Source organism: Glycomyces amatae (genome assembly GCF_020991375.1).
GTDB classification, from domain to species: domain Bacteria; phylum Actinomycetota; class Actinomycetes; order Mycobacteriales; family Micromonosporaceae; genus Glycomyces; species Glycomyces amatae.
This window is the reverse complement of sequence record NZ_JAJLQZ010000015.1, coordinates 57672-115342: the sequence shown is the minus strand read 5'-3', so window position 1 is coordinate 115342 and position 57671 is coordinate 57672. Positions and strand designations below refer to the sequence as shown.

At 72.7% G+C, this 57671-nt stretch carries 48 protein-coding genes and 1 pseudogene (2 of these 49 cut by a window edge); 33 read left to right on the top strand and 16 right to left on the bottom strand.

Translation table 11 applies throughout. The annotated features are described in order from the left end of the window. Positions 1 to 391, top strand: the 3' end of a protein-coding gene (locus LO763_RS20735; protein ID WP_230788258.1) for an electron transfer flavoprotein subunit alpha/FixB family protein. The gene continues 539 nt to the left of window position 1, outside the view; 391 of the gene's 930 nt are visible here — the last part of the coding sequence; the start codon falls outside the window, past its left edge; the stop codon is at positions 389 to 391. Between the two features lie 107 nt (positions 392 to 498). On the opposite strand, the gene LO763_RS20730 is transcribed toward LO763_RS20735, so the two are convergent. Continuing rightward, positions 499 to 687 (bottom strand): ferredoxin, encoded by a 189-nt coding sequence (locus LO763_RS20730; RefSeq protein ID WP_230788256.1) that lies wholly within the window; start codon positions 685 to 687, stop codon positions 499 to 501. Positions 688 to 695: 8 nt separating this feature from the next. Beyond that, complete coding sequence (locus LO763_RS20725) at positions 696 to 1913, bottom strand: cytochrome P450 (protein ID WP_230788254.1); 1218 nt, start codon at positions 1911 to 1913, stop codon at positions 696 to 698. 494 nt (positions 1914 to 2407) lie between these two features. On the opposite strand from LO763_RS20725, the gene LO763_RS20720 reads away from it, so the two are divergent. Further along, a complete protein-coding gene (locus LO763_RS20720; protein ID WP_230788250.1) occupies positions 2408 to 3022 on the top strand; it encodes a biotin transporter BioY in 615 nt (204 codons plus the stop codon). A 66-nt stretch (positions 3023 to 3088) separates the two neighbouring features. Here the strand turns inward: LO763_RS20720 and LO763_RS20715 are convergent, their stop codons facing one another. Next, on the bottom strand, positions 3089 to 4000 hold the full coding sequence (locus LO763_RS20715) for a hypothetical protein (RefSeq protein WP_230788246.1): 912 nt from the start codon (positions 3998 to 4000) through the stop codon (positions 3089 to 3091). A 254-nt stretch (positions 4001 to 4254) separates the two neighbouring features. Between LO763_RS20715 and LO763_RS20710 the strand changes: the two genes are divergently transcribed. From LO763_RS20710 to LO763_RS30030, 3 genes and pseudogenes are all read left to right on the top strand, one after another. Further along, entirely contained in the window at positions 4255 to 5412 is a 1158-nt protein-coding gene (locus tag LO763_RS20710) for a cysteine desulfurase family protein (RefSeq protein WP_230788243.1), read from the top strand. Positions 5413 to 5498: 86 nt separating this feature from the next. Further along, positions 5499 to 6572, top strand: a pseudogene (mnmA, locus tag LO763_RS20705) (tRNA 2-thiouridine(34) synthase MnmA); the annotation flags it as partial. A gap of 244 nt (positions 6573 to 6816) precedes the next feature. Further along, positions 6817 to 7821 carry a uroporphyrinogen decarboxylase/cobalamine-independent methonine synthase family protein gene (locus LO763_RS30030; protein WP_230788236.1) on the top strand — a complete coding sequence of 335 codons (1005 nt, stop codon included), beginning with the start codon at positions 6817 to 6819 and terminating at the stop codon, positions 7819 to 7821. A 264-nt stretch (positions 7822 to 8085) separates the two neighbouring features. On the opposite strand, the gene LO763_RS20695 is transcribed toward LO763_RS30030, so the two are convergent. Both LO763_RS20695 and LO763_RS20690 read right to left on the bottom strand, forming a co-directional pair. Continuing rightward, positions 8086 to 8736 carry a sulfotransferase family protein gene (locus LO763_RS20695; protein WP_230788234.1) on the bottom strand — a complete coding sequence of 217 codons (651 nt, stop codon included), beginning with the start codon at positions 8734 to 8736 and terminating at the stop codon, positions 8086 to 8088. Between the two features lie 146 nt (positions 8737 to 8882). Next, complete coding sequence (locus LO763_RS20690; RefSeq protein WP_230788231.1) at positions 8883 to 11204, bottom strand: DUF4153 domain-containing protein; 2322 nt, start codon at positions 11202 to 11204, stop codon at positions 8883 to 8885. Positions 11205 to 11379: 175 nt separating this feature from the next. Between LO763_RS20690 and LO763_RS20685 the strand changes: the two genes are divergently transcribed. Beyond that, complete coding sequence (locus LO763_RS20685; RefSeq protein ID WP_230788229.1) at positions 11380 to 12126, top strand: VIT1/CCC1 transporter family protein; 747 nt, start codon at positions 11380 to 11382, stop codon at positions 12124 to 12126. Positions 12127 to 12130: 4 nt separating this feature from the next. Here the strand turns inward: LO763_RS20685 and LO763_RS20680 are convergent, their stop codons facing one another. The 4 genes from LO763_RS20680 to LO763_RS20665 form a co-directional block, all read right to left on the bottom strand. Then, entirely contained in the window at positions 12131 to 12751 is a 621-nt protein-coding gene (locus LO763_RS20680) for a TetR/AcrR family transcriptional regulator (protein WP_230788227.1), read from the bottom strand. A 9-nt stretch (positions 12752 to 12760) separates the two neighbouring features. Next, positions 12761 to 13498 carry an ABC transporter permease gene (locus tag LO763_RS20675; RefSeq protein WP_230788225.1) on the bottom strand — a complete coding sequence of 246 codons (738 nt, stop codon included), beginning with the start codon at positions 13496 to 13498 and terminating at the stop codon, positions 12761 to 12763. Position 13499: 1 nt separating this feature from the next. After that, positions 13500 to 14225 carry an ABC transporter ATP-binding protein gene (locus LO763_RS20670; RefSeq protein ID WP_230788223.1) on the bottom strand — a complete coding sequence of 242 codons (726 nt, stop codon included), beginning with the start codon at positions 14223 to 14225 and terminating at the stop codon, positions 13500 to 13502. Between the two features lie 167 nt (positions 14226 to 14392). After that, the gene (locus LO763_RS20665) at positions 14393 to 15814 is read right to left on the bottom strand and encodes an alkaline phosphatase PhoX (protein ID WP_230788220.1); all 1422 of its coding nucleotides are present in this window, start codon (positions 15812 to 15814) and stop codon (positions 14393 to 14395) included. 187 nt (positions 15815 to 16001) lie between these two features. On the opposite strand from LO763_RS20665, the gene ligA reads away from it, so the two are divergent. The 4 genes from ligA (at position 16002) to LO763_RS20645 (ending at position 22193) form a co-directional block, all read left to right on the top strand. Continuing rightward, positions 16002 to 18233 (top strand): NAD-dependent DNA ligase LigA, encoded by a 2232-nt coding sequence (gene ligA, locus LO763_RS20660; protein ID WP_230788218.1) that lies wholly within the window; start codon positions 16002 to 16004, stop codon positions 18231 to 18233. Between the two features lie 336 nt (positions 18234 to 18569). Further along, positions 18570 to 20597: a putative bifunctional diguanylate cyclase/phosphodiesterase gene (locus LO763_RS20655; protein WP_230788216.1), complete on the top strand. Its 2028-nt coding sequence runs from the start codon at positions 18570 to 18572 to the stop codon at positions 20595 to 20597. Between the two features lie 105 nt (positions 20598 to 20702). Then, positions 20703 to 21677, top strand: a complete 975-nt coding sequence (locus tag LO763_RS20650; RefSeq protein WP_230788213.1) for a sigma-70 family RNA polymerase sigma factor — start codon at positions 20703 to 20705, stop codon at positions 21675 to 21677. 60 nt (positions 21678 to 21737) lie between these two features. Further along, the gene (locus LO763_RS20645) at positions 21738 to 22193 is read left to right on the top strand and encodes a VOC family protein (protein ID WP_230788210.1); all 456 of its coding nucleotides are present in this window, start codon (positions 21738 to 21740) and stop codon (positions 22191 to 22193) included. A gap of 73 nt (positions 22194 to 22266) precedes the next feature. On the opposite strand, the gene LO763_RS20640 is transcribed toward LO763_RS20645, so the two are convergent. After that, positions 22267 to 22686 carry a VOC family protein gene (locus LO763_RS20640; protein WP_230788207.1) on the bottom strand — a complete coding sequence of 140 codons (420 nt, stop codon included), beginning with the start codon at positions 22684 to 22686 and terminating at the stop codon, positions 22267 to 22269. Positions 22687 to 22966: 280 nt separating this feature from the next. Between LO763_RS20640 and LO763_RS20635 the strand changes: the two genes are divergently transcribed. From LO763_RS20635 to LO763_RS20590, 10 genes are all read left to right on the top strand, one after another. After that, entirely contained in the window at positions 22967 to 23320 is a 354-nt protein-coding gene (locus LO763_RS20635) for a DUF485 domain-containing protein (protein WP_230788203.1), read from the top strand. Continuing rightward, positions 23320 to 24999: a monocarboxylic acid transporter gene (locus tag LO763_RS20630; protein WP_230788200.1), complete on the top strand. Its 1680-nt coding sequence runs from the start codon at positions 23320 to 23322 to the stop codon at positions 24997 to 24999. Before LO763_RS20635 ends, LO763_RS20630 begins: the two co-directional genes overlap by 1 nt. Positions 25000 to 25126: 127 nt before the next feature. Next, positions 25127 to 26122: a sensor histidine kinase gene (locus LO763_RS30025; protein WP_439650312.1), complete on the top strand. Its 996-nt coding sequence runs from the start codon at positions 25127 to 25129 to the stop codon at positions 26120 to 26122. 106 nt (positions 26123 to 26228) lie between these two features. Next, positions 26229 to 26984 (top strand): LytR/AlgR family response regulator transcription factor, encoded by a 756-nt coding sequence (locus LO763_RS20620; RefSeq protein ID WP_230788194.1) that lies wholly within the window; start codon positions 26229 to 26231, stop codon positions 26982 to 26984. Positions 26985 to 27160: 176 nt separating this feature from the next. Then, entirely contained in the window at positions 27161 to 27523 is a 363-nt protein-coding gene (locus LO763_RS20615; protein WP_230788191.1) for a hypothetical protein, read from the top strand. Continuing rightward, positions 27523 to 29025 (top strand): sodium/solute symporter, encoded by a 1503-nt coding sequence (locus LO763_RS20610; RefSeq protein ID WP_230788188.1) that lies wholly within the window; start codon positions 27523 to 27525, stop codon positions 29023 to 29025. The genes LO763_RS20615 and LO763_RS20610 overlap by 1 nt, the downstream gene beginning before the upstream one ends. A gap of 225 nt (positions 29026 to 29250) precedes the next feature. Beyond that, positions 29251 to 30054, top strand: coding sequence for a 23S ribosomal RNA methyltransferase Erm (gene erm / locus LO763_RS20605; protein WP_230788185.1), 804 nt, complete (start codon positions 29251 to 29253; stop codon positions 30052 to 30054). Between the two features lie 82 nt (positions 30055 to 30136). Beyond that, positions 30137 to 31366: a response regulator gene (locus tag LO763_RS20600; RefSeq protein WP_230788183.1), complete on the top strand. Its 1230-nt coding sequence runs from the start codon at positions 30137 to 30139 to the stop codon at positions 31364 to 31366. 125 nt (positions 31367 to 31491) lie between these two features. Then, positions 31492 to 33192 carry an ABC transporter transmembrane domain-containing protein gene (locus LO763_RS20595; protein ID WP_230788180.1) on the top strand — a complete coding sequence of 567 codons (1701 nt, stop codon included), beginning with the start codon at positions 31492 to 31494 and terminating at the stop codon, positions 33190 to 33192. 177 nt (positions 33193 to 33369) lie between these two features. Further along, positions 33370 to 35115 carry an ABC transporter ATP-binding protein gene (locus tag LO763_RS20590; protein WP_230788177.1) on the top strand — a complete coding sequence of 582 codons (1746 nt, stop codon included), beginning with the start codon at positions 33370 to 33372 and terminating at the stop codon, positions 35113 to 35115. Between the two features lie 94 nt (positions 35116 to 35209). Here LO763_RS20590 and LO763_RS20585 read toward each other — a convergent pair whose 3' ends face one another. Continuing rightward, on the bottom strand, positions 35210 to 35641 hold the full coding sequence (locus LO763_RS20585) for a GNAT family N-acetyltransferase (RefSeq protein ID WP_230788174.1): 432 nt from the start codon (positions 35639 to 35641) through the stop codon (positions 35210 to 35212). Positions 35642 to 35670: 29 nt separating this feature from the next. Further along, the gene (locus tag LO763_RS20580) at positions 35671 to 36399 is read right to left on the bottom strand and encodes a TetR/AcrR family transcriptional regulator C-terminal domain-containing protein (RefSeq protein WP_230788171.1); all 729 of its coding nucleotides are present in this window, start codon (positions 36397 to 36399) and stop codon (positions 35671 to 35673) included. A gap of 104 nt (positions 36400 to 36503) precedes the next feature. Between LO763_RS20580 and LO763_RS20575 the strand changes: the two genes are divergently transcribed. Then, on the top strand, positions 36504 to 37628 hold the full coding sequence (locus LO763_RS20575) for an oxidoreductase (RefSeq protein ID WP_230788168.1): 1125 nt from the start codon (positions 36504 to 36506) through the stop codon (positions 37626 to 37628). Positions 37629 to 37670: 42 nt separating this feature from the next. Here LO763_RS20575 and LO763_RS20570 read toward each other — a convergent pair whose 3' ends face one another. Next, positions 37671 to 38165, bottom strand: coding sequence for an AAA family ATPase (locus tag LO763_RS20570; RefSeq protein WP_230788165.1), 495 nt, complete (start codon positions 38163 to 38165; stop codon positions 37671 to 37673). A gap of 158 nt (positions 38166 to 38323) precedes the next feature. On the opposite strand from LO763_RS20570, the gene LO763_RS20565 reads away from it, so the two are divergent. The 6 genes from LO763_RS20565 (at position 38324) to mgtE (ending at position 47198) form a co-directional block, all read left to right on the top strand. After that, entirely contained in the window at positions 38324 to 40030 is a 1707-nt protein-coding gene (locus tag LO763_RS20565; protein WP_230788162.1) for an ABC transporter transmembrane domain-containing protein, read from the top strand. Then, positions 40027 to 41853 (top strand): ABC transporter ATP-binding protein, encoded by a 1827-nt coding sequence (locus tag LO763_RS20560; protein ID WP_230788159.1) that lies wholly within the window; start codon positions 40027 to 40029, stop codon positions 41851 to 41853. Before LO763_RS20565 ends, LO763_RS20560 begins: the two co-directional genes overlap by 4 nt. 367 nt (positions 41854 to 42220) lie before the next feature. Beyond that, positions 42221 to 42520, top strand: a complete 300-nt coding sequence (gatC, locus tag LO763_RS20555; RefSeq protein ID WP_230788156.1) for an Asp-tRNA(Asn)/Glu-tRNA(Gln) amidotransferase subunit GatC — start codon at positions 42221 to 42223, stop codon at positions 42518 to 42520. 2 nt (positions 42521 to 42522) lie between these two features. After that, entirely contained in the window at positions 42523 to 44028 is a 1506-nt protein-coding gene (gatA, locus tag LO763_RS20550) for an Asp-tRNA(Asn)/Glu-tRNA(Gln) amidotransferase subunit GatA (RefSeq protein ID WP_230788154.1), read from the top strand. 4 nt (positions 44029 to 44032) lie between these two features. Continuing rightward, complete coding sequence (gene gatB / locus LO763_RS20545) at positions 44033 to 45520, top strand: Asp-tRNA(Asn)/Glu-tRNA(Gln) amidotransferase subunit GatB (protein WP_230788152.1); 1488 nt, start codon at positions 44033 to 44035, stop codon at positions 45518 to 45520. Positions 45521 to 45851: 331 nt separating this feature from the next. Then, positions 45852 to 47198, top strand: a complete 1347-nt coding sequence (gene mgtE / locus LO763_RS20540; RefSeq protein ID WP_230788150.1) for a magnesium transporter — start codon at positions 45852 to 45854, stop codon at positions 47196 to 47198. Between the two features lie 63 nt (positions 47199 to 47261). Here the strand turns inward: mgtE and LO763_RS20535 are convergent, their stop codons facing one another. Together LO763_RS20535 and LO763_RS20530 are read right to left on the bottom strand one after the other, a co-directional pair. After that, positions 47262 to 48875, bottom strand: coding sequence for a metallophosphoesterase family protein (locus LO763_RS20535; RefSeq protein ID WP_230788147.1), 1614 nt, complete (start codon positions 48873 to 48875; stop codon positions 47262 to 47264). After that, the gene (locus tag LO763_RS20530; protein ID WP_230788144.1) at positions 48876 to 50033 is read right to left on the bottom strand and encodes a PQQ-dependent sugar dehydrogenase; all 1158 of its coding nucleotides are present in this window, start codon (positions 50031 to 50033) and stop codon (positions 48876 to 48878) included. 139 nt (positions 50034 to 50172) lie between these two features. Here LO763_RS20530 and LO763_RS20525 point away from each other — a divergent pair, with 139 nt between their 5' ends. Next, entirely contained in the window at positions 50173 to 51084 is a 912-nt protein-coding gene (locus LO763_RS20525; protein WP_230788141.1) for a 2-hydroxyacid dehydrogenase, read from the top strand. Here the strand turns inward: LO763_RS20525 and LO763_RS20520 are convergent. Then, on the bottom strand, positions 51081 to 51527 hold the full coding sequence (locus LO763_RS20520) for a PH domain-containing protein (RefSeq protein WP_230788139.1): 447 nt from the start codon (positions 51525 to 51527) through the stop codon (positions 51081 to 51083). The two genes, LO763_RS20525 and LO763_RS20520, sit on opposite strands and share 4 nt — an antisense overlap. A 136-nt stretch (positions 51528 to 51663) precedes the next feature. Between LO763_RS20520 and LO763_RS20515 the strand changes: the two genes are divergently transcribed. The 5 genes from LO763_RS20515 to LO763_RS20495 form a co-directional block, all read left to right on the top strand. After that, positions 51664 to 52176 carry a hypothetical protein gene (locus tag LO763_RS20515; RefSeq protein WP_230788137.1) on the top strand — a complete coding sequence of 171 codons (513 nt, stop codon included), beginning with the start codon at positions 51664 to 51666 and terminating at the stop codon, positions 52174 to 52176. Between the two features lie 305 nt (positions 52177 to 52481). Continuing rightward, positions 52482 to 54527: an ABC transporter substrate-binding protein gene (locus LO763_RS20510; RefSeq protein ID WP_230788135.1), complete on the top strand. Its 2046-nt coding sequence runs from the start codon at positions 52482 to 52484 to the stop codon at positions 54525 to 54527. Positions 54528 to 54548: 21 nt separating this feature from the next. Next, positions 54549 to 55556, top strand: a complete 1008-nt coding sequence (locus LO763_RS20505) for an ABC transporter permease (protein WP_230788133.1) — start codon at positions 54549 to 54551, stop codon at positions 55554 to 55556. Between the two features lie 118 nt (positions 55557 to 55674). Beyond that, complete coding sequence (locus tag LO763_RS20500) at positions 55675 to 56790, top strand: ABC transporter permease (protein WP_230788131.1); 1116 nt, start codon at positions 55675 to 55677, stop codon at positions 56788 to 56790. A 9-nt stretch (positions 56791 to 56799) separates the two neighbouring features. Continuing rightward, a protein-coding gene (locus LO763_RS20495; RefSeq protein WP_230788129.1) for an ABC transporter ATP-binding protein crosses the window boundary here: on the top strand, positions 56800 to 57671 show its 5' portion. It continues 151 nt past the right edge of the window; the window shows 872 of its 1023 coding nt (coding positions 1-872); it begins with the start codon at positions 56800 to 56802; its stop codon lies off the right edge, out of view.

Below are 57671 nucleotides of genomic sequence, written 5' to 3'. Positions count from 1 at the left end.
CGCGGGGGACCGGCCGAACCTGGCCGAGGCGCGCATCGTCGTCTCGGGCGGGCGCGGCGTGGGCTCCTCGGACGACTTCGCGCTCATCGAGAAGGTCGCCGACTCCCTGGGCGGCGCGGTCGGCGCCTCGCGCGCGGCGACCGACGCGGGCTACTACCCGCACAAGTTCCAGGTGGGCCAGACCGGCACCACCGTGAGCCCGCAGCTGTACGTCGCGGCCGGCATCTCGGGCGCGATCCAGCACCGGGCGGGCATGCAGACCTCGCGGGTGATCGTGGCCGTCAACAAGGACGCCGACGCCCCGATCTTCGGCATGGCCGACTTCGGCGTCGTGGGCGACCTCTTCCAGGTCCTCCCGCAGGCGCTCGAGGAGATCGACAAGCGCAAGTAGGACGACGCACCGGCCCGGCCGCTCGAAAGGGCGGCCGGGCCGTCGCATGTCCAGTCGGAGACCCGTGCGGGTTCGAATCCCACCCGGGCCGGCACCTCCCCGAGGCGCTACCCGTCCGCCGCGCTCAGCGCGCCCGAGGGGCACAGGTCGACCGCGTCGGCCGCGTCCCCGCCCACCGGCTCCCCGTTCAGCACGACCACGCGGCCGTCCTCGTCGTCCTGGTCGAAGACGCCCGGCGCCGTCAGCGCGCACATGCCCGCGCTGGCGCACCGCTCCCTGTCGGCGGTGATCCTCATCGCGCCTCCTACCAGGCCACCGGGAGCGAGTCGACCCCGTAGATGAACATGTCGGTGCGCAGCGGGACCTCCTCGGGAGGCACGGCCAGGCGCAGACCGGGGAACGCCTCCAGGAGCTTCGCGAAGCCGATGCGCATCTCGACGCGGGCGAGCTGCTGGCCCACGCACTGGTGCACGCCGTGCCCGAAGGCCATGTGCCCCTGGGCGTCCCGGCCGAGATCGAGCTCGTCGGGCCGGTCGAAGCGGGACGGGTCGCGGTTGACCGCGTGCGGCGCCACGGTCACGTACTCGCCCGCGCGCAGGAGCCGGCCGTCGATCTCGGCGTCCTCCTTCACGATCCGCATCATGCCCGCGTGAGCCACGGTCAGGTACCGCAGCAGCTCCTCGACCGCCCCCTCCATGAGGCCGGGCTCGGCGCGCAGCCGGGCCAGCTGGCCGGGGTGCTCGAGCAGCGCGAGCGTGCCCAGGCCGAACATGTTCGCGGTGGTCTCGTGGCCGCCCAGCAGCAGGATCATGCCGATGCCGCCGACCTCGTCGTCGGTGAGGTCGGCGTCGGCGGCCAGCGTGCTGAGCAGGTCGTCGCCGGGCGCGGCGCGCTTGGCGGGGACGAGCCCGTGGACGTAGCCGAACAGCTCCATCGAGGCCTCGTTGCGCTTCGCGACCGGCAGGGACTGGTCGAAGATGTCGTTGGAGGTGCGCTGGAAGTCGTCGCGGTCGGCGTACGGGACGCCGAGCATCTCGCAGATGACCAGCGAGGGGACGGGCAGGGCGAACTCGCGCACCAGGTCGGCGCCGCTGCCCGCGTCCCGCAGCGCCGCGACGCGCTCGTCGACGATGTCGGCGATGCGCGCGCTCAGCGCTCGCATGCGGTTGAGGGTGAAGACGCCGGTGACCTTGCGGCGCAGGCGGGTGTGGTCGGGCGGATCGTAGAAGAAGAAGAAACCGGGCGGCACGTGCTCGGAGGAGGACACGAAGAAGTGCGGCAGCTCGGTGGGGGAGCGGACGAAGCGCTCGCCGACGATGAAGCGGGGGTCGGAGAGGACCGCGCGGGCGGCGGCGTGGCCGGTGACGAGCCAGCCTTCGGCGCCGTCGGGGTAGTACCTCATGCGCCGCAGCGGCTGGTCCTGGAGCGCCAGGAGCGCGGCGGGCGGGTCGTGGCGGGTCTCGCGGTGGTACGGCATGCCGTCGGGCAGGTCTTCGGCGGCGGCGGTCTCGAGAGAGGTCACGGCGGCTCCGAGCACGGTGGGGGGACTGAGGGCGCCCACCGCTCTCCGCAGCGTAAGGCCGGGGTGGAGGGCGGGACAACGTGCCGATCGCGCTGTGTCGGGAAGCCGACACGGAATGCGATTGATGGTCGGCTTCGGTGTCGCCCCGGTTCGATGATCGCTCGGGGGTGTGACCGGCGGCCCGGGGGTGTGCGGTTGATTCGGGCGGTTCGCGGCTATCGGTGTAAAACGGGCGGTCGGAGGCGCCCCCGGTTCGATGGTGCCTCGGGGGTGTGACAGGGGTGGGGTGCCGCCCTGATCATGAGTTTCATTCGGGCAGGTGCCGGTGGAGTGCGGCGCCGATCGCGGGTTTCGCTCGGCGGGTCCCGGTGATGCGGGGCGCCGTTCGGGGGTCTCGTTCGGATGGGCCTTCATGTTGTCGTAACAACGGTGGGTTAGGCTTCCCCCAGCTCCTCGTTATATGGAACCTACAGATGATGTTGGAGGAATCCGCCATGGTCGCCTCAGCTGCCGCGATTGCCGCGCCCGGCGTGCTCGCCGATCTCCTGCCCGCCCGCTCGCGCGCCCTCGCCGTCGCGCGCGACGCCGTGCTCGTGCTCGGCGGCGCCGCCGCCATCGGCGCCTCGGCGCAGATCGCGTTCACCATCCCGCAGATCAGCCCGGTCCCGTTCGTGCTCACCACGTTCACCGTGCTCCTCGTCGGCGCCGCCTACGGCCCGCTCCGCGCGGGCCTGACCCTCGCGCTCTACCTCGCCGCCGGCGCCGCGGGCGTCCCCTGGTTCACCGAGGGCACCTCCGGCTACGCCATGCCGACCTTCGGCTACATCATCGGCTTCCTCGCCGCCGCCGTCGCGGTCGGCTTCCTCGCCAAGCGCGGCGCCGACCGCACCATCCTGCGGACCGTCGGCCTCATGGTCGTCGGCAACGCCATCATGTACGCCTTCGGCGTCCCCTACCTGGCCATGGCCCTCGACATGGGCGCCGCCGACGCCCTCGGCGCGGGCATGCTCCCGTTCCTCGCCGGCGACGCCGCCAAGCTCGTCTTCGCCGCGCTCCTGCTCCCCGGAGCCTGGTGGGCCGTCGACAAGTTCCGGGGCACCCGGGACTAGCGCAACGCGAAGGGCGCCCGCGGCCGAGAGCCGCGGGCGCCCTTTCTTATGCCTACAGGACCTGGGTCATTCGGCGTCCCAGCCGATGCCCAACGCGCCCGGCCTCGGGACCGGCTCCGCCAGCGCCACCGTGTGGTTCGGCCCCAGCTGGAGGTCCCCGGTCTCGCGCTTCTCCCGCTGGAGGCTCGACTGCGCGAAGCGGTACACCCGCTTCGGGATCGCGTCCGGCGCGAACCGCACCTGGAGCGAGTACTGGTCCACCGGGTACCGGAACGCGTTCCCGTGCCCGCTGGAGACCCCGCCGTTGCCCTGCACCACGATCTCGAACAGGTGCGTCGCCCCCCGCGGCAGCGGCGTGTCGAACACGATCTCCGCCAGCGCCACCGGCGCCTCCGGGTGCCGCAGCACGTTCGGCACCGTGCAGTCGCGCACCGGCTTGAACTCGATGTCGTCGATGTCGCAGCCCTCGTCGCCCCGGTAGAGCAGGATGTACCGGTCCACGTCGTCGCGCCTGGCGCGCACCAGCATCGACAGCTCGAACACCGACTCCTGCCACTGCGAGTCGACGTGCACGATCACCTGCTGGCTGAGGATGTCGAGGGTGTGCTCCCGGGACGCCGGGACCTGGTCGCACAGCTCGCGCACCGCGTCCCCGCCGAGCACCGCGTCCGGCCGGGGAAGCTGCCCCCGGATCGAGCGCGGCCCGCGGGCCCGCTTGGGGCCGAGCAGGACCCGCAGCGACCCGGCGGGCAGTTCGAGGAGGTCTTCGAGGGCGGTCACGGCCGCCAGGGACTCGGCGCGCTCGGGGCGCGAGCGCCCCGACTGCCAGTAGCTCAGGCTCGTCGTGGAGACGGTGATGCCCCGCATGGCGAGGCGGTGGCGGATGCGGTCGAGACCGAGCCCGCTGGTCTGGATGGCGATGCGCAGAGCAGTGTGGAACGGCCCAGTGCGAAGCGCTTCGGCGAGCTCTGGCGTCATCGGCACACACTTTCTCTCGACTCGGGACGGAAGAGTCCGCACTCCTCGGCACCCGGTCTCGGGGGCGGCGACTCCTCACCACCGGAAAGGTAGGAGGATTCGTCAGATTCTAGCTCGGGTGCACCATGGTGTGAGACGGCGACAGGTCGCGACGCCGAGGAGCGGTCCCACGGACCGGAACGACCCCGCCCCCGCCCCGCCCGGCGCCGCTGCCGGAGGGCGCGGGCCGGAACGCGCCGTAGACTGGAGAGGCCATGGCCTATCTCGATCACGCCGCCACCACGCCGATGCTCCCCCAAGCGCTCGACGCGTACGTGCGCACCGCACTCGCACTCGGCAACGCCTCCTCCCTCCACGGCTCCGGGCGCACCGCCCGCCGCACCGTCGAAGAGGCCCGCGAACGCATCAGCGAGGCGCTGGGCGCGAAACCCGGGGAGGTGATCTTCACCGGCTCCGGCACCGAGGCCGACAACCTCGCCGTCAAAGGCGTCCACTGGGCCCGCCGCGCCGAAGGCCGCAACCTCGTGGTCACCACCGCGATCGAGCACCACGCCGTCGCCGACGCCGTCGCCTGGCTCGGCGACCACGAGCGGGCCGACGTCGCCGAACTCCCGGTCGACAAGCTCGGCCGCGTCGACACCGCCGTCCTCGCCGAGCTCCTCGACACCCGCGGCGACGAGATCACCGTCCTCACCTGCATGTGGGCCAACAACGAGGTCGGCACCCTCCAGCCGGTCGCCGAGATCGCGGCCCTCGCCGAAGCCCGCGGCGTCCCCGTCCACACCGACGCCATCCAGGCCGTCGGCCACGTGCCCGTCGACTTCGCCGCCTCCGGCGCCGCCGCCCTCGCCCTCTCCGGCCACAAGCTCGGCGGCCCCACCGGCACCGGTGCGCTGCTGCTGCGCCGCGACGTCAAGGCCGTCCCGCTCCTCCACGGCGGCGGCCAGGAGCGCGAGATCCGATCCGGCACCCTCGACGTGCCCGGCATCGCCGCGCTCGCCGAGGCCGTCGACCACGCCGTGCGCACCCGCGAGACCGAGTCCCAGCGGCTCGCGCTGCTGCGCGACGGCCTCGTCGCGGGCGTCCGCGAACTGGTCCCCGAGGCGATCTACAACGGCGACCCCGACTCGCGGCTGCCCGGCAACGCCCACTTCTCCTTCCCCGGCTGCGAAGGCGACGCGCTCCTGATGCTCCTGGACGCCGCCGGTGTCGAATGCGCCACAGGCTCGGCCTGCTCGGCCGGGATCGCCCAGCCCTCCCACGTGCTGCTGGCGATGGGCGCCGGCCCCGACGACGCCCGCTCCTCCCTGCGGTTCACGCTGGGCTGGTCCACCACGAAGGCCGACGTCGACGCCCTGCTCGCCGCCGTGCCCGAGGCCGTCCGGCGCGCGAAGACCGCCGGGCTCTCATGAACACCGCGGAAGTCGGGCGCCGGCCCCGCGGGACCGAAGCGTGAGCCGTACGGAACCGAGGCACGGTTAAGGTTGACAGCGTGAAACTGCGAGTACTGGCCGCCATGAGCGGCGGCGTCGACTCGGCCGTGGCCGCCGCCCGCGCCGTCGAGGCCGGGCACGACGTCACCGGCGTCCACCTGGCGCTGTCCAAGAACCCCCAGACCTACCGGACCGGGGCCCGCGGCTGCTGCACCATCGAGGACTCCCGCGACGCGCGCCGCGCCGCCGACGTCATCGGCATCCCCTTCTACGTGTGGGACATGGCCGAGCGCTTCCACGAGGACGTCGTCGAGGACTTCTACGCCGAGTACGCCAACGGGCGCACCCCCAACCCGTGCCTGCGCTGCAACGAGAAGATCAAGTTCGCCGCCGTCCTCGACCGCGCCATGGCCCTCGGCTTCGACGCCGTCGCCACCGGCCACTACGCCCGCAAGGGCGAGGACGGCCTCCTGCGCCGCGCCGTCGACCCCGGCAAGGACCAGTCCTACGTCCTCGCCGTCCTCACCCCCGCCCAGCTCGCCCACTCGCTCTTCCCGCTCGGCGACACCCCCAAGGACCAGGTGCGCGCCGAGGCCGAGACCCGCGGGCTGGCCGTCGCCCGCAAGCCCGACAGCCACGACATCTGCTTCATCGCCGACGGCGACACCGCCGGGTTCCTCAAGAACCGGCTGGGCGCCGCGCAGGGCGAGATCGTGGACGCGGCCACCGGCGAGGTCCTCGGCAGCCACGACGGCGCCCACCAGTTCACCGTCGGCCAGCGCCACGGCCTCGGCCTCAAGCGCCCCGCCGCCGACGGCCGGCCCCGCTACGTCCTGTCGATCACCCCGGTCGACAACCGCGTCCGGGTCGGGCCCCGCGAGGCCCTGCGCGTCGACCGCATCCGCACCGGCGCGCCGGTCTGGCTCGCCCCCGAGCGGACCGGGTCCTTCGACGCCGAGGTCCAGCTGCGCGCCCACGGCGAGGTCTACCCGGCCCTCGTCACCGCCGACGGGCACGGCCTCACCGCGCGCCTGCGCAAGCCCGCGTTCGGCGTCGCCGCCGGGCAGGCCCTCGTCGTCTACGACCCCGACGCGGCCGACGGCGACGCCGTCCTCGCCTCCGGCACCATCGACGAGGCGGGCACGGTCGAAGCGGGCACGGTCGAGACCGGCACAGTCGAGACGGGCACGGTTGAAACAGGCACGGTTGAAACGGACACGGCCGAGACCGGCCCCGAAGCGTTCGGCAGCGCCGAGGCGACCGGTGTCGTCACGACCGGCAGCGACGGGAGCGGCCCCGCGGTGAACGGCGCTGCTGCGACCGGCGCCGGCCGGAGCGCCGCCGCCGTGGACCGCCGCACCATGAGCACCCCCGGGTCGGCCCGTGTCTGACGCCGATCGCGCGCTGCCCTCGGGCGTGGCCACCGGCGTCGGGTCCCTGCCGGGGACCGACGTGGAGGAGGCCGTCAACGTCGTCTTCGGCGAGCTCCCCGACTGGCCCTACCTGCCCGAACTGCCCGACCGGGGCCTCGGCGCCGACATGATCGGCCGCGGCGCGGCCCTCCTCGAAGGCCTGCCCGTCCAGTGGTGGGCCTTCCGCTGGGAGATGGCCGACCTGCCCGGGCGCGACGCCCGCCGCGCCGCCGACTTCCTCGAACGCGACCTCGACGCCCTCCACGGGACCGGCGCGGACGGCCCCGTCCGGCTCACCGCCGTCGGCCCGTTCACCCTCGCCGCGAACCTGTGGCGCCGCACCGGCGGCGCCATGCTCGCCGACCCCGGCGCGGTCGCCGACCTCACCGCCTCCCTCGCCGAGGGCCTGCGCGGCCACATCGCCGCCGCCCAGGCGCGGATGCCGAACGCGGCCCTGTCGGTCCAGCTCGACGAGCCGAGCCTGCCCGCCGCGCTCGCGGGCCGCGTCAACACCGAGTCGGGCCTCGACTTCTACCGGCGCGTGCCGGTCGAGGTGGCCCGCGACCGGCTCCGGGAGGTCGCCGAGGCGATCGGCGTCCCCCTGGTCGTCCACTGCTGCGCCCCCGACGTGCCGGTCAAGCTCCTGCGGGAGGCCGGGGCGCAGGCGCTCTCGATCGACCTGACCCTGGTCGACCTCGACGACGTGCCGAAAGTGGACGCCCTGGGGGAGTACCTGGACGGCGGCGGGCGCCTCGTCGCGGGCGTCGTCCCGCCGCTCGGGCAGCCGCAGCCGGGCGTCGACAAGGCCGCGGCCGACCGCGTCCAGGGCCTGTGGCACCGGCTCGGGTTCGCCCCCGAGCAGCTGCCGCGCCAAGTCGGCATCGCGACCACCTGCGGCATGGCCGGGGCGAGCCCCGAGTACGCCCGCTTCGCGATGGAGGCGAGCCGCGAGGCCGCCAAGCGCCTCCACGGCTGACCTCGCTTTCGGAACCCTTCCGGCCCCGGCGGCGAGGTGCCCTCGGGAACGCGGACGGCACGTCCTCCGGCACCCGCGCCTCCGGCGGCGCGGCCCGCACCCGCGGCCCTTCTTCCGGTAGCGGGGTCCGGACCCGAGGTCTGCGCGGCCCCCGTCAGGACCCGCCCGGGCCTCGGCACCCGCGCTTCCGGGCCCGTCGGGGGCCCGCCCCCGCGGCCTTCCTTTCGGCGGCGGGGTCCGGACCCGAGGTCTGCGCGGTCTCCGTCAGGACCCGCCCGGCCCCGGCACGCCGCCCGGCGGCACCTCCCCGGTCCGCTCGTGCCACTCCCGCGTCGTGTTCAGGTACGGGAACGGCTCGTCCGGGACGGGCAGGCCGAGCGCGTCGCACAGCGGCCCCCAGCCCGCGCCGGTCGTGAACTCCACCAGCCGCTCCGCGGGCACCGTCTCCCGCACCCGCTCGTGGTACCGGTGGTACGCCGCCTCCACCGCGTCCCGGTCGGAGCGCGGGGCGTTCCCGAAGGACTTCTCCCAGACCGCGTCGATCATGGCCCGCCATGCGCTGGTGGCGTATTCGCCGGTGTCCATGCCCGTGAAGATGGTGTCGTTGCAGCTCTTCCACCAGGTGTCGAAGCTGTCGCGGCGCGACATCACCACGATCGCGTCCGGGTAGCGCTCGGCGAGCTCGGCGTGGAACGCCGAGGCCGGCCAGTCGACGGCGGCCGCGTAGCCAGCCAGGATCGCGTCCCAGTCGGTCCGCTCGCCGCGCGCGGCCGCGAGGAACGCGGGCGGGTCGGTCTCCACGCGCTGGAACACCTCGGACATGTGGTGGCACGGCGCGCCCAGCAGGGTCTCCAAGGCGCTCTTGAGGGTCATGGTCCCGGTGCGCGGGAGCCCCGCGCCGATCACTCGCAGCATCCCCCGAACCTATTCGCCCCCAAGGGAGGCCGCAAACCGGACGCCGCGGGCGTCCAGTACGCGTGTGCGAATGGCGGCCCGTCCCGGTCAGGCCCAGGCCGTGCGCTCGAAGAGCGGCGCGGCGGGCCCCGGCCCGCCGCGCCCTGCTACGCGAACTCCCCGTAGAGCGCGTACGACTGGTCGACCAGGTCCGCGCAGACCGGCTCGGCGCCTTCGACGAGCCCCGAGCCGGACAGGCTCACCACGACCACGGTCTCGCCGACGGCCGCCGCGTACTCGTACGTGCCCGTGTCCGAGTCCTGGGTCGCGACGTACCCGGCCGTGGTCGGCGCGACGTCGTAGATCCCGCTGCTCTCCTGGTCGGCCTGCATGGCCTGGACGCCGCCCAGGGCGTCGTCGGCCGACGGCCACTGGTACGTCTCGACCATCAGGTAGTCCATTCCCGGGCCGTAGTAGCCGCAGTGCAGGACGCGGTACCCGCGGCCGAGGTCGGGGGCGAGGTCCTCGGCGTACTGGGAGGGGTCGTCGGGCACGACGCCGCGGTCGCCCTTCGCGGAGGTGCCGAACAGCTCGGTCACCATGCCGAGGTCGTACATGGCGCAGGTGTCCCAGTGGAAGAACCCGCTCGCCGCGGGAGCCGGGTCGGTCGCCTCGGCGGCCGTGGTCTCCTCGACCTCCGGCTCGGTCTCGCCCGGACGGACGGGGTCCTCGTATCCGGGGTCCTCGAAGGCGGAGTCGGAGTCGTCCCCGCCGCGGCAGGCCCCCCAGTCGCCGTCCCACTTCGGCAGCAGGCCGCCCGCCCGCTGGTAGCCGAGGTTCCAGGCCATGAAGTCGCGTTCGTCGCGCTCGGCCGCGAACGAGTTCAGCACGCACTCCCGGTCCTCGCCGCTCAGCGCCGCCAACTCCGGCACCGCGTCGTTCGAGAGCCCTTGCAGGTAGTGCACGTCGAGGGTGTGGTCGTGGTCGATGTTGTACCGGGCGATGAGCGCGTCCGGGTTCGCCGCGGCCAGGCCCAGCAGCGCCAGCGCGCCCGAGGCGAGGACCGCGCGCGGCAGCCATGTCGCGCGCAGCTTCCAGCAGCACACCAGCACCAGCGCGAACAGGACCGCCAGCCAGATCTCGACGGTGAACACCCACACCCGCAGTCGGGTCAGGCCGAACGTCTCGAAGTACGTGTACATCCGGTACAGCGCCGAGGCGACGACCACCAGGGACATCAGGCCCAGCGGCCCCAGCAGGAGGCGGACCGTCCACCGGTCCTCCTTGGCGCGCTTGGGCGCCAGCCACGCCGCGACCGCGATGACGGTCAGGGTCAGGAAGGCGACGAAGCCCAGCTGCCAGAAGCCCTGCCGGGCGTACTCGGCGAACGTGAGCCCGGCGGTCTCCCGCACGTAGTCCTCGCCGCCGACGTACACCCGCAGCTGGACCGCGATGAACGCCGCGAACAGGAGGTTCAGCGCCCCCAGCGGGATCGCGAGCTCGAAGCGCGAGACGGTGCGGTGGTCGCCGCGCCCCTCGCCGTCGAACCGCGGCTTGGCGATCGCCGCGTAGATCCACACCACCGCCAGCGGGAACAGGATCGCCGCGAGCATGAGCCGCAGGAAGACCTCGACGGGGTTCAGTTCGGGCATCAGCCCCGCCACCAGGTCCGCGAACGTGGAGTCGGCGGCGGCGAAGAGGCCGCCGAAGACCACCAGGAGCCCGACCGTGACCAGCGCGGTCCACAGGCCGCGCATGGTGCCGGCGCTCCCGCCGTCCCTGCCGCGCCGGGTCCGCTTCGCCCATCTGAAGGACTCGGCGAGTCCTTCGAGCCAGCCGAGGCACAGCATGATCGCGTTGCCGCCGAAGCGGCGCTGCGGGGCGAGGACCACTGGCGTGAGCGCGAACGCGGCGAGCGAGCAGAGCGCGACGACCCAGCCCGCGTCGCGGACGGCCGCGACCGACCACAGGGCCGCGACCAGCACCGCGCCCGGCAGCCGCGGGACCAGGTCCCTCGGGTCCCCGAGCGCGAGCGGCACGGCCACGAGCGCGATGCCGGTGATCGACAGGCCGATGCCGACGCCGCCGCCGGGGAACGCGGCCCAGGCGCCGAAGAGCGCCACCGCGATCGCGAGCAGGAGCGCGGACTGCCCGGTGCTGAGCTCGGGCCGGTGCCACCGCGGGTTCGGCGGGAGCATCGGCGCCGGTCCGTTCAGGTGCCGGTAGTACGCGGCCTGCCTGGCCGCCTGCTCCGGCGTCAGCTGCTGCGGCGGGGCGGTCTGCGGGTGGGCGGGGGGCGGCGCGGCGGCGCCGGGCTGCTCGACCGGGGCCGCGTGACGCGGTCCGGGAGCGGCCTCGGGGGCGTGCGGCGGCTCGTGCGCCGTGTCCGGCGCCGCGTCCGGCGCCTCGGCCTGCGATGGCGCGTCCTCGGCGGGACGCGCTTCGGCGTCGTCGGGCCGCGGAGCGGGGGTGTCTGCGGGATCGCTCATGAAGTGAGCCCCTTCTCATCGGAGGGATTGCGACGATAGCGGCCCCCGACCGGGATGGGAAGTGTCCGATGTGGAATCAATACCGTCGCTGCCGGGTATTTCGCCCATGTCGGTGCAATTCAACGACCGCTGTGAGAACCTCCACTCGGTGCAACCTTTGTGGTTCACTTGTGCAATGGCAGCGCGAGTCGGACATGAAGGCCATGCGCACGAGGACGGCGCGCACGGCACGGGCGGCGACGGGCCCGGCTCGCTGGGGAGCCGCCTCAACTGGCTCCGGGCCGGCGTCCTCGGCGCCAACGACGGCATCGTCTCGGTCGCGGGCATCGTCATCGGCGTCGCCGGGGCGACCGCCGACCGCTCCACCATCCTCATCTCGGGCGTCGCGGGCCTGGTCGCCGGGGCCTTCTCCATGGCCGGCGGCGAGTACACCTCCGTCTCCACCCAGCGCGACACCGAGGCCAGCCTGGTCGCGACCGAGCGGCGCGAACTCGCCGCGAACCCCGACGGGGCCGTGGACGAGCTCGCCGCCAGCCTCGAGGAGCGCGGCCTCTCCGACGAGACCGCGCACGAGGCCGCCCGCGAGCTCTCCGAAGAGGACCCGCTGCGCGCCCACGCCGTCATCGAGTTCGGGCTCGACCCCGACGACCTCACCAACCCCTGGCACGCCGCGGTCTCCTCGTTCCTCAGCTTCACCTGCGGCGCGCTCCTGCCGCTGCTGGCGATCACGCTGCTGCCGGAGGGCTTCCGCGTCTGGGGCTGCGCCCTCGCGGTGGTGGCCGCGCTGGCGCTGACCGGCTACACCTCCGCGAAGCTCGGCGGTGCCGCGAAGGGCCCGGCGATGCTGCGGATCATGGGGGTCGGCGCGGCCACGATGGTCGTCACCTACCTCGTCGGCTCCGCCTTCGGCGTCGCCCTATAGCGGCTCAGCCCTCGGCGACGAGGTGCTCCACCGGCATCGTCAGGTACCGGTCGATGGTCGGCCCGATGGTCGCGGCCAGCTCGGCCCGGTCGAGCGAGGCGACCGGCTCGAGCTTGAGGATGTACCGGGCCACGACGAGTCCGAAGACCTGGGTGGCGACGAAGCTCGCCCGCACCGGTATGTGGTCGACCTGGTCGCCGAGGGTCTCCTCGATGGTCTTGACGATCCGGTGCTCGAACAGCTGCTTGAGCACGAAGGACATGGCCGGCTTCGAGAGGCTGGAGCGGACCACGGCGAGGAGCTTCTGCTGGTGCGGCCCGTCCCAGATCGCGACGAACGCGTGCATGAGCCGCCCGCCCGCGCCCTCGAGCTCGCCTCCCTTGAGGACGGCCGCGACCTCGGGGGCCGGGTCCAGCGGCAGCTCGATCGCGGCCAGGAACAGCTCGTCCTTCGACCCGAAGTAGTGGTGGATCAGCGAGGGGTCGACCCCGGCCTCGCCGGCGATGCGCCGCATGGAGACCGACTCGAAGCCCTCCTCGGCGAACAGGCGCCGGGCGGCGGCCAGGATCTCGGCCCTGGTGTCGGGATTCCCTGATCGCCGTCCGGCGCGCTTGGTTCTGGCCACGTGCCGACCCTAGTTCGTGCGCCGCCGCAGCGTCGCGGCTCCGAGCACCGTTGCGACGAGGACCGCACCGAGCACGACGGCGAGGTCGCCCCACATGGCCCCGGTGACCTCGGGGTTGAGCTGGACCTCGGTGAGGGCCTTGACCGCGTAGGTCAGCGGGAGCGCGTCCGAGACGCCCTGGAGCCAGCCGGCCATCTGGTCGGCGGGCCAGATGAGCCCGCACAGGAACAGCTGCGGCACCACGAACACCGGCATGAACTGCACCGCCTGGAACTCGGTGGTCGCGAACGCGGACACGAACAGCCCCAGCGCCATCCCGAACAGGGCGGTGACGATGCAGATGAGGAACACGGCCCACGTCGGCCCGGCCGCATCGAGGCCGAGGAACAGGAACGCGACCGCGGCGGCCACGGCGGTCTGGGCCGCCGCCGCGACGCCGAAGGCGATCGCGTAGCCCACCACCAGGTCCAGCTTCCCGGTCGGCGTGGTCATGAGCCGCTCCAGCGTCCCGCCGGTGCGCTCGCGCAGCAGCGTGATCGAGGTGATCATGAACATGAGCATGAACGGGAAGGCGGCCAGGAGGATCAGGCCGGTCTTGTCGAAGACCTGCGGCGCGTCGTCCATGATGGCGCTGATGAGGGCGATGATGAGCGCGGGCACGGCCAGGACGAGCCCGACCGTGCGGTGGTCGTTGAGGAGCTGGCGCAGGACGCGCCCGGCGGTGATGAACGTGATCCGGAGCGACATGTCAGTCGTCCTCCTCGAGTTCGCGGATGAGGTGGAGGAAGGCGGCCTCGAGGTTCTCGGTGCCGGTGGCGGCGCGCAGGCCGGCCGGGGTGTCGTCGGCGATGAAGCGGCCCTCGCGCAGCAGCAGGAGCCGGTCGCAGCGGTCGGCCTCGTCCATGACGTGGCTGGAGACGAGCAGGGTCGCCCCCTGTCGCGCGAGGTCGCGGAACCGGTCCCACAGCTCCTCGCGGATGACCGGGTCGAGCCCGACGGTGGGCTCGTCGAGGATCAGGACCTCGGGTTCGATGACGAGCGCGCACGCCAGCGAGGTGCGGGTCTTCTGGCCGCCGGAGAGGTTTCCGGCGAGGTGGTCGGCGTGGTCGCCCATCCCGACGCGCTCGATGGCGCGCATGGCCTCGCGGCGGCCCTTTCCGTAGAGCGCCGCGAAGTAGGCGACGTTGGCCTTGACGGACAGGTCGCGGTAGATCGAGGCGTCCTGGGTGACGTAGGCGAGCCGGCGGCGCAGGGGCTTGGACCCGGCGGGGCGGCCCAGGACCTCGACGGTGCCGGACTTGACCTTCTGGGTGCCCACGACGGCGCGGATGAAGGTGGTCTTGCCCGAGCCCGAGGGGCCGAGCAGGCCGGTGACGGACCCGGCGGCGATGGAGGTCGAGACCCCCTTGAGCACGGGTTTCCTCGAGCGGTCGACCACCAGGTCGACCACGGATACAGCGGGGGCGGGCGGCATCGGGGCCTCCAAGGAATTCAACGGTTGATGAATTCACCGTAGCACGATAATTCAACGAACGCTGAATTCAGCCTACGCCGCCGGACGCGGCCGCAGCGCCGAACGGCCCGGCCGCGCGGCGTAGGTCGTGCCGCGCGGCCGGGCTCTCTCGGGAGGGTGGTCTTCGGTTACAGCACGCCCTTGCCCCACGGGCCCCAGATCGCGATCGTCCGGCCCGGCTCCAGGGCCGGGTCCCCGGGCTCGCCCCGGGTCGCGCCCTGGAGGTTCGCGAACAGGACCTTCCCGTCGGGCGAGAACGTCGCGCCGCGCCACTCGGCCGCGCCCTCGTGGCCGACCAGCGGGAAGACCTCGCCCTCGCGCGTCAGGCCCCGCATCGCGGCGGACTCGCACAGGATCAGGCTCCCGCCGGGGGACACGGTGACGTCGTCCGGAGCGGACAGCAGCTCCGCGTCGGGGGACTCGAACACCAGCTTCAGCGTGCCGCCCTCGCGGCCGCGCGGCCGGTACTCCCACAGCTGGCCCTCGCCCTCGTCGCCGCCCGAGGCCGACGCGATGTAGACGGCGCCGTCCCCGTAGAAGCAGCCCTCGAGCCGCCCGAAGACGGCCGCTCCGAGCGCCCAGCCCTGGTTGAACACCGCGAGCGGGTCCTCCTCGGCCCCGGCCGGGTCGGCCTCCTCGATGTCGACCCACTCGACGTACAGGACGCGCCCGGACCGCTGGCCGGTGCGCGTGTCGTAGTTCCACGCGTCCGCGACCTTCAGCATCTGGAGCCGCCCGCCCTCGGCGAGGTCGCCGGGCACCTCCGGCAGGAACCGGTAGAACCCGGCCGCGGCCTGGTCCTCGGTCTCGTAGACCGCGCCCGAGCGCGGGTCCACCGCCACCGCCTCGTGCGCGAAGCGGCCCATCGCCTTGAGCGGCACCGGGTCCGCCTCGCCCTCCTCGGCCGAGGGCACCTCGAACACGTAGCCGTGGCCGGCCTCCCAGCCCGCGCGGGCGCCCGCGGTGGTCTCCTCGCACGAGAGCCACGAGCCCCACGGGGTCGGCCCGCCGGCGCGGTTCACGATCGTGCCCGACAGCGACCGCCAGGCCTCCTCGAAGCGCGGCCCGCCGTCCTGCCAGCGCACCTTCAGCGTCGTGGTCCCGCCCGCGCCCAGCGCGTCGTAGCGGCGCCCGGGACTGCCGGCGGGGACGCCGGCGCCGGGCTTCGAGCGCTCCTCGTGGTTGCGCACCAGCCGCCACTCGCCGCGCCGCCCGGTCGGGAAGCAGGCCATGCCGTCGTGGGCGAGCGGGGTGCGGGCGCCGTCGCGCATCGGGGAGCCGGCCACCGAGAACACCGCGAAGTCGAACTCTTCAGGCAGCCGCAGGGTCTGGGAGAACCCCGACTCCGGGTCGGTGCGCGTGAGCTCGCGCAGCTCGCCGTAGCCGCCGTTGCCGGGGCAGGCGCGGTCGCGCCCGCCGTCCTCGGCGAGCGCGGCGCGGGCGGCCAGGCCCTCGACCGCGGCGAGGGCGAAGCGGCCGCCTCCCGTACCGGTCGCGCTGCGTCGCAGGAAGCTCCGGCGGTTCGTGCCGCCGCTGGTCAGAGTCGCCAAAACCGGGCTCCTTCGGTGCTGCACGGCGACCGGGGGATCACCGTGGCGGTCGAGGGGTGGGGCAGTATGCGGCCGATCCTTCCGGCCCCAGGAGTTCGACGGGGAAGCAGAACGTGAACGCAAGGTGACCGCTGGCGTAAGGCTTCGGCCTCCCCGGAACGTCGGACCCGGCTGACACAATGGGGTCGTGAGCACCACTGAGACCGGCCTGGACGGCACCGAGGAATCGAACGACGCCGACTTCGCGGCCGCGCGCGCCCGGCACGAGGCGCTCGCCGCCGAGATCACCGAGCACCGCCGCCGCTACTACGTCGACGACGCCCCCACGGTCTCGGACAGCCAGTTCGACGACCTCATGCACGAGCTCGTCGACATCGAGACCGCCCACCCCGAACTGAAGAACGCCGAGTCGCCCACCGAGCAGGTCGGCACCTTCTCCGAGGCGTTCACGCCCGTGACCCACCTGGAGAAGATGCTCAGCCTCCAGGACGTCTTCAGCGTCGAGGAGGTCCAGACCTGGGCCGACCGGATCACCGCCGAGGTTCCCGGCGAGCCGTACCTGTGCGAGGTCAAGATCGACGGGCTCGCCGTCGACCTGGTCTACGAGCAGGGCCGCCTGGTCCGCGCCGCCACCCGCGGCGACGGCACCACCGGCGAGGACGTCACCGCGAACGTCCGCACCATCGCCGCGATCCCCCGGCGGCTCACCGCCGCCGAGGGCCTCGACGTGCCCGAGCTCCTGGAGGTCCGCGGCGAGGTCTACTTCCCGACCGCCGACTTCGAGCGCCTCAACGAGTCCCAGGTCGAGGCCGGCAAGGCCCCCTTCGCCAACCCGCGCAACGCCGCCGCCGGGTCGCTGCGCCAGAAGGACGCCGCCAAGACCGCCGAGCGGCCCCTGAGCTTCATCGCCCACGGCCTCGGCGCCCTGCGCGGCTTCGAGCCGAAGTCCCAGTCCCACTCCTACGAGGCGCTCGCCGCCTGGGGCCTGCCCACCAGCCCCTACTGGAGGGTCGTCGCCACCGTCGACGAGGTCTTCGCATACATCGAGGAGTTCGGCTCGCAGCGGCACGCGCTCGTCCACGAGATCGACGGCGTGGTCGTCAAGATCGATCGGCTAGGGGTGCAGCGGCGCCTGGGGGCGACCTCGCGCACCCCGCGCTGGGCGGTGGCCTTCAAGTTCCCGCCCGAGGAGGTCAACACGAAGCTCCTCGACATCAAGGTCTCCATCGGCCGCACCGGCCGCGCCACCCCGTACGCCGTGCTCGAGCCCGTGCGCGTGGCCGGCTCCGAGGTCGAGTTCGCGACCCTCCACAACGCCGACCAGGTGAAGGCCAAGGGCGTCAAGATCGGCGACACCGTCGTGGTGCGCAAGGCCGGGGACGTCATCCCCGAGGTCGTCGCGCCCGTCGCCGCCGCCCGCGACGGCTCGGAGGCCGAGTTCGCCATGCCCGAGCGCTGCCCCGAGTGCGACGCCGTGCTCGCCCCCGCCGCCGAGGGCGACGTGGACCTGCGCTGCCCCAACGCCCGCTCCTGCCCCGGCCAGCTGCGCGAGCGCCTCGCCTACCTCTCGGGCCGCTCGTGCTTCGACGTCGACCGCATGGGCTTCATCGCGTGCAGCGCCCTCGTCCAGCCCCTCGGCATGGACCCGGTGATCGAGAACGAGGGCGGCGTCTTCGACCTCACCCTCGAGCGGATCCTCCCGATCAGGGTGGTCGTGCGCGACCCCGACTCCGGGCTCCCCAAGCCCGACCCGAAGACCGGCGAGGACAAGGTCGTCACGCCCTTCGCCAGGCAGCCCGACAAGAAGACCGGCGAGATCCTCCCCCGCAAGAACGCGGAGGAGATGCTCCAGAACCTCGACAAGGCCAAGTCGCAGCCCCTGTGGCGCGTGGTCAACGCCCTCTCCATCCGCCATGTCGGCCCCGTCGCCGCCCAGGCCCTCGCCGAGCACTTCGGCGACCTCGACCGCATCGCGGAGGCGGGCGAGGAGGAGACGGCCGCCGTCGACGGCGTCGGGCCCACCATCGCCGCCGCCATCAAGGACTGGTTCGCCGTCGACTGGCACCGCGAGATCGTCGAGCAGTGGCGCGAGGCGGGCGTGCGAATGCGCGACGACGCCCCCGACCCGTCCGAGGTCCTCCCGCAGACCCTCGAGGGCCTCACCGTGGTCATCACCGGCGGCATCCCGGGGTACACCCGCGAGGGCGCCGCGGCCGCGGTCAAGGCCCGCGGCGGCAAGACCACCTCCTCGGTCTCGAAGAAGACCGGCGCGGTCGTGGCGGGGGACAAACCAGGATCGAAATATGACAAGGCCGTACAACTCGGCGTCCCGATCGTTCAGGGCGAGGACTTCGAGCGGTTCCTGTCCGAAGGATTGTCGCAACCCGAAACGGACAGTGTCGGCTCCGAACCAGAATGATCACAAATCGGTAACGATCCGTATTCAGAGGTGGGGGGAGCCTCGTTACTTCAAGGCAGAGTCATCTTGTGGAAGCTCGCCCCTTGCCGTGCCAACGGCCGGACCGCGTGCCCGAACGGGCCGCCGAGTCCGAAATCGACCTCGGGGTACCCTGCCGCCGGCGAATGGATAACGGTTTCTGTCACGAGGATGTCGCGCCTGGTCACAAGTGTGCCGCATGTGCCCCCAGCGTTGTCCGGGAGCCGAATTCGCGATATGACAGAGGAGTCGGCCACGACCGGACTTCGGTGATTCTGGCGCGTCACCGGGGACCGGTGTGGCAGTGGGAGGAGCGATATGGCCACGACGCTCATGCGCAACACTGCGCCCAAAGAGCACTCGGGCCGGTATTACGGCTTCACGACCGCGGTCGCCGTGTGCGCGATCGTCGGCGTCGGCATCACCGCCGCGCGCGCTGAGGCGCCCGACGGCGGCTGGCTCGGCGTGCCCTTCGCCTTCTGGCTCACCGCCGGCCTCGCCCTCGTCGCCGAGCTGCGCCCCACCCGCTGGGGCGGGCTGTGGATGTCGCCGATCGCCTCGATCTACCTCGTCTACGTCCTCGCCACGATGATCACCTGGGGATTCATCCCCGCCGTCATCGTCCAGACCGCCGCGGTCGTGCTCCTGTGCGTCCAGATCAAGGCCTCCGCCTGGCGGACGGTCTACAACGTCTCGCAGCAGGCGCTCGCGCTGTGCGCCGCCTGGTACGTGTGGACCCTCCTCGCCGGCGGCGAGACCTGGAACGGCACCTGGGCCCAGCTCCTCGCCGTCTTCGCCGCCGGAGCGGTCTGGCCCCTGGTCAGCAGCGCCCTCGTGGGCGCCCGGTCGGCCCTGCGCACCGGCGGCTCCTGGACCGACCTCACCTGGCAGTGGATCAAGAGCGAGTGGGCGCTGCGCGCCACGCAGGTCGCGATCGCCCCGATCCTCGCCACCGCGGCCATGGCCTCCTGGTGGCTGGTGGCGGCCTCCGCCATCTCCATCTTCGCCGTCTACCGCATCCTCCAGACCGCCGCCGACCGCGAGCGCGAGGCCGACAGCGACCCGCTCACCGGCCTGCTCAACCGCAAGGGCTTCCAGGAGTTCGCCGACGCCAAGATCACCGACGCCGCCGAGACCGGCACCGCCGTGGCCGTGCTCATCCTCGACCTCGACCGCTTCGCCGACGTCAACTCGGCCCTCGGCCACGAGGTGGGCGACCAGCTCCTGGTCGAGCTCGCCAAGCGCTTCCGGACCGACATCCCGCCCGGCAAGGCCATCGCCCACCTCGGCGGCGACGAGTTCGCCTTCGTGTGGGGCGAGCTCGACGGCATGACCGACCCGATGGAGTGCGCCCGCGAGATCCGCGCCCGCCTGGACGCCCCGATCGTCCTGGGCGACGCCAGCGTCGAGGTGGACGGCTCGGTCGGCATCGCGGTCTTCCCCGACGACGGCCCCGACTTCCAGACGCTCTTCCGCCACGCCGACATCGCGATGTACGAGTCGAAGCAGCGCGCCTCCTCGTTCGCCCGCTACGCGCCCGAGTTCGACCACCACTCGCCCGAGCGGCTCCTGCTCCTCGGCGACGTGCGCCGCGCCCTCGACCACCCCGACGCCCCCGGCGTGAACCTCTTCTACCAGCCGCAGGTGCGCCTCGGGGACGGCGAGGTCATCGGGGCCGAGGCCCTGCTGCGCTACCACCACCCCGAGCGCGGCGTCGTCAATCCGGCCGAGATCATCGAGACCGCCGAGCACTCCTCGGTGATGCGGATGCTCACCGAGCGGGTCGTGGACATCGCCCTGCGCCAGCTCCGGTCCTGGAACGAGGCCGGGTACGACCTGCGCATGGCCGTGAACGTCTCGGTCCGCGACCTCCAGTCCCCGGAGTTCACCGACTTCCTGACCGAGCGGATCGACGCGTACGGCGTGAACGCCGCGAAGCTCCAGCTGGAGATCACCGAGTCGGCGCTCATGGCCGACCCGCGGCGCGTCGTCGTCAACGTGCAGCGCCTCTCCGACCTCGGCGTGGGCATCAGCCTCGACGACTTCGGCACCGGCTTCTCCTCCATGCAGCACCTGCGCCGGCTCCCGGTCACCGAGATCAAGATCGACAAGTCCTTCGTGACCTCGCTCAGCGACGACCCGGACAACGCCGCGATCGTCTCCACCACGATCGACCTGGGCCGCGCCCTGGACGTCGAGGTGGTCGCCGAGGGCGTCGAGGACGAGAAGGTCCGCAAGCAGCTGGAGGGCTGGGGCTGCCACGCCGGGCAGGGCTGGCACTTCGCCAAGCCGATGAGCGCGGACGCGTTCGAACGCTGGATGGCCGACCACCGCAAGGCCCGCTAGCGCTTTCTTCGTGCCACAAGGGAGTTTTCGGACACCTGTCTACCAGCGGTGCGGCATTCGCGCACCGTCTTCCCGAATGTCGGTGGGCTGTGCAAGGCTGTGCACATGAACGTTGCACTCAACGACGAGGTGCTGGCCGAGTTCGAGCCGCACCGCCGCGAACTGTGCGCCTACGCGTACCGGATGCTCGGCTCCTCGTTCGAGGCCGAGGACGCCGTCCAGGAGGCGTTCACCCGGGCCTGGAAATCGCACGGCTCCTTCGAGGGGCGCTCCTCCCTGCGCTCGTGGCTGTACAAGATCACCACCAACGTGTGCCTGGACATGCTCAAGGGCCCGCAGCGCCGGGCCCGGCCGATGGACCTGGCCCCGGCCTCCGACGCGGGCACGCCCCTGCCCGCGCCCGAACCCGACTACCTGTGGGTCGAGCCGATCCCCGACTCGATGGCCTTCGGCGCCGACCCGGCCGCCGCCGCCGAGGCCAAGGACACGCTGCGGCTCGCGTTCGTCGCGGCCGTGCAGCACCTGCCCGCCAAGCAGCGCGCGGTGATGCTCATGCGCGAGGTCCTGCGCTTCTCGGCCGCCGAGACCGCCGAGGCGCTCCACCTCAGCCCCGCCTCGGTCAACTCGGCCCTCCAGCGGGCCCGCGCCACGATGGAGCAGGTCCACACCCAGCCGGCGAACGCCTACGCGGTCGACGACGCCGAGGCCCGCAAGCTCGTCGACGGCTACGTGAGCGCCTTCGAGGCCTACGACATGGACGCGCTGACGGCCCTGTGCACGCAGGACGTCGCGCTCTCGATGCCGCCGTTCCCGCTGTGGGTCCAGGGGCACGCGGGCGTCGCCGAGTTCATGCTTGGCACCGGCTCGGCCTGCCGGGGCTCCAGGCTCGTCCCGGTGGGCGCCAACGGCCTCCCGGCCTTCGGCCACTACAAGCCCAGCGGGGAGCCCGGCGTGTGGACGCCGTGGTCGATCATGGTCCTCGAACCCGAGGACGGCAAGATCGCCGGCCTCAACTTCTTCCTCGACACCGCGCGGCTCTTCCCGCTGTTCGGCCTCCCGAACGAGTACCGCGAGTCCTGACCGGGCGCGGCCGCCCGCGATCGCGGGCGGCCGTCGCACCCTCCGTCTAGGCTCGCCCCCATGGCTGTTCACTTCAAGATCTGCATCGACTGCGCCGACCCCCACCGGCTCGCGGCCTTCTGGGCCGAGGCGATGGGCTACCAGGTCGAGGACCACTCCGGGATCATCGCGGGCCTCCTCGACCAGGGGCTCATCGGGGAGGACGTGCTCACCGAGGTCGACGGACGCCGGGCCTTCAAGGAGTTCGGGGCCGCCTACGACCCCGACGCGCCGACCGACCCCGAGACCGGCAGGACCAAGGGCATGCGCCTGCTCTTCCAGGCCGTGCCCGAGCCGAAGACGGTGAAGAACCGGATCCACCTGGACCTGCACGTCGGCGTCGACCGCATCGACGCCGAGGTCGAGCGCCTCGAGGCCCTCGGCGGCGAGCGCCTGAGCGACCGCTTCGACGAGGGCGGCGCCACCTGGGTCGTCATGGGCGACCCCGAAGGCAACGAGTTCTGCGTCCACTCCTGAGGGCGCCGGACCGGCCCTGCGAACACGCCGGCGGCCGCCCCGGTCGGAGCGGGGCGGCCGCCGGACACGGGCCCTACGACTGCGCGTACGGCATGTAGAACGGCTCCCACTGGTGCCCGTCGATGTCCAGGAACGTCCGGCCGTACATGCCCACCTCGGCCTCTTGGGCGCGCCGGTCCTGCTTCGCCGTCTCCTCGGTGCCGCCGGCCTGGATCGCGGCCTCCGTCAGCTCGTCCACCGCCTCCCGGCTCGGCAGCGCCAGCGCGTACGCCGCCGCCGAGTACGCCGCGGTGTCGGCGATCGGGCGCTCGGCGAAGGTCGTGTAGAAGTCCTTGGTGAGCAGCATCAGGCAGATGTTGTCGTCCACCACCGCGCAGGCCGCGTTCTCGTCGGTGAACTCCGGGTTGATGGTCCAGCCGAGCGCCTGATAGAACGCCTTCGCCCCGGCCAGGTCGGCCACGGGCAGGTTCAGGAAGATCATCTTGCTCGCCATGGGCTGCTCCTTCGTTCGGTTCCAATGCCTCTCCCCGTTCAGACGAGGACCGCGCCCCGGATTCATCGTTCGCCCGCACGACCGCTCGCCGACCGCTCACCGCCCGTTCGCCGACGCCCCGTCGCCGCCTCGCCGCAGGAAGGCGACACTCCGGCGACCCACGTCACATCGATGCTTCTCAGTGTCCCGCGCGCCTCATAGGTTCCTTGTAAACCCGTCACCGCGCCGACCCGAACCACGCACGGAGCCGGCACGGCAACCCTTCAAGGAGGAAGGCCCGATGGCAACGCCCACCCGTGATGGACCCCCGCCCGAGGTCACCGACGAGCAGCTCGCGGCCAGTTACGACGACCCGCGCTTCACCGAGCTCAAACGCCGCCTGTTCCGGTTCATCGTCCCCGCCACCCTCGCTTTCTTCGCCTGGTACCTGCTGTACGTCCTCCTGTCCGCCTACGCCCGCGACTTCATGGGCACCGTCGTCTTCGGCAACGTCAACGTCGCCCTCCTGCTCGGCCTGGGCCAGTTCGTCTCCACCTTCGGCATCGCCTGGGGCTACTCCCGCTACGCCTCCCGGAACTTCGACCCGCAGGCGACCGAGCTCCACGACGCCATCCACTACGGAGAGGACCGCTGATGGACTTCCTCGCCCAGGCCGAAGGCACCGGCCGCACCCTGACGATGGTCCTGTTCCTGCTCACCGTGGCCGTCACCATCGGCATCAGCATCTGGGGCCACCGCTACACCCGCACCGCCACCGACTTCCACTCCGGCGGCCGCAGCTTCTCCGCCTGGCAGAACGGCTTCGCGATCGCCTCGGACTACATGTCCGCGGCCTCCTTCCTCGGCATCGCCGGGACGATCGCCCTGTTCGGCTACGACGGGTTCCTGTACTCCATCGGCTTCCTCGTCGCCTGGCTCGTGGCCCTCCTCCTGGTCGCCGAGATGCTGCGCAACACCGGCCGGTTCACCATGGCCGACGTGCTCTCGTTCCGGATGCGCCAGCGCCCGGTCCGCACCGCCGCGGCCGTCTCCACCCTGAGCGTCTCGATCTTCTACCTGCTCGCCCAGATGGTCGGCGCGGGCGCGCTCATCGCGCTCCTGCTGGGCATCAAGGAGGGCCAGACGTTCCTGGGCATGGACGCCGACACCGCCAAGATCGTCGGCATCGTCTTCGTCGGCCTCATCATGACCCTCTATGTCGCCCTCGGCGGCATGAAGGGCAACACGTGGGTCCAGATCTTCCAGGCCTGCGTGCTCGTCGGCGGCGCGGCGATCCTCACCATCATGGTCCTGGGGCAGTACGGCTTCAACGTCTCGAGCCTGCTCGACGACGCCGCCGCGGCCTCCGGCCAGGGCGCGGCGTTCCTCGAACCGGGCCTGCGCTACGGCGTCGAGGTCCCGGGCGACGCGGTCCAGACCATGTGGAACAAGCTCGACCTGCTCAGCCTCGGCCTCGCGCTGGTCCTGGGCACCGCCGGCCTCCCGCACGTGCTCATCCGCTTCTACACCGTCCCCGACGCCCGCATCGCGCGCAAGTCCATCAACTGGGGCATCGGCCTGATCGGCGCCTTCTACCTGATGACGCTCGTGCTCGGCTTCGGCGCGGCCGCCATCGTGGGCTACGAGGCGATCACCGCGCAGGACGCGGCCGGGAACACCGCCGGGCCGCAGCTGGCGGAGGTCGTCGGCGGCGACGTGGGCGGATCGACGCTCGGCGCGGTCATGCTGGCGATCATCGCCTCGGCGGCGTTCGCCGCGATCCTGTCGACGGTCTCGGGCCTGGTCATCGCCTCGTCCTCGTCGCTCGCGCACGACCTGTACAACAGCGTCATCAAGCGCGGGAAGGCCACCGAGCGCCAAGAGGTCGGCGTCGCCAAGCTCGCCTCGATCGGCATCGGCGCCGTCGCGATCGTCCTGGCGATCTTCGCCCAGAACCTCAACGTGGCGTTCCTGGTCGGACTCGCCTTCGCCGTGGCCGCCTCCGCGAACCTGCCGACGCTCCTGCTCAGCCTGTTCTGGAAGCGGTTCAACACCAGCGGCGCGCTGTGGGGCATCTACGGCGGCCTGATCATCTCCATCACCCTGGTCGTGTTCTCTCCGGTGTTCTCCGGAGCCGAAAACTCGCTGCTCGGCGCTGGGGTCGACATCGCATGGTTCCCGATGTCGAACCCGGGCTTGGTGTCCATCCCGCTCGGTCTCGTCTGCGCCGTGGTCGGCACGCTGACGAGCGACGAGTCCCGCACCGACCGGTTCCAGACCCTCCAGGTGAGGGCGCTGACCGGCGCGGGCTCCGAACGGGCCGTGAGTCACTGAGCCGGTCCCAGGCGGGGAGGGCCACCCGGCCCTCCCCGCCACTCGATGTGCCCCACGTTACAGTTAGCGGGTGATCGCGCGATCCCCTCAGCGACGGCGCGCCGGCGGCGCGGCGACGCTGGCCGCCCTGCGGCTCTCGCGGCAGATCGGCGAGGCGCTCGCCGACGGCCTCACCGACAAGGGGGCCCAGGCCGCCACCCGGCGCCTCGCCCGGCTCCTCGCCGCCGACGCGGTCGCCCTCGCCGACTGCGAACGGCTCCTGGCCGTCTCGGGGGGACTCGACGCCGACGCGGCCCAGAGCCTCCTGGTCGAGACCCTCGACGTGCTCGAACCGGTCACCGCCCCGCCGCTGCGGGCCGCCCCCCTGGTGGTCTCGGGCGACGTGGTCGGCTGCCTGATCCTCGCAGGGGACGTCGGCGACGCCGAGCTCGCCGAGGCCGCCCACCTGGTCGCCACGGCGCTCGACCACGCCGAGCTCGACCGCTCCCGCGACCGCATCGCCGCCGCCGACCTGCGCACCCTCCGCGCCCAGATCTCCCCGCACTTCATGCACAACGCCCTCGCCGCCATCAGCGCCCACACCCGCACCGACCCCGAGCGGGCCCGCGAACTGCTCACCGACTTCTCGGACTACCTGCGGTACTCCTTCGCCAACACCGGCGACTACGCCACCGTGGCCGACGAGCTCCAGGCGGTGCAGACCTACCTCGAGCTCCAGCGGGCCCGCTTCGACGACCGCCTCGACATCACCGTGCGCATCGCCCCGGAGGTCCTGCCCGTGCCCATCCCGTTCCTGGTGGTCCAGCCGCTGGTGGAGAACGCCGTCCGCCACGGCTTCGAGTCGCGGCCCGGCACCGGCCACATCGCCGTGCGCGGCTTCTCCGAGGGCGCCCTGTGCGTCATCGAGATCGAGGACGACGGCGCGGGCATGGAACCGGAGACGGCCAAGGCGATCCTGACCGGCAGCCGGCAGGGCTCGGGGCGCATCGGCCTGGCCAACGTGGACAAGCGCCTGCGGGCCGTCTACGGCCCCGAGTACGGCCTGTGGCTCGACACCGCGCCCGGCGCCGGGACCAAGGCCACCGTGAGAATCCCCCGCTACGCCCGAGGAGTGCACGCATGAGCCCGCATCCGCCCGCCCGTCGCCCGCCGCCACCCGAAACCGTGGGCGCTGCGCGCCCGCACCGGACCCGGCCCGCCCGCCCCGCCGCCGATCGGAGCGGGCGCCGATGAGCCTCCTGCGCGTGCTCGTCGTCGAGGACGAGCCGTCGACCCGCACCGAACTCGCCACGCAGCTCGCCGAGCTGCCCAGCGTCGGCGACGTCCTCGTCGCCGCCGGCGGCGACGAGGCGGTGCGCCTCCTCGGCGGCGGCACCTTCGACGCGGCCTTCCTCGACATCGCCATGCCCGGCCTCACCGGCATGGACGTCGCGCGCATCCTCAAGCGCCTCTCGGACCCGCCCGCGATCGTGTTCGTCACCGCCTACGACAACCACGCCGTCGAGGCCTTCGGCCTCGGCGCGGCCGACTACCTGCTCAAGCCCTTCCGGCCCGAGCGCCTCGCCGAGGCCGTGGCCCGCATCGGCCGCCGCCCCGGCCCGCCCGCCGTGGGAGACAAGGCCGACGACCTCGCCGTCGTCCAGGTCGAACTCGCCGGGCGCACCGTCTTCGTGCGCCGCGATGACATCGCCTACGCCGAGGCCCACGGCGACTACGTGCGCCTCCACTGCGCCCAGAAGGACGCCGGGCGGGCCTCGCACCTCCTGCGCCAGTCCCTCACCTACCTCGAGCAGGTCTGGGACGCGGCCGGGTTCGTGCGCGCGCACCGGTCCTTCCTCATCAACCTCGCGGCCGTGACCGAGCTCCGCGTGACCTCCACGGCCGGGCTCGTGGCCGTGACCGACGCGGGCGAGGTTCCGGTGAGCCGCCGCCACTCCCGGCAGCTGCGCGACCGCCTCCTGGAAGCCGCGCGCGGGCGCCGATGAACCCACACCCGTCACCCCGCCCGCCGGCTCGCTGCGCTCGCCTCTCCCCGAACCGGAGTGAACGCCGATGAGTGTGCACCCGTCACCCCGCCCGCCGGCTCGCTGCGCTCGCCTCTCCCCGAACCGGAGTGAACGCCGATGAGCCCGCACCCGCCCGCCGTCCGAACGGAGCCGCCGTGAACCAGCGGACCCGCGTCACCAGCCCGCAGACCCGGCTCGCCCAGCGCCGGGGCTCCGACGCGATGGGCCGCCTCTCCCACCTCGCCGGACGCCCGCCCGTCCCCTCCTCGGCGATCGACCTCGCCGCGGCCGAACGCGCCCTGCGCCGCCAGCGGCGCCTCGCCGTCCGCACCGCCGCCGGCCTCCTGCTCGCCCTCGCGGCCCTACTGGCCGCCGCCGTCCTCACCCCGGGCCGCCTCGGCTGGGCCGTCCTGTTCTTCGCGCCCTACCCGGTCCTCCTCGCCCTCGCCGCCGCCCACGTGCGCCGCGCCGAGCGCATCGAGGACGGCCACGCCGCCGCCCCCGAGGACGCGGCCTGATGCTCGGCCTGGCCGCCATCGGCCTGGTGATCGCCGCCAGCGTCGCCATCGGCGTCTGGGGCGTGCGCGCCGCCCGCTCCACACCGGACTTCCTGGTCGCCTCCCGCAGCATCGTGCCCGGCTGGAACGCCCTCGCCATCGCGGGGGAGTACGTCTCGGCCGCCTCGGTGCTCGGCCTGGCCGGGCTGCTGGTCAAGAACGGCGTCGGCGCGATGTGGTACGCCGTGGGCTTCACCGCCGGGTACGTGCTCGTCGCCGCGCTCGTGGCCGGCCCGATGCGCCGCAGCGGCGCCTACACCGTCCCGGACTTCGCCGAGTACCGGCTCGGGTCGCCGCGCATCCGCCGCATGTGCGGCCTGGTCGTCCTCGTGATCATGCTCCTGTACCTCCTGCCGCAGTTCAAGGCCGCCGGGGTCGTGCTCGAACTCGTCTCGGGCATCCCCTACTGGATCGGCGTCATCGGCGCCGGCCTCGTCGTCTCCTCGACCATCGCCGTCGGCGGGATGCGCTCGGCCACCTACGTGCAGGCCTTCCACTACCTCGTGAAGCTCGCGTTCATCGCCGGGCCCGCGGTCTTCCTCGTCGTCCTGGCCGGGGCCGGGCGCCGCGAGGCCGCGCTCCACCCCGTGGCCGCCGACCCCGACTGGACCCGGCCGCTCCTCGACCTCGACGGCTCGGGCCACCCGCTGCTCGCCACGGTCTCGGTCCTGGTGGCGACCACGCTGGGCGCCATGGGCCTGCCGCACGTCGTCATGCGCTTCCACACCGTCGCGGGAGCCCGGGCGGCCCGGCGCGTCGCCGTCAGCGTCATCGTCCTGCTGAGCGTGTTCTACCTGTTCCCGGTCGTCTACGGGCTCCTCGGCCGGGTCGTCACCCCCGACCCCGAGGAGACCGACGTCGTGCCGGTCCTGGTGCCCGGCGCGATCGCCCCCGGCGTCCTCGGCGCGGTCCTGACCGCCCTGGTCGCCGCCGGGGCGTTCGCGGCGTTCCTGTCGACCTCCTCGGGGCTCCTGCTCGCCCTCGCCGGGGGCCTGTCGCACGACCTGTTCGGCGGCTCGCTCTCCCGGCTGCGCCTGGGCGTCGCGGTCGGCACCGCCCTGGCGGTCGCGCTGTCGCTGCCCGCCGCCGGGGTCGACATCAACGTCCTGGTCGGCTGGGCCTTCGCGGTCGCGGCCTCGACCTTCTGCCCGCTGCTGACGCTCGGCATCTGGTGGCGCGGCCTCACCGAGACCGGCGCGGCCGTCGGCCTCCTCGTCGGCGCGGGGTCCTCGACCGGGGCCGCGCTCGCCTCGGTGGTCCTGGACCTGGAGCCGGGCGTCCTGTCGATCCTGCTGTCGCAGCCGGCGCTGTGGACGGTGCCGCTCGCCTTCCTGGCCATGGCCGGCGCCTCCCGGTTCGGCACGGTCCCCGACTGGGCCGGCGAGGCGGTGCTGCGCCTGCACGTGCCCGGCCGCTACTCGACCGGCGACACCGGGGCGATCCCGCGCGCCCGCCGCGACTGAGACCGGTTCGACGCCGCCGGGTCGGGAGGCTATCCTGGGCCGCATGTACGGGAGTCCTGGGCTGAGCGTGTGCGTCGCGTTCGGCCCGTGCCACATCAGGCTGCGCGCGACGGCCTAGGCCCTCGCAGCGCCTCTTCCACGGCCCACGGCCGTTCCTTTGCGGTGCCTTCCGGGACCTAGGCGAATCGACGTTCCTGATTCGACCACTCCGCATGGAGGACTCCCATGTCCCGCAGCCAGTTCCCGCGCGCCCGGCAGGCCCGGACCGCGTCGACCCGCAAGACCCTGTCCCAGAACTTCCTCGCCGACCCGGCCGTGGCCCGCCGCCTCGTCGCCTCCTCCGGCGTGGGCCCCGACGACCTCGTCGTCGAGGTCGGCCCCGGCGACGGCGCGGTCACCCGGCCGCTGCTCGACCGCGCCCGCCGCGTCGTCGCCTACGAGAGGGACCGCCACTTCGTCGAGCGCCTGCGCTCGCGCCTGGGGCACCACGAGCGCTTCCGCTGCCACGAGGCCGACTTCCGGGACGTGCGCCCGCCCCGCGAGCCCTTCCACGTGGTCGCCAACGCGCCCTTCGGCATCACCACCGACATCGTCCGCTGGTGCCTGGACGCGGGGCACCTCGTCTCGGCCGCGCTCGTCACCCAGCTCGAGTTCGCGCGCAAGCACACCGGCGACTACGGCCGCTGGAGCAGGCTCGCGGTGACCGCCTGGCCCGAGCACCGCCTCGAGCTCGGGATGCGGATCGGCCGCCGCCTGTTCCGCCCCGTGCCCGCCGTGGACGCCGCGGTGATCCACGTCAGGCGGCGCCAGAAACCCCTGCTGCCCGAGGCGGACCTGCCCGACTACCGGGACCTGGTCGAGCTGGGCTTCTCGGGCGTGGGCGGCTCGCTCTGGGCCTCGCTGCGGCGTGCCGTGCCCGCCCGGGCCGCGTCCAGGGCGTGCGCCGAGGCGGGCATCGCGCGCGACCAGCCGGTCGGCCTGGTCCCGCCCGACCGCTGGATCGCCCTGTACGAGGCGCTCACCGATTGAGCGGCAAGGGGGTACCGGATCGGTGGCGATGGCCGTTTATGGTGGAGTCGCCCGACCCGGTACCCCCTCTTTGGAGCCTTCGATGAGCGAAGCCATCTGGATCGAGTTGATCAAGGTGCTCCCGGCGTTCCTGTGGATCGGCTTCGGCTTCATCGCGCTGGCGGTCGCCAAGCGCATCTTCTCCCAGCAGGCCCCGCGCATGACGCGCGTCGAGACCCCTTGGGTCACCGTCGAACTCGCCCAGCAGGCCATCGAGCAGGCCGCCGTGCGCGGCCCGGTCCACGAGACGCCCTGGCCGCCGTTCGCCCCGCTCCCGTCCCAGTCGGACCCGGCCGGTGCGGCGCCGACCGGCGACGGGTCCGGCGCCGCGGCCCCCGGGAAGGTGTGGCCGCGCGAGGCCCGGCCCTGGGGCGGCACGCCCGACCGGGAGGCGAAGCGGCGCCCCAGGAACGGTCCCGACGCCCGCCCGGGCTCGACGCCGACGGCCACGCCGCCCGCCGACGGGTCCGGCGGCGAGGAGTTCCAGGAGACGTGGCTCCGCGAGGAAGACGACGCCTGGGGCGACACGCCCGATCCTGATGCGAGGCAGGGCTCTCCGTCCGATCCCGCTCCCGACCCGAAGTCGCTCCCCACCCCGCCCGCCGACCGGCCCTCCGACGACGCGAACGGCGAGCCCCCCGCCCCCGTGACCGCGCCCCGCCAGGTGCCGCCCCCGCCCTACCAGCGCCCCCGTCCCGGCGGCGGCCACGCCCCGCCGCCGCCCGCCGACCGGACCGGTTACGCCGCAGCGGTGCCGCTGCCGCCGTACGCGATGCCCTCCGCCTACCAGCAGCCGCCCTCGGCCGAGACCCGGCGCGGCCTGCGCGCCGCCACCCGGCTCGCCCTCTCCGCCGACCTCCTCCAGGGCGGCGCGATCCTGTGGGTCGACGACCACCAGGAGTGGAACGAGCCGCTCATCCGCCTGCTCCGCACCGCCGGGATCACCGTGGACGCCGTCGACTCCACCGACGCGGCCGTGCGCGCCCTGGGGGACCGGTCCTACGACCTCGTCATCACCGACATGCGCCGCGAGCGCGAGCCCGGCGGCGACACGGCCGGGGTCCGGCTCCTCGACCGCATGATCGCCGCGGGCGTCCCCACCCCCGCGGTCTTCTTCTCCGACCACCCGGGCGCCGTCTCGCACCCGCGCGCCGCCACCGCGACGAACAGCCCGGAGACGCTGGTGGACACCGTGGTCGACCTCGTCGGCGCCCGCCGCGGCCAGCGGGCCCCGCAAGCCGGCCGGAGCTGGCTCAGCCGCCTCCGCCTCTGACCGGCCGCCCCGGCGCCGCTGCGGCCCGCTTCGGCGACCCGGCCTCCCCTGGCGCCGACCGGACATACTGGACGAATGTTGTTAACCGCTTGCCGAGGCGATCCTCGCCTGGCTACCGTTGCCCGGTGCCCCTCCTCCGCGCACCCGACCTCCCCGTCGCCGACCCCGGCGACCCGCCCGCGACCCCCTGGGCCCTCTTCCGGTGGCTCGCCACCCGCCGCAAGGCGCACGCCGCCGCGGTCCTGGTCTCCGCGGTCTTCTCCCTCGGCCTCGTCCCGGTCATGCCGATCTTCCTCACCGGCGCCGTGGACGACGGGATCGCGGCCCGCGACTGGGGCGCCCTGGCCGCCTGGGCCGGCGCCCTCGCCGCGGCCGGTTCCGTGGCGGCCGTGAGCATCGTGGTCCACCACCGCCTCACCGTCTGGTGGCGCCAGGACGCCGAGTACCGCGTCCTCCAGCTCGCGACCCGCAAGACCGGCCGCCTCGGCGCGTCCCTGCGGCGCCGCACCACCACCGGCGCGGTCGTCAGCGTCGGCATCACCGACGTCAACGGCATCGGCCGCGCCGTCGAGTCGCTCGCGCCCACGATGGGCTGCGGGGCCGGGATCATCGCCGTCGCGGTGCTCCTGTTCGAGATGTCCGCGGCCCTCGGCCTCACCGTCCTCCTCGGCGTCGTCGCCGTCGCCGCGATGACCGGGCCGCTCCTGCGCCGCCTCCAGGCCCGCTACCGCGCCTACCGCGAGGACGTCGGCGCCATCACCGGCCGCGCCACCGACATCGTCGCGGGCCTGCGCGTCCTGCGCGGCGTCGGCGGCGAGGACCGCTTCAACGCCGCCTACCGCCGCGACTCCCAGCGCCTCAAGCGCTCCGGCTTCGGCCTCGCCGCCCCCGGCGCCTGGATCGACGCCGTCTCCGAAGGCGCCCCGGCGATCCTCCTCGGCGCGGTGGTGTGGATGTCGGCCCGCCTCGTCGCCTCGGGCGACATCACCGTGGGCCAGATGGTCGCCGCCTTCGGCTACACGGCCGCCCTGCTCCTGCCCGTGCGCTGGCTCATGGGCACCGCCATGACCCTCATCCAGGGCCGCGTCGCCTGCGGCAAGGTCTGCGAACTCCTCGCCCTCCCCGAACGCGAGACCCCGCGCGACCCGCTGCCCGGCCCCGAAGCGGGCGCCGAACTCCACGACCCCGAGTCCGGGCTCACCCTCGCCCCCGGCCTCACCGCCGTCGCCGCCGACGCCGAGAGCGCCGCGGCCGTCTTCGACCGCCTCGCCGGCCTGGAGCCCTCCGAGGCGACCTTCGGCGCCGTCCCCGTCGCCCGCATCGACCCCGACGAGCTGCGCCGCCGCGTCCTCCCCGCCGACCACGACGCCTACCTGTTCGCGGGCACCCTCGAAGCGCTCGTGGCCGCCCGCGACGGGCACGACCGGGTCCGCGCCGCCGTCACCGCCGCCGCGGCCGACGACATCGTCGACGCCCTCCCCGACGGCCTCGCGACCGTGCTCGACAACCAGGCCCGCACCCTCTCCGGCGGCCAGCGCCAGCGGCTCCGCCTGGCCCGGGCCCTCGCCGCCGACACCGAGGTCCTGCTCCTGCGCGAGCCCACCTCCGCCGTCGACTCCCACACCGAGGCCAGGATCGCCGAGCGCCTCACGGCCGCGAGGGGCCGGCGCACCACCGCCGTCGCCAGCGCCTCGCCGCTGTGGCTCGGCCGCGCCGACGCCGTCGCGTTCCTCCAGGACGGCAAGGTCGTCGCCACCGGCACCCACGCCGCACTCACCGCCGCCAGGCCCGACTACCGGGCGCTGGTCGACAGGGAGCTCTCATGACCGCCGCCGAACGCAGTGCCGCCGCGACCGCCCGCAGCGCACCCGCCGCCCCCCGGCCCGCAACGGATCGGAAGCGCCCATGATCACGCCGCCAATCGCCCCTGAACCCGGCCGTCTCCGCCGCGGTCCCTCCCCCTCCCGGCTCTGCCGCCGGGCCCTGGCCGATCGGGAACCCTCATGACCGCCGAACACGGCACCGCCGAACTGCCCGTCGCCGAGCCCGAACAGGTCCGCCGCGCCTTCGCCGACCTGCTCCGGTCCGAGCGCTCGCGCGTCGGCGTCGCGGTCGCCCTGCGCGTGGCCGCCGCGGGCGCCTCGACCGCCGCGCCGCTCCTCATGGGACGCATGATCGACGCGCTCGCCGCGGGCGAAGGCGCCGGGGACGTCGACCTGCTCGCCGCGGGCATGGCCGCCGCGATCGCCGCCGCCGTCGCCCTCACCTGGGCCGCCGCCTACACCGCCAACCGCGTCGGCGAACGCCTCTCCGCCCGGCTGCGGGAGCGCTTCGTCGAACGCTGCCTGCGCCTGCCGCTCCACACCGCCGAGCAGGCCGGCTCCGGCGACCTCATGACCCGCACCTCCGTGGACGTCCCCGAGTCCGGGAACCTCATCCGCGACGTGCTGCCCCGAGCGGCCGTGGCGGTCCTGACCGCGCTGGTCTACGTCGCCGCGATGGTCTGGGTCAACGCCCTCCTCGCGCTCTGCATGCTCCTGGCGGTCCCGCTCATCGCCCTCGGCGCCCGCTGGTACCTCCGGCGCGCCCGCGCCGGGTACCTGCGCCAGGCCCGCACCGAGTCCCGCTCCGGCGAGGCGCTCTCGGCGACCGCCGACGGCGCCCGGACCGCCGAGCTCCACCGGCTCGCCCAGGCCCGCAACACCATCGGCGACGAGGCGATCGCCGCGCACTGGAGCGCCAACCGCTACACGCTCTACCTGCGCAGCATCTACTTCCTGACCCTCGAGAGCTCCTATGTGCTCCCCGCCGCCGCCGTGCTCGTCATCGGCGGCGCGCTCTACTTCGACGGCGCCGCGACCCTGGGCGAGGTCGCCTCCTGCGCGGTCCTCTCCCGCCAGGTCATGACCCCGCTCAACTTCATGCTCATGATGGTCGAGCGGCTCCAGCGCGGCTTCGTGTCGTTCGCCCGCGTCGAAGGCGTGGCCGCGGCCGACGCCGGCGAACCGGCCGACGCCGCCGCGACCCCCGCGGACGGGACCGTGGAACTGCGCGGCGTCCACTTCGCCTACCCGACCGGTCCCGAGGTCCTCCACGGCGTCGACCTGGTGATCCCGGCGGGGGAGCGGCTGGCCGTGGTCGGCCCCAGCGGCGCCGGGAAGTCCACGATCGCCCGCCTCGTCTCCGGCGTCGACGCCCCGCAGCGCGGCCAGGTCCTCATCGGCGGCGTCGACGTCGCGCTCCTGCCGCTGGACGAGCGCCGCCGCCACGTCACCCTCGTGACCCAGGAGCACCACGTCTTCACCGCGACCCTGCGCGACAACCTGACCCTCGCCAAGCCCGGCGCGACCGACGCCGAGCTCGCCGCCGCCCTGGCCGCCGTCGGCGCGGCCTGGGCCGACGACCTCGACGCCGAACTCGGCGGCACCGCGAAGGAGCTCGACCCGGCCGCCGCCCAGCAGGTCGCGCTCGCCCGGATCGTCCTCGCCGACCCCCACGTGGTGATCCTCGACGAGGCCACGGCCATGCTCGACCCCCGGGCCGCCAGGGACACCGAACGAGCGCTCGCAGCGGTCCTCAAGGGCCGCACCGTGATCGGTATCGCCCACCGCCTCCACACCGCCCACGACGCCGACCGCATCGCCGTCGTCGAGGCGGGGAGCCTCGCCGAACTGGGCGGCCACGACGACCTCCTGCGCGCCGGCGGATCCTACGCCCAGCTGTGGAACACCTGGCACGGCGCCGGCTGAGGGGCCCCTCGGACCGGCGCCGCGTCTGGAGCGCCGGCAACGCGGCGAGCGGGCCGCGGGGCCCGGCAACGGCCGTCGGGCGCGCCTACGTCCCCTAGTCGAGCGCCTTGTCGAAGTGGAAGCCCATGATGGTCATCCGCTCGCGCATGTAGAACCGGTGCGCGTCGCGGCGGTGCGTGCCCGAGTCGAGTTCGATTGCGGTGCAGCCGAGTTCGCGGGCCCGCTCCTCCAGGTGCGCCAGCAGCGCGCGCCCCACCCCCGCCGAACGCGCCCGAGCGGCGGTGACGAGGTCGTCGACGTACAGCATCCGCAGCCGGTGGGTGTTCACCACGAGGCGCCAGCCCGCCACGCCGACGCAGCCGCCCTCGTGCCAGTACGCCCCGGTGAAGCGCAGACCCTGCTCGTACCCCTCGTCGTACACCTCGGCGAAGGACTCGGCGGTCAGGTGCGGGCGCAGCTCGCATAGGACCGGCAGCAGCTCGGCGGTGAGTCGGGGGTCGCCGGGCTCGACATCGATGATCTCCATCGACGCAGTCTACGAAGGCGCGGCGCGGGTCACGCCCCCGCGGCGGCGACGCGGGCGGCGATGCCGTCGAGGACGAGTCCGAGCCCGGCCTCGAAGACCTCCTGCGGGTCCTCGGCGCACCCGGCCTCGTAGATGTAGCGCTCGTAGACCGGGAAGCGCCCGGTGCCGAGCAGCCAGCGCATCTGCGGGGCGAGCGCCTCGCGGACCTCGTCGCGGCCCCGCAGGCCGCACTGCTCCACGACCTGCCCGAGCGCGACCTCCTCGCCGGCCGCGCCGTGGACGTAGGCCCCGACGGCGCGCACCGCCGCCGCCATCGCGTCGACCGTCAGGCCGAGGCCGTCGAGCGCGGCGAGCGCCCGGTCGACGGCCAGGACCCGGTTCGGGGTCGGGGCCATGGCGGCGTGCGGGGGGAGCTCGGCCAGCCAGCGGTGGCGGTGCATCAGCGCCCTGGTCCGCTCGGCGAAGGCCCGCAGGACCACGCGCCACTCCCCTTCGGGGAGCGCGAGTTCGGCGTACACCTCGTTGACCATGAGCGCAAAGAGGTCGTCCTTGCCGCCCACGAACCGGTAGGCCGCCATCGGGGCGACCTCGAGGGCCGTCGCGAGGCTCCGCATGGTGACCGCGCACAGGCCCTGCTCGTCGGCGATCGCGACGGCCTTCGCGGCGATGATCCGCCCGCTGAGGCGCTGGCGGGGCGCGCGTGCGGGGCGTTCGAGCCGCTCCCAGAGCGTGGCCTCCTCGGTCGCCTTGCCCGCCATCGCCTTCACCTCCCCGGATGTGGTCACACCGTAGCAGTGGTGGACGCGGTATCTTTCAGTGTACGTTGTATCTGGCATATACAACGTACACAAGGAGCCGACCTGTGACCGACAGCCGCACGACCACCGGGAAGCGGGCCGAGCGACTGCTCGCCCGCCCGTACGCGATCAACGGCCTCGAACTCCGCAACCGCGTCGTCATGGCGCCCATGACCAGGGAGTTCTCGCCCGGAGGCATTCCCGGCGAGGACGTCGCCGCCTACTACGCCCGCCGGGCCGCGGGCGGCGTCGGCCTCATCGTCACCGAGGGCGCCTACATCGGCCACGAGAGCACCTGGGCGAGCAGGAAGGTCCCGCGCCTCCACGGCGAGGAGCAGCTCGCCGGCTGGAAGCGCGCGGTCGACGCCGTGCACGCGGCGGGCGGCCGGATCGCCGCGCAGCTGTGGCACGTGGGCGCCACGCGCGACCCCTGGACCGGCCCGGTCCCCGACGCCGACGTGCTCAGCCCCTCCGGCATCGACCTGGCGGGCGCCCCCAAGGGCCGCGCCATGACGCAGGCGGACATCGACGCCGTGGTCGCCGCCTTCGCCGCGAGCGCCGCCGACGCGGAGCGCGTCGGCTTCGACGGCGTCGAGATCCACGGCGCCCACGGCTACCTCGTCGACGAGTTCCTCTGGGCCGGGACCAACCACCGCACCGACGCCTACGGCGGCGACCTCCGCTCCCGCACCCGCTTCGCCGCCGAGGTCGCCGCGGCCGTCCGCGCCGCCGTCTCGCCGGAATTCCCGGTCCTCTTCCGCTTCTCGCAGTGGAAGGGCGGCGCCTACGACGCCCGCCTGGCGGACACCCCCGAGCGGCTCGAGCAGCTCCTGGCGCCCCTCGCGGACGCGGGCGTCGACGCCTTCCACGCCTCCACCCGCCGCTACTGGCTCCCCGAGTTCGACGGCAGCGACCTCAACCTCGCGGGCTGGACCAAGAAGCTCACCGGCAAGCCCGTGATCTCCGTCGGCTCGGTCGGCCTCGACCGGGAGTTCACGGGCCCCCAGGGCATGTCGTTCAAGCCGGGCGCCACCGGCATCGACAAGCTCCTCGACCGCATGGAGAACGACGAGTTCGACCTGATCGCCGTGGGCCGCAGCCTCATCGCCGACCCCGACTGGCCGGGCAAGGTCATGCGCGGGGACGCCACCGCGGTGTTCGCCATCGGCCAGCTCCAGTCCCTCGCCTGAAGCCCCGGCCCGCGCGGGCCCGCACCCGCGCGGGCCGGACCCTCAGGCCGCGAACGACTTCGCCCACTCCAGCACCCGCCCGGCGACCACCGCGGGCGGGGCGTCGTCGGTGTACACGACCGCCTCGAACTGCGCCCGGTACAGCTGCGCGTCCTCCAGGGCCAGCGAGATCTGGTCCAGGTTCCAGCCCCGCGACTGGAGGCGCCCGGCCCGGGCCTCGTCGGCGCAGTCGAGCAGCAGGTGCGCGTCGGCCCCGTCGACGTCGCTCGGGGTGTCGGGGCTGAGGAACAGCACCGGGTGCCCCGCCCGGCGCGGCATGTCGGTGATCCGGCGCCACATGCGCCGGTACGCGGGCCAGACGGGCTCCGCCTCGGGCGCGGCGATGAGCACGCCCAGGAGCCGCCCCTCCTCGAGCAGCTCGTCGATGTCGACCACCACCATGCCCTCGGCGGCCCCGACCAGCTCTCTGAACACTGCGGACTTCCCGGCGCCCGGGGCGCCGGACACCGCGAACAGCGGCGCGAGTTCGGTTCTCATGCAACCAGTCTCGCAACCACGCAGCGGCATTGCAATGATTCGTACCGGATTGTCGGCCCTGCGCCGGGCGAGGCGCGTCACGGTTTAACGGATTGCCGGTTGTCGGACCCTCCCTTTACGCTCGGCTAGTGAGGTTCCTCCGCGCTCCCCAACTGCCCATGGCAGACCCCCTCAGACCCGACGGATCGAGGGGCCGGCGGTCGTATCCTCCGACGAACCCCTGGCGCTACCTCTACTGGGTCGCCTCGCGCCGCAAGGGCCTCATGACCGCGGCGCTCCTCACCTCCGGCATCGCCCTCGGCGGCCTGCCGATCCTCCCGTTCTTCCTGACCGGCGCCGTCGACCAGGGCCTGGGCCAGCGCGACTGGGGAGCGCTCGTCGGCTGGTCGCTCGGGATGGTCGCCGCCGGCGGCGCCTCGGCCGCGATGATCGTCTGGTCGCACCGGCTCACCGTGTACTGGCGCATGGACGCCTCCTACCGGACCCTCCAGCTCGTCAGCCGCAAGGTCAACCGCCTCGGCGACGAGCTGCGGCGGAAGGTCACCACCGGCCAGGTCGTCAGCGTCGGCGCCACCGACATCAACCGCATCGCCTGGGCCGTCGACTCCCTCTCGCCCACCGCCGGGTGCCTCCTGGGCCTCGTCGCCGTCGGCATCCTCCTGTTCAACACCTCGGTCGCCCTGGGCCTGACCATCTTCATCGGGGTGTTCGCCGTCGGCGTCATCACCGGACCGGTCCTCTCCCGGCTCCAGAACAGCCAGGAGCGCTACCGCGAACGCGTCGGCGACATCACCGACCGCGCCTCCGACATCGTCTCCGGCCTGCGCGTCCTGCGCGGCATCGGCGGCGAGGCCCGCTTCAACGCCTCCTACCGCGACGACTCCGAGGCGCTGCGCAAGGCCGGTTTCAAGGTCGCCGGGCCCACCGCCTGGCTCAACGCCCTCGGCGAGGGCACCCCCGCGATCCTCCTGGGCGTCGTCATCTGGATCTCCGCCTCCCAGGTCGCCTCCGGCGACCTCACCGCCGGGCAGATGGTCGCCGCGTTCGGCTACACCAGCGCGCTCATGCTGCCCGTCCACTGGCTCATCGGCTGCACCTACCGCATCATCGAGGGCCGCGTCGCCGCCGGGAAGGTCTGCGAACTGCTCGCCGTCCCCGAACGCGAGGCGCCCGAGGAGGTCCTGCCCGGCCCGCGCGAAGGCGCCGAGCTGCACGACCCCGAGTCCGGCCTCACGGTCGCGGGCGGCGAGCTCCTCGCCGTCGCCTCCGCCGACTCCGAGCAGGTCGCGGCCGTCTTCGACCGCCTCGGCGGCTACACCGGGTCCGAGGCCCGCTTCGGCGAGGTGCCCGTCGCCCGGATGGACCGCGACGAGCTGCGCCGCCGCGTCCTCGTCGCCGACCACGACGCGTTCCTGTTCGCCGGGACCGTCGCCGCCGCCGTCGCCGCCCGGGACGGGCAGGGCCGGGTCGCCGCCGCGGTGGAGGCCGCCTCCGCCGCCGACGTCGTCGAAGCCCTGCCCGACGGCCTCGACGCCGTGCTCGACAACCAGGCCCGCACCCTCTCGGGCGGCCAGCGCCAGCGCCTGCGCCTGGCCCGCGCGATCGCCGCCGACCCCGAGGCGCTCCTGCTGCGCGAACCGACCTCCGCGGTCGACTCGCACACCGAGGCCCGCATCGTCGACCGCCTGGCCGAGGCCCGCACCGGCCGCGCCACCGCGATCGCCACCACCTCGCCGCTGTGGCTCGGCCGCGCCGACCGCGTCGCGTTCGTCCACGGCGGCAAGGTCATCGCCTCCGGCAGCCACCACGAGCTGGTCGCCGACCACCCCGACTACCGCACACTCGTCACCCGGGAGGCAGCGTGAGCACCCCAGTCCCGACCCGCGCGAGCGGCCTGCTGCCGGTGGCCGACACGCCGGCCGTGCGCCGCGCCTTCCTTCGGCTCCTCGCCACCGAGAAGCGCCGCGCGGCCACCGCCGTGGGCCTGCACCTGGTCGCCGCGGTCGCCGCCGCCGTCGCGCCGATCCTCTTGGGCGACATGCTCGACCGGCTCGCCGCCGGCACGCCGATCGACACCCTCGCCCTCGGCCTGGTCGCCTCGATCATCGCCGTCGTCGTCTTCACCTGGGCCGGCACGTTCGTGTCCCACCGGCTCGGCGAACGGCTCTCGGCGCGGATGCGCGTCGAGTTCGTCGAACGGGCGCTGCGCCTGCCGATGCCCGTCGTCGAGCAGGCCGGCTCCGGCGACCTCATGACCCGTTCCTCGGCCGACGTCCCCGAGGCCGGGGTCCTGTTCCGCGACGGCCTCCCGCAGGTCACCGTGTCCCTCCTCAAGGTCGTCGTGTTCCTCGCCGCGATGCTCTGGGCCAGCCCGCTCCTGGGCCTGTGCATGCTGGTGATCGTCCCGCCGCTCTACATCGGCACCCGCTGGTACCTCAAGCGCGCCCGCCGCGGCTACCTCGCCGAGCGCGAGGCCGAGTCGGTCATCGGCGACACCATCGGCGCCTCCGCCGACGGCGCCCGCACCACCGAGGCGTACCGGCTCGGCGCCCAGCGCGACGCCGCCGGGGACGCGACGGTCGACCGCCACTGGAGGGCCGCCCGCTACACCCTGTTCCTGCGCAGCGTCTTCTTCCCGTTCCTGGACGGCTCCTACGCCATGCCCACCGCCGCGGTCCTCATCGTCGGCGGCGCCTTCTACTTCGAGGGCGCGATCTCCCTCGGCACCGTCGCCTCCTGCGCCGTCCTCACCCGCCAGATCCTGTTCCCCATCGACCACCTCCTGATGTGGGTCGAGAAGGTCCAGCGCGGCTTCGCGGCCATGTCCCGCATCGAAGGCGTCGCCGAGGCCGAGGACGCCGAGGCGGACGCGACCGCCGAGCGGCCCGCCGACGGCACCGTGGACCTCCACGGCGTCCGCTACGCCTACCCGAGCAGCCCGCGCGACGTCCTCCACGGCGTCACCCTCAGCGTCCCCGCCGGCCAGCGCCTCGCCGTGGTCGGCCCCTCCGGCGCGGGCAAGTCCACCCTGGCGCGCCTCATCTCCGGCTCCGACGTGCCCCGCGAGGGCCGCGCCGCGATCGGCGGCGTCGACGTCGCCGCGCTGCCGCTGGACGAGCGCCGCAGACGCGTCACCCTGGTCACCCAGGAGCACCACGTCTTCACCGCCTCCCTGCGCGACAACCTGGTCCTCGCCAAGGCCGACGCCTCCGACGAGGCCCTCCGCGAGGCGCTGGCGGCCGTCGGCGCCGACTGGGCCTTCGACCTGCCCGAGGGCCTCGACACGCCCCTGGGCGGCAAGCACCGCGAGCTCGACGCCGCGAGCGCCCAGCAGATCGCGCTCGCGCGCATCATCCTGGCCGACCCCGACGTGGTGATCCTGGACGAGGCGACGGCGATGCTCGACCCGCGCGCCGCCCGCGACACCGAGCGCGCGCTGGGCGCGGTCCTGGAGGGCCGCACGGTGATCGCGATCGCCCACCGGCTCCACACCGCCCACGACGCCGACCGCATCGCGGTGGTCGAGGACGGCCGCGTCGCCGAACTCGGCGACCACGACGAGCTCATCGCGCTCGGCGGCCACTACGCGGCGCTCTGGCGGGCCTGGCACGGCGACGAGCACGCGCTGGAGGGGATCGACGGCCCGGGGGAGCAGGACGAGTTCGCCGCGGCCGCAAAGAACATGTAGCGCAACGCCTCAGGGTGAAAAGAAACCAGGCCCCGGGCCGAAGCCCGGGGCCTGCACTGGCTCGAGAACACCACCACAAGTCGGAACACCCACCGACTCGTTCTTAGCAAGGAAACAGAAAGGAAACCAGGAAACCCGTTCCGAACCAGTATCGAGAGAGTATCACGTCACATTCGCCGTGGCTAGGGGGACGCATCCACCCTGTTCGATCGGTGACAACCGCTTTTCGCGCAGTGTTCGTCACAGTCCCCGGCAAGCCCTCGCAGACCGGGCCCACACTGCACGGTGCCCGCCTCGGGCCCCCGCCGCGCACGGCCTAGACTCGACTGGTCTTCCCGCAGCTAGTAACCGTTAGGAAACACCTGTCGTGAGTACGATTTCACGCGAGGAGGTCGCGCACCTGGCGCGGCTGGCCCGCCTCGAAGTCACCGATGACGAGCTCGACGCCTTCGCCGGCCAGCTCGACGTCATCCTCGAATCGATGAAGACGCTCGCCGAGGTGAACACCGACGGCGTCCAGCCGACCTCGCACGCGGTGCCGCTGGTGAACGTGTTCAGGGAAGACCGGCCCCAGCCCTCGCTGCCGCGCGACGCCGTCCTCGCCGGCGGCCCCGACACCGCCGAGGACCGCTTCCGCGTCCCCCGCATCCTGGACGAGGAGGCCTAGGCATGTCCGCAGACCGCACCATCGACCAGACCGCCGCCCACATCGCCGAGGCCATCCGCGAAGGCCGCACCACCGCCGTCAGCGTGACCCGGGCCTTCCTCGACCGCATCGACGCCGTCGACGGCACGATCCGCGCGTTCCTGCACGTCGACCACGAGGGCGCCCTCGCCACCGCGCGCGAGGTCGACGAGGCGATCGCCCGCGGCGAGGAGCTCGGCCCGCTCGCGGGCGTCCCCATAGCCGTCAAGGACGTCGTGGTCACCAAGGGCCTGCCGACCACCGCCGCCTCGAAGATCCTCGAGGGCTGGATCCCGCCCTACGACGCCACGATCGTCGAGCGCATCAAGGCCGCGCGGATGCCGATCCTCGGCAAGACCAACATGGACGAGTTCGCCATGGGCTCCTCCACCGAGTACTCCGCGTTCGGCGCGACCAGGAACCCCTGGGACACCGGCCGCATCCCCGGCGGCTCCGGCGGCGGCTCGGCCGCGGCCGTCGCCGCCAAGATGGCGCCGCTCGCCATCGGCACCGACACCGGCGGCTCCATCCGCCAGCCCGGCGCCGTCACCGGCACCTTCGGCGGCAAGCCCACCTACGGGTCGAACTCCCGCTACGGCCTCATCGCCTTCTCGTCCTCACTGGACACCCCCGGCCCCGTGGCCCGCAACGCCCTCGACGCGGCGATGCTCCACGAGGTCATCTCCGGCCACGACCCGCGCGACTCGACCTCCATCGACGCGCCGGTCCCGCAGGTCGCCGCGGCCGCCCGGACCGGCGGGAGCGGCGACCTCGCCGGCGTCAAGCTCGGCGTCGTCAAGGAGTTCGCCGAGGGCGCCGAAGCGGCCGAGCCGGGCGTCGTCGCCGCCTACGAGGCCGCCGTCGAGCAGCTCGTGAAGCTCGGCGCCGAGATCACCGAGGTCTCCTGCCCGTCCTTCACCTACGCGCTGCCCACCTACTACCTCATCGCGCCGAGCGAGGCCTCCTCCAACCTGGCCCGCTACGACGGCGTCCGCTACGGCCTGCGCGCCGGCGACGACGGGCGGCACTCGCTCGAAGAGGTCATGAGCCTCACCCGCGAGGCCGGGTTCGGCCCCGAGGTCAAGCGCCGCATCATCCTCGGCACCTACGCGCTCAGCGCCGGGTACGTGGACGCCTTCTACGGCAAGGCCCAGCTCGTGCGCACCCTCATCAAGCAGGACTTCGAGAAGGCCTTCGAGCAGGTGGACGCCCTCATCAGCCCCACCACGCCGTTCACCGCCTTCGCGTTCGGCGAGCGCACCGGCGACCCGTACCAGATGTACCTCGCCGACCTCTACACGATCCCGACCAACCTCTACGGCGGCCCGGCCGTCTCCGTGCCCGTCGGCCTCTCCGAGGGCATGCCCGTCGGACTCCAGGTCATGGGCCCGGTCATGGGCGACGACATCACCTACCGCGTCGCGGCGGCCTACGAGACCACGCAGGACACCCTCCTGGCCGACACCGCGCCCGAGATCGAGAAGGGGTAGCCCGATGACGAAACTCAACACCTTCGAGCAGGCCGTCGAGACCTACGAGCCCGTCCTCGGCCTCGAGACCCACATCGAGCTCGACACGAACACCAAGATGTTCTGCGGCTGCGCCACCGCCTTCGGCGCCGAGCCCAACACCCAGGTCTGCCCCGTCTGCCTGGCCCTGCCCGGCGCCCTCCCGGTCGCCAACAGGGCCGCCGTCGAGGCCACGATCAAGATCGGCCTCGCGCTCAACTGCCGCATCGCCGAGTGGACGCGCTTCGCCCGGAAGAACTACTTCTACCCGGACATGCCGAAGAACTTCCAGACCAGCCAGTACGAGGAGCCCCTCTGCGAGGACGGCCACGTCGAGGTGCTCGTCGAGGGGAAGACCTACCGGATCGAGATCGAGCGGGTCCACCTCGAGGAGGACACCGGCAAGACCCTCCACGTCGGCGGCGCCACCGGCCGCATCCACGGCGCCACCGAGTCCCTCGTGGACTACAACCGCGCCGGCATCCCGCTCGTGGAGATCGTCACCCGGCCCGTCCCCGGCACCGGCGCCCTCGCCCCCGAGGTCGCCCGCGCCTACACCGCCGAGCTGCGCGACATCGTCCGCTCCCTCGGCGTCTCCGACGTCCGCATGGAGCAGGGCTCCCTGCGCTGCGACGTCAACCTCTCGCTGAACCGGCCCGGCGAGCCGTGGGGCACCCGCACCGAGACCAAGAACGTCAACTCCCTGCGCTCGGTCGAGCGCGCCGTCCGCTACGAGGTGCGCCGCCAGTCCGCGCTCCTGGACGCCGGGGAGCGGATCCTCCAGGAGACCCGCCACTTCCACGAGGCGACCGGCGAGACCAGCCCCGGCCGCTCGAAGGAGGAGGCCACCGACTACCGGTACTTCCCCGAGCCCGACCTGGCCGTCATGGAGCCGAGCCGCGAATGGGTCGAGGAGCTGCGCGCCGGCCTCCCCGAGCTCCCGCGCAAGCGCCGCGAGCGCCTCCAGGCCGCCTGGTCTCTCGGCGACAAGGAGATGCAGTCGGTCGTCAACGCCGACGCCGTCGGGCTCATCGAGGCCACCGTCGAGGCCGGGGCCGGCGCCGCCGGGGCCGTCAAGTGGTGGCTCGGCGAGCTGTCCCGCCGCGCCAACGAGGCCGGCGAGGAGCTCACCGGCCTCGCGATCAGCCCCGAGCAGGTCGCCCAGCTCCAGGGCATGGTCGACGACGGCCGCCTCAACGACAAGCTCGCCCGCCAGGTCATCGACGGCGTCCTCGCCGGCGAGGGCGACCCGGCCGACGTCGCCGCCAAGCGCGGCCTCGAGGTCGTCTCCGACACCGGGGCGCTCGAAGCGGCCGTCGACGAGGCGATCAGTGCGAACCCGGCCGTGGCCGACAAGATCCGCGGCGGCACCCACGCCGCCGCCGGCGTCCTCATCGGCGCGGTCATGAAGGCGACCAAGGGCCAGGCCGACGCGGGCACGGTCCGCCAGATCATCCTGGACAAGCTGAAATAACCCGACACAGCGAGGGCCGGATCGTCAGATCCGGCCCTTTCGCGTTCACCGTCCGTTCAGTCCCGGTGTGAGCCGCGAGTCTTTGGGAACCCCGGAGAGCGACATTGTTCACAGGGGATTGGTAACCTTGACCCGCAGCGAGCCGCGACCCGAGGAGGTGAGGGCCATGGGCGACGACCCCGGATCCAGTCGAGATACCGACGTGTTCTTCCCATTCTCCCTTTACCGTGCCTCGCGTCCCCTCTCATGGGAGCGGGCCGCCTGACCTGCGGCGTCCACCGCCGCACGGGTGAGAGGCACGGCCTTTTCCTCGTGTAAGGAGGCGGCTGCCATGGCCCAGACCATCCAGCCCATCTCGCCCGCGGCGGTCGACTCGCTCGCGGCGCTCCGACTGGAACTCGCCGACACCTCGACCGTCGAACTCGCCGAAGAGCTCCCGCGCATGGACCTGGCCGAGCAGGCCCTCAGGTTCCGGCTGCTCCACAAGGACCGCGCCCTCGCCGTCTTCGAAGAGCTCGACCCCGTCCACCAGCAGGAGCTGCTCGACGGGCTGAAGACCGACTTCGTCCGCGAGCTGCTCGACTCGATGGAGGCCGACGACCGCGCCCGGCTCTTCGACGAGATGCCCGCCAAGGTCGCGACCCGGTTCCAGTCCCAGCTCAGCGCCTCGGACCGGCGCACCACCGCCCAGCTGCTCGGGTACGACCCCGAGTCGGCCGGGCGCATCATGACCCCCGACTACGTGTCGCTGCGCGCCTCGATGACCGCCGCGGCGGCCATCGAGCGCATCCGGCACCTGCGCGAGCGCCCCCGCCACCTGGACGTCCTCCCGGTGACCGACGGGCACCGCAAGCTCCTGGGGACCGTCACCCTCGCCGACCTGGTCAGCGCCGACCCCGACACGCACGTCCACGAGCTCATCGCCGACGAGCACTACCAGGTCGCCACCGACACCGACCAGGAGGAGGCCGCGCGCCTCATCCAGGAGGCCAACCTCATCGCGCTCTGCGTGGTCGACCACGAGGACCGCCTCGTCGGGCTCATCACCTGGGACGACGCCATGGAGATCCTCGAGGCCGAGGACACCGAGGACGTCGCCCTCGGCGGCGCGTCCGAACCGCTGGAGCGGCCCTACCTCTCGGCGGGCGTGTTCATGCTCGCGCGCAAGCGCGCGGTGTGGCTGCTGGTCCTGGCGCTGTCGGCCTCGCTCACGGTGACGGTGCTCAACTACTACGAGTCGTACCTGGCCAACGTGACCGTGCTGGCGGTGTTCGTCTCGCTCCTGACCGGCACGGGAGGGAACTCCGGTTCGCAGGCCTCGGTGACGATCATCCGCGCCATGGCCGTCGGGGAGGTCCGCTTCTCGGACGCCCTCAAGATCACCTGGCGCGAGTCGCGGGTGGGCTTCCTGCTGGGGGCGATGCTCGCGATCGTGGGCGGGCCGATCGTCGGGTTCGTGTACGGGCCCGAGATCGGGCTCATCATCGCGCTGACGCTGCTGGCGATCTGCACCTGGTCGACGTTCGTCGGCTCGCTGCTGCCGCTGGTGGCGAAGAAGGTCGGCATCGACCCGGCCCTCGTCTCGGCCCCGATGGTCTCGACGCTGTGCGACGCGACCGGCCTGCTCATCTACTTCTCGGTCGCGGCCCTGGTCCTCGGTCCGGTCCTGACCGGCTGAAGCGGCGCGAGGCAGAGGCCCCGGCGCACCGCGCCGGGGCCTCCTTCGCGTTCGCGCCGGGCGTCAGTCCTGCTGCGGCGAGGCCGACTCCGTGCCGCCTCCCGGCTGCACGGTGGGCGACTCGGTGCCGCCGTTCTGGAGCTCCGCCTCGTTCACCTGCTCGTCGGTGGGGATCACGGTGCGGTTGAGCGTCACGTCCGTCTCGCCGACCGCGCCGACCGAGATCGAGTCGTACGCGGTGAGCGCCTTGGTGACCGGGTCGAAGTAGAGGACGTCCATCTCCATCTTTATGGGCTCCTCGGACTGGAAGTTCCGCAGCCCGGCCGCGCCGGTGGAGCCCTCGACCATGAGCATGGTGCCGTCGCCGAGGTCGTGCACGGCCCGCTCGTGGGTGTGCCCGGCCAGGACCAGCGGCACCACCCCGGCCAGCGGTTCGGCCATCGGCGGCTCGTGGACCATCGCCACGTCGGCCCCGCCCGCGTCCTCGATCGCGTTGACCAGGCGCTCGCCCGAGTAGGTGAGCATCTGCTGGGCGTACTCGCTGGAGGGCTGGCTGCCCTTGTCGGGGGTGAACCGGGGGTCGGCGACGCCCGCGAAGTCCAGGCCCGCGATCTCCTGGACCTCGCCGTCGAGCACGACCACGTTGTCGTAGGCCGCGAGCGCGGCGACGGTGGTCGACGAGTCGTGGTTGCCCTTGACGAACACGTACGGCGCGTCGATCTGCTCGACGCCCCGCGAGAAGATCTCGGCCTCCTGCTCCGAGCCCCAGTCGTTGAGGTCGCCGGTGTCGGCGACCGCGTCGATGTCGAACTGGTCGACCACCGACTCCATGAGGTGCCAGGCCGAGAGGTTGAGGTGGATGTCGGAGACGTGGAGGACGCGGATGGAGTCGTCGTCGATGCCGATCTGGGGCATGTTCGTCGCCACCGCGTAGAACTCGGAGATGTTCGTGACGAACTTCTGGAGGTTCGCGACGTACGTCTCGTAGTTCACGGCGATGTCCTCGGCGTTGCCGACCACGCTGGGGGCGTAGGCGAGCAGGCCCTCGTAGCGCGGCTGCGAGATCGACTCGGCGCGCAGCGTGGAGGCCGCGTAGCCCATCAGGGCCGCGGTGACCGCGAGCGAGGTGACGCCCGTCAGCAGGGTGCGGCGGACGCTGCGGAAGACGAGGGCGCCGATCAGGAGCCCGCACAGGGTCACGATCGCGAGCGCTTCGACCACGACGCGGACGACGGCGTCGGTGACCTCCCCGGCGAGGCCCTCGGAGGCCGTGGTGACGCCGCCGGGGGTGTTGATGATGGTCTGGGCGGCGACGGGGTCGACCGAGTCGAGCCGCAGGTTGAGGCCCACGGGGCCGTCGTGGCTGTCGAAGGCGACCCTGCCGAGCGGCGGGATGGTCACGACCGTCTCGCCGTGGAGGTCGGGGTGCAGCGCCACGGTGGTGTCGAAGGGGCCGATGTCGGCCTTGGTGCCGCCGACCAGGGCGAGGCCGCCCGCGGCGGAGGCGGTCCCGACGAGCAGGATCGCGACGGCGAGCCCGGCCCGGCGCGCCCGCTGCGAGGTCCTGAGTCGCGACCAGCCCGACCTCGTACCGCGCCACCAGGACCCGGCACCGCTCCGGGCGGTGCGGGCGGCGCCCCTGACGCGGTGCAGTGCGGCGGCGAGCCGGTCGTTCATTTAAACCCTTCCCTGTGCGGCGTAGCTGGTGGTGAAGCGGATGATGCGGTCGTCGGCCCCGTCCCCGGTGCAGCCGTTCTCCTCGATGCAGCGGCCGTCGCGGTTGGAGGTCGTCACCCAGAGCATCCCGTCGGGGCCCATGGCGACCGATCGTAGCCGACCGAACTCGTTGACCACGGCCGCTCGCGGCTCGCCTGAGAGCGCGCCCGACTGGTCGAACTGGACGATCCAGAGGCGCTGTCCGCGCAGGCAGGCGGTGACGAGCGCGTCCTCCAGGAAGATCGCGCCCGCGCAGGAGGCCTCGAAGGGCTCCCAGGTGAGGACGGGGCCGGTGAAGGCCTCGTCGCCGGCGTCCTCGCCCTCGTACAGGGGCCAGCCGTAGTTCCCGCCCGGCTCGACCAGGTTGAGCTCGTCGGCCATGTCCCGCCCGAACTCGGTGGCGTAGAGCCGGCCCGCGGCGTCCCAGGCGAGGCCCTGGACGTTGCGGTGGCCGGAGGAGTAGACGGGGGAGCCGGGGTCGGGGTTGCCCTCGGCGGGCTCCCCCTCGGCCGTGACGCGGAGGATCTTGCCGCCCAAGGAGTCGGGGAGCTGCGCGGTGCCGGGGTCGCCGCCGTCGCCGGTGGCGGCGTAGAGGAACCCGTCCGGGCCGAACTCGAGCGCGCCGCCGTTGTGGGCCGACCCCGAGGGGATGCCGGTGAGGACCGGCTCGGGGGCGGCGTCCGACTCCAGGTCCAGGCGGGCGACGCGGTTGTCCTCGCCGGTCGTGTAGTACGCGTAGACCGCGCCGTCCTCGTCGTAGCCGGGGGAGACCGCGAGGCCGAGCAGGCCGCCCTCGCCGGTGTCGTCGACCTCGACGGTGCGCAGCTCCCGCGGCTCGCTCACGGAGCCGTCCTCGGCGACGCCGATGGCGAGGATCCGCCCGGTGGCGCGCTCGCCAACGATGGCCGTCCCGTCGGGCAGGAAGTCGAGGCCCCAGGGGATCTCGAGCCCTTCGGCGACGACGTCCATGAACGTGGCGGGCTCCTCGGGGGGACCGGAGGGGGTGGGGAGGTTCGGCGGTTCGCCCGTCTCCGGCGCTGGCGGCTCCCCGAAGGAGCACGAGGCGAGCGTGAGCGCCGCGGCGGTCGCCGCCGCGGCCGAGAGCAACCTGCTTCGCATGGGCACAACAATATAGGCCGGGTCCGGTGGACCCGGCCTGCTCGCCGTCGGCATGACGGCCGCGCTGCCCTGCATGGCGCCCAGGGTCCCCGGACGGGGACCGGGCTAATCCTCGGGGCGGTCGATTACCCTGGGGCCCGTGAAGGTTTGGATCGCTCATGAGGAGGGCCGCGCGCTGCTCGGGCACCTCCCGGCAGATGTCGAGGTCGAGGTCTACGACGGGCGGGGCGGCTACCCCTCCGACCCGGCGGCCCTCGACTTCTGGGTCCCGCCGTTCCTGGCCCAGTCGAAGGTCACGACCCCGCTGCGGGACATGACGTCGCTCAAGGCGATCCAGCTCCTGAGCGCGGGGGCCGAGGTGTGGGTCCCGGTCGTCCCCGAGGGCGTCGCGCTGTGCGACGCGCGCGGCGTGCACACCGGGGTCACCGCGGAGTGGGCCGTGGGCGCGGTCATCGCGTCGATGCGCGGCTTCGACGTCTTCGCGCGCAAGCAGCCCCGCCACGAGTGGAAGGTCGAGTGGACCACCACCGTCGTGGGCAAGCGGGTCCTCGTCGTCGGCGCGGGGGACATCGGCGAGAAGGTCGGCGCGGTGCTCACCGCGCTGGGCGCCCAGGTCGAGAAGGTCGCCCGCTCGGCCCGTCCCGGCGTCCACCCCGTCGACGCGGTCGAATCGCTCCTGCCCGAGTCCGACGTGGTGGTCCTCATCGTGCCGCTCACCGACGCGACGCGGGGCCTGGTGGACGCGAAGTTCCTGTCCCGCATGAAGGACGGCGCCCTGCTGGTGAACGCCGCCCGCGGCCCGATCGTCGACACCGACGCCCTGACGGCCGAGGTCGCCTCCGGCAGGCTCCGCTGCGCGCTCGACGTGGTGGACCCCGAGCCGCTGCCCGCGGGCCACCCGCTGTGGGACCTGGAGGGCGCGCTCATCACGCCGCACGTGGGCGCCTCGGTCGACGGGATGCTCGAGCGCGCCTACGCGCCCGTGGGCCCCCAGATCCGCCGCTTCGCCGCCGGCGAACCCCTGGAGAACGTCGTCGCCGACGGCTATTAGGCGTCGTCGGCGGTGCGCAGCTCCTGGCCGCCGATCCGCAGCACCTGCGGCAGGTTCTCGGCCTTGAGCGGGTCGAGGCGGACCTGCGACTGGTCGTCCAGTATCGCGGCGACGCCCTCGTGGCCGGTCGCGAAGCCGTCGATGTGCTTCCAGGCGATGGTGCGGCTGGTGAAGACGCCGCGGATCGAGATGCCCTCGGCGGTGACGTCCACGCCCGAGCGCCACGCCCAGGTCGAGAGCGCCAGCGGCGCCAGGAGCAGGACCGCGCCGAGGACGGCGGAGAAGGCCCCCCACAGCGGCTGCTCGACGATGAGCGACAGGGACAGCGGGGCGACCATCAGCCAGGACACGAAGGCCGCGCCGGTGATCGCCGCCGAGCGGCGGACCCGCAGGCGCCGTCGCGGAACGGGGGCGCCGGTGCTCGCCACGTCAGTGCTCGTCATGGGTCCAGCCTGACACACCCGGACGCGTGGAATGCGGGGTGCCCGGTCCGGTTTCTGTCGGATTGTCGCTTGACGCCCGCGCCCGGCGTGGCACGATCAGCGCAAGGGCGGCCGATCGCGCCCGGTGGGGGTGGCGATGGCCGTCAAGATCACATTCCGTCCGACGTCCCGTCAGGTGCTCGGCCGGGCGCTGTTCCTCTCGCTCCTCGCCGCCGCGGTCGCCCTGGTCCCCGCGGTCGGCTACATGCTCGCCGTGGGCCACTGGTACCGCCTCACCCTCCTGGGCCTGGTCCTCGTCGCCGCCGCCGTCGCGCTGGCGGTCGCCTACGCCGGGGCCCGGCGGCACGGCGTGGTGCTCGACGACCGCGGGATGCGCCCGATCGAGTCCGACGCGGCCGGGGGCGCTCCGCGCGCCGAGCGGTTCGCGGCCTGGACCGACATCGCCGACATCCGCGCCGAGCGCCGGGCCGGGCGGACCGTCCCGGTGGTCTACCTGAACGACCCGGCCCAGCGGCCCTGGCGCCTCCAGGCCCCCTACTCCGGCCGCGCCCTGTCGGTCGACGCCGCGCTCGACGAGAAGATCTTCGTCATGCGCAGCCTCTGGGAGGGCCACCGGCACGGCCTCCCGCCGCATCGCGAACACCGCTGACCGCATCGACCGGCGTCACTGGATGTTCGGCCGAAACTTTCGAAACTGTTCAGTCGCAGGTCAGAGGAATGCGATTGCCAATCGTGATCCGATCGTGATATCCGAGGCGACTTACCAGCCTTGACGCTGTTTTGGTGTTGCCGTAGTCTCACCGCTATTACCGAAAGTTTTCGGTTTACTTCCGGAAATAGATCAGTAGTTTCGGTACTCGACGGGGCCGTGCAGCGCCTCGTCGTACCCCTTTCGACGCAGCGTGCGAACCAGACCGCACGCACTGCGCGCGACCACGGAAGGAGCGCTCACCGATGAGCACTCAGCAGCCCCGCTCCAACCCCTCCGAGAAGCGGCCGCCGCGATCCGCACCCCAGTGGCTCGACCCCACCCTCACCCGCCGCGGCCTCGTCCTCTCCGGCGGCGCGGCCGTCACCGCCGCCGCGGCCGGATGCAGCTTCTTCTCCACCGAGAACGACTCCGGCGAAGGCGGCGGCGAGAAGGGCCCCGAGGCCCCCATGCTCGCCGAGCGCGTCGAGGCCGGCGACCTGCCCCCCGTCGAGGAGCGCCTCCCCAAGGAGCCGCTCGTCGTCACCGTCGCCGAGTCCACGGGCGTCTACGGCGGCACCTGGAACACCGCCATCACCGGCGCCGCCGACGGCCCGTGGCTGTGGCGCACCATCAACGACGGGCACCTGCTCGAGCGCTCCCGCGACTGGCAGGAGATCCGGCCGAACATCGCCTCCGGCTTCGAGCCGAACGCCGACGCCACCGAGTTCACGATCACCCTCCGCGAGGGCGTCAAGTGGTCCGACGGCGAGCCGCTCACCACCGCCGACGTCGAGTTCGCCTACAACAACGTCGCCCTCAACACCGAGCTGACGCAAGGCGTCCCGGGCGAGCTGTCCGCCGTCGACGGCACCCCCGCCGAGCTCGAGATCGTCGACGACTACACCTTCATCGTCCGGTTCAGCAGCCCCAAGCCGCTCTTCCGCGACGACATGGCCGCCGGCACCTCCGGCCAGCGCTTCACCATGTACCCGCGCCACTACCTCGAGCAGTTCCATGTCGACTTCAACGCGAACGCCGACCAGGAGGCGATCGACGAGGGCTTCGACGGCTGGGTCGCCCGCTTCACCTCCAAGGGCAACCTCTGGAACTTCCTGTGGGAGAACCCGGACCTGCCGACCCTGCTCCCGTGGCTCTGCAAGAAGCCCATCTCGGACGCCGACCACGCGCTGTTCGAGCGCAACCCGTACTACTGGAAGGTGGACGAGGAGGGCAGCCAGCTGCCGTACCTCGACGAGGTCCGCTACAACATCATCGCCGACGTCGAGACCATGTTCGCCCACGCGATCAACGGCGACTACGACTTCCACTCGCGGCACTTCAACGACAACGCCCACCGCGCCGACGCCGTCGACGGCGAGGAGAGCGGCGACTACACCGTCGTCGACCTCGAGTCGACCTACTCCAGCGACATGAACATCGGGTTCAACATGAACCACCGCGACGCCGGGCTGCGGAAGATCTTCCAGGACAAGCAGTTCCGCATCGCCATGTCGCACGCGATCAACCGCCAGGAGCTCATCGACGTCCTCTGGAACCGCGTCGGCGAGCCCGCCCAGGCCGCGCCCCGGCCCGAGTCCCGCTTCTACGACGAGGAGTTCGACACCCAGTACACCGAGTTCGACCCCGACCTCGCGAACCAGACCCTCGACGCCGCCGGGTACACCACCGGCTCCGACGGCGTCCGCACCTCCCCGGACGGCACGCGCCTGGAGTTCACCGCCGCCGTCGCCGACGACGCCCTCCTGGGCACCATCTGGATCAACGCCCTCGACATGATGGTGGACATGTGGGCCGCGGTCGGCGTCCAGCTGCACATCGGCAGCCAGCCCCGCGAGAACTGGCAGGTCCTCGTCAACGAGTTCGACTACGACCTGACCGTGTGGACCGGCGACGGCGGCAACATCGACGAGACCGTCTCCGTGTACTGGTACATGGCCGCCGGGCCGGGCGGCGGCGCGTTCTTCGCCCGCCAGTGGTCCGAGCAGTACACCAACGGCACCACCCAGGAGGCGCTCGTCGCAGAGCCCCCCGCCGAGATCACCGAGCAGTGGGACCTGTACGACCAGCTCAAGGCCGAGCCCGACGAGGCCGCCCGCGACGAGATCTTCAAGCAGATCCTCGCCATCGCCAAGGAGCAGTTCTACGCCATCGGCACCGTCCGCGGCCAGGGCGCCTGGGCGGTCGTCGCGAACCGGCTCAAGAACACCGGCGGCGCCATGCCGGAGAACCCCACGTACGGGACGCCCGGACCGGCGGCTCCCGAGCAGTGGTACATCGACGAGGCCTGACCGGACTGGGGAACAGAAGAAGTGCTTCGATACCTGGGTCGCCGTGCCTTCTACATGGCGGCGACACTGCTGGCGATCTCGCTGGTGGTGTTCGTGATCATCAACCTGCCGCCCGGCGACTACGTGACCGCCCTCCAGTCCCGCTACGCGGCGCAGGGGCAGAACCTGACGCTGCAGGACATCGAGAACCTGCGGGTCCGCTACGGCCTCGACGGCAACCTCCTCCAGCAGTACTGGCACTGGTTCACGCAGATCGTCGTGCACGGCGACCTGGGCATGTCCTTCGAGCATGAGAAGCCCGTCTCGCAGGTCATCGCCCCGCGGCTCGGCTGGACCCTCGCGGTCTCGGTCATCACCCTGCTGGTGACGTGGGCGCTGGCCTTCCCGATCGGCATCTACTCGGCCGTCAAGCAGCACTCGGTCGGCGACTACGCGGTCACCACCGTCAGCTTCCTCGGGCTCGCCACCCCGAACTTCCTCATCGCGCTGGTGTTCATCTACTTCAGCGTGACCTGGTTCGGATCGGTGCCCTCGGGACTGTGCTCGCCCGAGTGGTGCGACGCGTCGTGGAACCTCGGCAAGCTCCTGGACCTCCTGGGGCACCTGTGGATCCCGATGCTCGTCATCGGCACGGCCGGCGTCGCGGGGCTGGTGCGGATCATCCGCAACAACCTCCTCGACGAGCTGCGCCGCCCCTACGTCACGGCCGCCCGCGCCCGCGGCGTCCCCGAGGGCCCGCTGCTGCGCCGCTACCCGCTGCGCGTGGCGCTCAACCCGTTCGTGTCCACGATCGGCTGGGTGCTGCCGCTGCTCCTGGTCGGCGACATCGTCGTCGGCCAGATCCTGAGCCTGCCGACGCTCGGCCCGATCCTGCTGGGCTCCCTGAAGTCCCAGGACATGTACCTGGCCGGCTCGATCATCATGGTCCTCAGCGTCGTCACCGTCATCGGCACGCTGATCTCGGACCTGCTCCTCGGCTGGCTAGACCCCCGCATCCGACTCATGGGGGCTCAAGGAGCACGCCAGTGAACAATCTGATCTGCGGCTCGCTCGTCGCAAGTGCGCGCAGCACTAGCTCCTCACGACCCTTGCCAGATTGCCCCCTGACGCACTCCTTGAACTCCCATGCCCTCGCAATGGAGGAAAAATGAGTGTTGCGAATGCTGAGATGAAGCGCACCCGCGCCTCCCAGCGCAAGCTCGTGTGGTGGGCCTTCAAGAAGCACCGGCTCGCGTACTTCTCCGCATGGCTCCTCGCCGCGATGCTCATCGTGATCGCACTGTGCGAGTTCATCGCCCCGTTCAACGCCCGCCACCGCGACTCCGAGTACACCACCGCCCCGCCGCAGGTCCTGAAGCTCTGGGACACCGACGGCCCCGACGGGTTCGAGTTCGGGCTCCACGTCGACGGCTACACGTCCGAGCAGGACCCGCGCTCGCTGCGGATCACGTACGAGCCGGACCCCGAGGACCGCGTCGACGTCGGCTTCTTCGTCAAGGGCGAGGAGTACGAGCTGTTCGGCCTCATCCCGATGGACCGCCACCTCATCGGACCCGAGGACCCCGACGACCCCATGTACCTGTTCGGGACCACCACCGACGGCCAGGACCTGCTGAGCCAGCTCGTGTACGCCACCCGCGTCTCGGCCTCGGTCGGCATCATCGGCGTGCTGCTGGCGTTCCTGCTCGGCATCGTCCTCGGCGCCGTCTCGGGCTACTTCGGCGGGTGGATCGACAACACCGTGCAGCGGATCATCGAGCTCATCATGTCCGTCCCCTCCATCCCGCTGTGGCTCGGCCTCGCGGCCGCCATGCCGGCCCAGATGGGGCCGGTGGCCAGGTACTTCATCATCACCACGATCCTCGCGCTGGTGGCGTGGACCGGCCTCGCCAGAGAAGTGCGCGGGCGCTTCCTCGCCCTGCGCAACGAGGAGTTCGTGACCTCGGCCCTGCTGGACGGCTCCGGCCACGCCCGGGTCATGTTCCGGCACATGCTGCCCTCGTTCTCCTCGCACATCATCGCGGCGCTGTCGCTGTCGATCCCCGGCATGATCCTGGCCGAGACCGCGCTCTCGTGGCTGGGCATGGGCCTGCGCCCGCCGGCGGTCTCCTGGGGCGTGCAGCTCCAGGACGCGAGCAAGTGGAGCGTCCTGTCGGGCGCGCCGTGGCTGCTCATCCCGGGCATATGCGTGGTGCTCGTGGTCCTGGCGTTCAACTTCGTCGGCGACGGCCTCCGCGACGCCGCCGACCCCTACAAGCACTAGGTGAGGGCGATGGAGCAACCACTGCTTGAGATCTCGGGGCTGCACACCAGCTTCGGCACCTACGACGGGAAGGTCCGCGCCGTCGACGGCGTCGACCTCAGCGTCCACGCGGGCAGGACGCTCTGCGTGGTCGGCGAGTCCGGCTGCGGCAAGTCCGTCACGGCCCGCTCGATCCTGCGCCTGGTCGAGGAGCCCGGCAGCATCGACGCCGGCACCATCACCTGGAACGGCGACCTGCTCGAGGGCACCGGCGAGCCCTTCGACGTGCTCGCGCTCGACCCGAAGGACAAGCGCCTCCAGAAGCTGCGCGGCGGCGACATCGGCATGATCTTCCAGGAGCCGGCCGCCTCGCTGCTGCCGCTGCGCACCGTCGGCGCGCAGCTCGTCGAGACCCTCCGCATCCACACCGGGCTCGACAAGAAGGCCGCCCGCGCCAAGGCGATCGAGCTGCTCGACACGGTCGGCATCCCCGACGCGGGCCGCCGCGTCGACGCCTACCCGTTCCAGCTCTCCGGCGGCATGTGCCAGCGCGTCATGATCGCGATCGCCCTGTGCGCCAACCCGTCCCTGCTCATCGCCGACGAGCCGACCACCGCGCTCGACGTCACCACCCAGGCGCGCATCCTCGACCTCATCCGCTCCCTCCAGGCCGAGCACCACATGGCGGTCATGTTCATCACCCACGACCTCGGCGTCGTCGCCGAGCTCGCCGACGAGGTCGCCGTCATGTACCTCGGGCGCGTGGTGGAGCGGGCGAGCGTGGAGGAGCTGTTCGCCGACCCCAAGCACCCCTACACGAAGGCGCTGCTCGCCTCCGTGCCGGTGCTCGGGCGCGACCGCGGCCGGGACCTGCCGACGATCCCCGGCGCGGTCCCGGGCCC

What these genes read in the sequence shown, in the direction of transcription:
- LO763_RS20720 (WP_230788250.1), top strand. Translation starts at nt 2,408, where the DNA reads ATGGTCGCCTCAGCTGCCGCGATTGCCGCGCCCGGCGTGCTCGCCGAT.
- gatA (WP_230788154.1), top strand. Translation starts at nt 42,523, where the DNA reads ATGTCCGCAGACCGCACCATCGACCAGACCGCCGCCCACATCGCCGAG.
- LO763_RS20650 (WP_230788213.1), top strand. Translation starts at nt 20,703, where the DNA reads ATGAACGTTGCACTCAACGACGAGGTGCTGGCCGAGTTCGAGCCGCAC.
- LO763_RS20565 (WP_230788162.1), top strand. Translation starts at nt 38,324, where the DNA reads ATGGCAGACCCCCTCAGACCCGACGGATCGAGGGGCCGGCGGTCGTAT.
- LO763_RS20630 (WP_230788200.1), top strand. Translation starts at nt 23,320, where the DNA reads ATGGACTTCCTCGCCCAGGCCGAAGGCACCGGCCGCACCCTGACGATG.
- LO763_RS20730 (WP_230788256.1), bottom strand. Translation starts at nt 687, where the DNA reads ATGAGGATCACCGCCGACAGGGAGCGGTGCGCCAGCGCGGGCATGTGC.
- LO763_RS20530 (WP_230788144.1), bottom strand. Translation starts at nt 50,033, where the DNA reads ATGCGAAGCAGGTTGCTCTCGGCCGCGGCGGCGACCGCCGCGGCGCTC.
- LO763_RS20695 (WP_230788234.1), bottom strand. Translation starts at nt 8,736, where the DNA reads ATGCTGCGAGTGATCGGCGCGGGGCTCCCGCGCACCGGGACCATGACC.
- LO763_RS20580 (WP_230788171.1), bottom strand. Translation starts at nt 36,399, where the DNA reads ATGGCGGGCAAGGCGACCGAGGAGGCCACGCTCTGGGAGCGGCTCGAA.
- LO763_RS20670 (WP_230788223.1), bottom strand. Translation starts at nt 14,225, where the DNA reads ATGCCGCCCGCCCCCGCTGTATCCGTGGTCGACCTGGTGGTCGACCGC.
- LO763_RS20645 (WP_230788210.1), top strand. Translation starts at nt 21,738, where the DNA reads ATGGCTGTTCACTTCAAGATCTGCATCGACTGCGCCGACCCCCACCGG.
- LO763_RS20710 (WP_230788243.1), top strand. Translation starts at nt 4,255, where the DNA reads ATGGCCTATCTCGATCACGCCGCCACCACGCCGATGCTCCCCCAAGCG.
- LO763_RS20500 (WP_230788131.1), top strand. Translation starts at nt 55,675, where the DNA reads ATGAGTGTTGCGAATGCTGAGATGAAGCGCACCCGCGCCTCCCAGCGC.
- LO763_RS20520 (WP_230788139.1), bottom strand. Translation starts at nt 51,527, where the DNA reads ATGACGAGCACTGACGTGGCGAGCACCGGCGCCCCCGTTCCGCGACGG.
- LO763_RS20640 (WP_230788207.1), bottom strand. Translation starts at nt 22,686, where the DNA reads ATGGCGAGCAAGATGATCTTCCTGAACCTGCCCGTGGCCGACCTGGCC.
- LO763_RS20715 (WP_230788246.1), bottom strand. Translation starts at nt 4,000, where the DNA reads ATGACGCCAGAGCTCGCCGAAGCGCTTCGCACTGGGCCGTTCCACACT.
- mgtE (WP_230788150.1), top strand. Translation starts at nt 45,852, where the DNA reads ATGGCCCAGACCATCCAGCCCATCTCGCCCGCGGCGGTCGACTCGCTC.
- erm (WP_230788185.1), top strand. Translation starts at nt 29,251, where the DNA reads ATGTCCCGCAGCCAGTTCCCGCGCGCCCGGCAGGCCCGGACCGCGTCG.
- LO763_RS20510 (WP_230788135.1), top strand. Translation starts at nt 52,482, where the DNA reads ATGAGCACTCAGCAGCCCCGCTCCAACCCCTCCGAGAAGCGGCCGCCG.
- LO763_RS20535 (WP_230788147.1), bottom strand. Translation starts at nt 48,875, where the DNA reads ATGAACGACCGGCTCGCCGCCGCACTGCACCGCGTCAGGGGCGCCGCC.
- LO763_RS20635 (WP_230788203.1), top strand. Translation starts at nt 22,967, where the DNA reads ATGGCAACGCCCACCCGTGATGGACCCCCGCCCGAGGTCACCGACGAG.
- LO763_RS20685 (WP_230788229.1), top strand. Translation starts at nt 11,380, where the DNA reads ATGGCAGCGCGAGTCGGACATGAAGGCCATGCGCACGAGGACGGCGCG.
- LO763_RS20620 (WP_230788194.1), top strand. Translation starts at nt 26,229, where the DNA reads ATGAGCCTCCTGCGCGTGCTCGTCGTCGAGGACGAGCCGTCGACCCGC.
- LO763_RS20675 (WP_230788225.1), bottom strand. Translation starts at nt 13,498, where the DNA reads ATGTCGCTCCGGATCACGTTCATCACCGCCGGGCGCGTCCTGCGCCAG.
- gatB (WP_230788152.1), top strand. Translation starts at nt 44,033, where the DNA reads ATGACGAAACTCAACACCTTCGAGCAGGCCGTCGAGACCTACGAGCCC.
- LO763_RS20590 (WP_230788177.1), top strand. Translation starts at nt 33,370, where the DNA reads ATGACCGCCGAACACGGCACCGCCGAACTGCCCGTCGCCGAGCCCGAA.
- LO763_RS20655 (WP_230788216.1), top strand. Translation starts at nt 18,570, where the DNA reads ATGGCCACGACGCTCATGCGCAACACTGCGCCCAAAGAGCACTCGGGC.
- LO763_RS20690 (WP_230788231.1), bottom strand. Translation starts at nt 11,204, where the DNA reads ATGAGCGATCCCGCAGACACCCCCGCTCCGCGGCCCGACGACGCCGAA.
- LO763_RS20600 (WP_230788183.1), top strand. Translation starts at nt 30,137, where the DNA reads ATGAGCGAAGCCATCTGGATCGAGTTGATCAAGGTGCTCCCGGCGTTC.
- LO763_RS20610 (WP_230788188.1), top strand. Translation starts at nt 27,523, where the DNA reads ATGCTCGGCCTGGCCGCCATCGGCCTGGTGATCGCCGCCAGCGTCGCC.
- LO763_RS20515 (WP_230788137.1), top strand. Translation starts at nt 51,664, where the DNA reads ATGGCCGTCAAGATCACATTCCGTCCGACGTCCCGTCAGGTGCTCGGC.
- LO763_RS20585 (WP_230788174.1), bottom strand. Translation starts at nt 35,641, where the DNA reads ATGGAGATCATCGATGTCGAGCCCGGCGACCCCCGACTCACCGCCGAG.
- LO763_RS20570 (WP_230788165.1), bottom strand. Translation starts at nt 38,165, where the DNA reads ATGAGAACCGAACTCGCGCCGCTGTTCGCGGTGTCCGGCGCCCCGGGC.